This window comes from Clostridioides sp. ZZV15-6597, from assembly GCF_020657815.1.
Classification (GTDB): Bacteria; Bacillota; Clostridia; order Peptostreptococcales; family Peptostreptococcaceae; genus Clostridioides.
This window is the reverse complement of record NZ_JAGWCT010000009.1, coordinates 1-57,671: the sequence shown is the minus strand read 5'-3', so window position 1 is coordinate 57,671 and position 57,671 is coordinate 1. Positions and strand designations below refer to the sequence as shown.

Annotated in this window: 60 protein-coding genes (1 of these 60 running past the window's edge); 21 read left to right on the top strand and 39 right to left on the bottom strand. The window is 27.6% G+C overall.

From position 1 onward, the window contains the following. The 16 genes from eutA to KGF52_RS03785 form a co-directional block, all read right to left on the bottom strand. Positions 1-777: the 5' portion of an ethanolamine ammonia-lyase reactivating factor EutA gene (gene eutA, locus KGF52_RS03860; RefSeq protein WP_227839199.1), read on the bottom strand. 657 nt of this gene lie to the left of the window's left edge; 777 of the gene's 1,434 nt are visible here — the first part of the coding sequence; the start codon lies at positions 775-777; the stop codon falls past the left edge of the window. Positions 778-839: 62 nt separating this feature from the next. Beyond that, entirely contained in the window at positions 840-1,292 is a 453-nt protein-coding gene (locus tag KGF52_RS03855) for a EutP/PduV family microcompartment system protein (protein ID WP_227828730.1), read from the bottom strand. Between the two features lies 1 nt (position 1,293). Further along, entirely contained in the window at positions 1,294-1,644 is a 351-nt protein-coding gene (eutS, locus tag KGF52_RS03850) for an ethanolamine utilization microcompartment protein EutS (RefSeq protein ID WP_227828731.1), read from the bottom strand. Between the two features lie 27 nt (positions 1,645-1,671). Continuing rightward, positions 1,672-2,802: a 1-propanol dehydrogenase PduQ gene (locus KGF52_RS03845; RefSeq protein ID WP_227828732.1), complete on the bottom strand. Its 1,131-nt coding sequence runs from the start codon at positions 2,800-2,802 to the stop codon at positions 1,672-1,674. A 158-nt stretch (positions 2,803-2,960) separates the two neighbouring features. Continuing rightward, positions 2,961-3,920 (bottom strand): agmatinase, encoded by a 960-nt coding sequence (gene speB / locus KGF52_RS03840; protein ID WP_227839198.1) that lies wholly within the window; start codon positions 3,918-3,920, stop codon positions 2,961-2,963. 53 nt (positions 3,921-3,973) lie between these two features. Then, on the bottom strand, positions 3,974-5,182 hold the full coding sequence (locus KGF52_RS03835; RefSeq protein WP_227839197.1) for an ethanolamine utilization protein EutH: 1,209 nt from the start codon (positions 5,180-5,182) through the stop codon (positions 3,974-3,976). An 85-nt stretch (positions 5,183-5,267) separates the two neighbouring features. Beyond that, positions 5,268-6,275 (bottom strand): choline/ethanolamine kinase family protein, encoded by a 1,008-nt coding sequence (locus KGF52_RS03830; protein WP_227839196.1) that lies wholly within the window; start codon positions 6,273-6,275, stop codon positions 5,268-5,270. Between the two features lie 470 nt (positions 6,276-6,745). Further along, the gene (locus tag KGF52_RS03825) at positions 6,746-7,051 is read right to left on the bottom strand and encodes a hypothetical protein (RefSeq protein ID WP_227839195.1); all 306 of its coding nucleotides are present in this window, start codon (positions 7,049-7,051) and stop codon (positions 6,746-6,748) included. A 306-nt stretch (positions 7,052-7,357) separates the two neighbouring features. Further along, positions 7,358-7,927, bottom strand: a complete 570-nt coding sequence (locus KGF52_RS03820; protein ID WP_227839212.1) for a PD-(D/E)XK nuclease family transposase — start codon at positions 7,925-7,927, stop codon at positions 7,358-7,360. A gap of 179 nt (positions 7,928-8,106) precedes the next feature. Beyond that, positions 8,107-8,712, bottom strand: a complete 606-nt coding sequence (locus tag KGF52_RS03815) for a hypothetical protein (protein WP_227839194.1) — start codon at positions 8,710-8,712, stop codon at positions 8,107-8,109. A gap of 475 nt (positions 8,713-9,187) precedes the next feature. Further along, entirely contained in the window at positions 9,188-9,808 is a 621-nt protein-coding gene (locus tag KGF52_RS03810; protein ID WP_227839193.1) for a class I SAM-dependent methyltransferase, read from the bottom strand. Between the two features lie 573 nt (positions 9,809-10,381). Continuing rightward, positions 10,382-10,861 carry an XRE family transcriptional regulator gene (locus KGF52_RS03805; RefSeq protein WP_227839192.1) on the bottom strand — a complete coding sequence of 160 codons (480 nt, stop codon included), beginning with the start codon at positions 10,859-10,861 and terminating at the stop codon, positions 10,382-10,384. A 198-nt stretch (positions 10,862-11,059) separates the two neighbouring features. Further along, positions 11,060-11,164: a helix-turn-helix domain-containing protein gene (locus KGF52_RS03800; RefSeq protein WP_227839191.1), complete on the bottom strand. Its 105-nt coding sequence runs from the start codon at positions 11,162-11,164 to the stop codon at positions 11,060-11,062. 247 nt (positions 11,165-11,411) lie between these two features. Next, positions 11,412-11,867, bottom strand: a complete 456-nt coding sequence (locus KGF52_RS03795; protein ID WP_227839190.1) for a GNAT family N-acetyltransferase — start codon at positions 11,865-11,867, stop codon at positions 11,412-11,414. A 202-nt stretch (positions 11,868-12,069) separates the two neighbouring features. Further along, positions 12,070-12,960 (bottom strand): SPL family radical SAM protein, encoded by an 891-nt coding sequence (locus KGF52_RS03790; protein ID WP_227828743.1) that lies wholly within the window; start codon positions 12,958-12,960, stop codon positions 12,070-12,072. Between the two features lie 2 nt (positions 12,961-12,962). Next, positions 12,963-13,499 carry a PadR family transcriptional regulator gene (locus tag KGF52_RS03785; protein WP_227828744.1) on the bottom strand — a complete coding sequence of 179 codons (537 nt, stop codon included), beginning with the start codon at positions 13,497-13,499 and terminating at the stop codon, positions 12,963-12,965. A 124-nt stretch (positions 13,500-13,623) separates the two neighbouring features. Here KGF52_RS03785 and KGF52_RS03780 point away from each other — a divergent pair, with 124 nt between their 5' ends. Together KGF52_RS03780 and KGF52_RS03775 are read left to right on the top strand one after the other, a co-directional pair. Beyond that, complete coding sequence (locus tag KGF52_RS03780; protein ID WP_227839189.1) at positions 13,624-14,997, top strand: MATE family efflux transporter; 1,374 nt, start codon at positions 13,624-13,626, stop codon at positions 14,995-14,997. Positions 14,998-15,327: 330 nt separating this feature from the next. After that, positions 15,328-16,005 (top strand): Crp/Fnr family transcriptional regulator, encoded by a 678-nt coding sequence (locus KGF52_RS03775; RefSeq protein ID WP_227839188.1) that lies wholly within the window; start codon positions 15,328-15,330, stop codon positions 16,003-16,005. Between the two features lie 179 nt (positions 16,006-16,184). On the opposite strand, the gene KGF52_RS03770 is transcribed toward KGF52_RS03775, so the two are convergent. Beyond that, positions 16,185-16,364 (bottom strand): hypothetical protein, encoded by a 180-nt coding sequence (locus tag KGF52_RS03770; RefSeq protein WP_227839187.1) that lies wholly within the window; start codon positions 16,362-16,364, stop codon positions 16,185-16,187. 549 nt (positions 16,365-16,913) lie between these two features. On the opposite strand from KGF52_RS03770, the gene KGF52_RS03765 reads away from it, so the two are divergent. The 4 genes from KGF52_RS03765 to KGF52_RS03750 are packed head-to-tail and all read left to right on the top strand — an operon-like array spanning position 16,914 to position 21,232. Further along, the gene (locus KGF52_RS03765; protein WP_227839186.1) at positions 16,914-18,326 is read left to right on the top strand and encodes a DASS family sodium-coupled anion symporter; all 1,413 of its coding nucleotides are present in this window, start codon (positions 16,914-16,916) and stop codon (positions 18,324-18,326) included. A 36-nt stretch (positions 18,327-18,362) separates the two neighbouring features. After that, positions 18,363-19,502: an amidohydrolase family protein gene (locus KGF52_RS03760; RefSeq protein ID WP_227839185.1), complete on the top strand. Its 1,140-nt coding sequence runs from the start codon at positions 18,363-18,365 to the stop codon at positions 19,500-19,502. 14 nt (positions 19,503-19,516) lie between these two features. Continuing rightward, complete coding sequence (locus KGF52_RS03755) at positions 19,517-20,500, top strand: hydroxyacid dehydrogenase (protein ID WP_227839184.1); 984 nt, start codon at positions 19,517-19,519, stop codon at positions 20,498-20,500. A 33-nt stretch (positions 20,501-20,533) separates the two neighbouring features. Next, positions 20,534-21,232 carry an RraA family protein gene (locus tag KGF52_RS03750; protein ID WP_227839183.1) on the top strand — a complete coding sequence of 233 codons (699 nt, stop codon included), beginning with the start codon at positions 20,534-20,536 and terminating at the stop codon, positions 21,230-21,232. 270 nt (positions 21,233-21,502) lie between these two features. Here KGF52_RS03750 and KGF52_RS03745 read toward each other — a convergent pair whose 3' ends face one another. From KGF52_RS03745 to KGF52_RS03730, 4 genes are all read right to left on the bottom strand, one after another. After that, positions 21,503-23,392, bottom strand: coding sequence for a sigma 54-interacting transcriptional regulator (locus tag KGF52_RS03745; RefSeq protein ID WP_227839182.1), 1,890 nt, complete (start codon positions 23,390-23,392; stop codon positions 21,503-21,505). A 331-nt stretch (positions 23,393-23,723) separates the two neighbouring features. Further along, positions 23,724-24,638, bottom strand: coding sequence for a hypothetical protein (locus KGF52_RS03740; RefSeq protein ID WP_227839181.1), 915 nt, complete (start codon positions 24,636-24,638; stop codon positions 23,724-23,726). Further along, on the bottom strand, positions 24,625-25,380 hold the full coding sequence (locus KGF52_RS03735; RefSeq protein WP_227839180.1) for an ATP-binding cassette domain-containing protein: 756 nt from the start codon (positions 25,378-25,380) through the stop codon (positions 24,625-24,627). The genes KGF52_RS03740 and KGF52_RS03735 overlap by 14 nt, the downstream gene beginning before the upstream one ends. Next, the gene (locus KGF52_RS03730) at positions 25,380-26,072 is read right to left on the bottom strand and encodes a GTP-binding protein (protein ID WP_227828755.1); all 693 of its coding nucleotides are present in this window, start codon (positions 26,070-26,072) and stop codon (positions 25,380-25,382) included. Before KGF52_RS03730 ends, KGF52_RS03735 begins: the two co-directional genes overlap by 1 nt. Positions 26,073-26,262: 190 nt before the next feature. Between KGF52_RS03730 and KGF52_RS03725 the strand changes: the two genes are divergently transcribed. From KGF52_RS03725 to KGF52_RS03710, 4 genes are read left to right on the top strand one after another with little or no spacing between them, the layout of a single operon-like run. Further along, positions 26,263-26,913 (top strand): Crp/Fnr family transcriptional regulator, encoded by a 651-nt coding sequence (locus tag KGF52_RS03725; protein WP_227839179.1) that lies wholly within the window; start codon positions 26,263-26,265, stop codon positions 26,911-26,913. 56 nt (positions 26,914-26,969) lie between these two features. Then, entirely contained in the window at positions 26,970-27,974 is a 1,005-nt protein-coding gene (locus tag KGF52_RS03720) for an ABC transporter substrate-binding protein (RefSeq protein WP_227839178.1), read from the top strand. Further along, on the top strand, positions 27,943-28,710 hold the full coding sequence (locus KGF52_RS03715) for an ABC transporter permease (RefSeq protein ID WP_227828758.1): 768 nt from the start codon (positions 27,943-27,945) through the stop codon (positions 28,708-28,710). The genes KGF52_RS03720 and KGF52_RS03715 overlap by 32 nt, the downstream gene beginning before the upstream one ends. Beyond that, positions 28,711-29,307: an ATP-binding cassette domain-containing protein gene (locus KGF52_RS03710; protein WP_227839177.1), complete on the top strand. Its 597-nt coding sequence runs from the start codon at positions 28,711-28,713 to the stop codon at positions 29,305-29,307. A gap of 212 nt (positions 29,308-29,519) precedes the next feature. On the opposite strand, the gene KGF52_RS03705 is transcribed toward KGF52_RS03710, so the two are convergent. The 8 genes from KGF52_RS03705 to KGF52_RS03670 all read right to left on the bottom strand — a co-directional run bounded on the left by KGF52_RS03705 (position 29,520) and on the right by KGF52_RS03670 (position 36,301). After that, positions 29,520-29,669 (bottom strand): type I toxin-antitoxin system toxin, encoded by a 150-nt coding sequence (locus tag KGF52_RS03705; RefSeq protein ID WP_227433538.1) that lies wholly within the window; start codon positions 29,667-29,669, stop codon positions 29,520-29,522. A gap of 356 nt (positions 29,670-30,025) precedes the next feature. Continuing rightward, positions 30,026-30,607, bottom strand: a complete 582-nt coding sequence (locus KGF52_RS03700; RefSeq protein ID WP_227828760.1) for a 4Fe-4S binding protein — start codon at positions 30,605-30,607, stop codon at positions 30,026-30,028. After that, complete coding sequence (locus tag KGF52_RS03695) at positions 30,600-30,830, bottom strand: 4Fe-4S dicluster-binding protein (protein WP_227839176.1); 231 nt, start codon at positions 30,828-30,830, stop codon at positions 30,600-30,602. The genes KGF52_RS03700 and KGF52_RS03695 overlap by 8 nt, the downstream gene beginning before the upstream one ends. A 133-nt stretch (positions 30,831-30,963) precedes the next feature. After that, on the bottom strand, positions 30,964-31,239 hold the full coding sequence (locus tag KGF52_RS03690; protein WP_227839175.1) for a Mor transcription activator family protein: 276 nt from the start codon (positions 31,237-31,239) through the stop codon (positions 30,964-30,966). A 66-nt stretch (positions 31,240-31,305) separates the two neighbouring features. Beyond that, a complete protein-coding gene (locus KGF52_RS03685) occupies positions 31,306-32,607 on the bottom strand; it encodes a replicative DNA helicase (RefSeq protein WP_227828763.1) in 1,302 nt (433 codons plus the stop codon). 244 nt (positions 32,608-32,851) lie between these two features. Continuing rightward, entirely contained in the window at positions 32,852-34,267 is a 1,416-nt protein-coding gene (locus tag KGF52_RS03680; protein ID WP_227839174.1) for a conserved phage C-terminal domain-containing protein, read from the bottom strand. Positions 34,268-34,718: 451 nt separating this feature from the next. Continuing rightward, on the bottom strand, positions 34,719-34,976 hold the full coding sequence (locus KGF52_RS03675) for a Mor transcription activator family protein (RefSeq protein WP_227839173.1): 258 nt from the start codon (positions 34,974-34,976) through the stop codon (positions 34,719-34,721). Between the two features lie 554 nt (positions 34,977-35,530). Beyond that, complete coding sequence (locus tag KGF52_RS03670; RefSeq protein WP_227839172.1) at positions 35,531-36,301, bottom strand: nucleoside phosphorylase; 771 nt, start codon at positions 36,299-36,301, stop codon at positions 35,531-35,533. A 470-nt stretch (positions 36,302-36,771) separates the two neighbouring features. On the opposite strand from KGF52_RS03670, the gene KGF52_RS03665 reads away from it, so the two are divergent. The 6 genes from KGF52_RS03665 to KGF52_RS03640 all read left to right on the top strand — a co-directional run bounded on the left by KGF52_RS03665 (position 36,772) and on the right by KGF52_RS03640 (position 40,488). Continuing rightward, the gene (locus tag KGF52_RS03665) at positions 36,772-36,993 is read left to right on the top strand and encodes a DUF1659 domain-containing protein (protein ID WP_227828767.1); all 222 of its coding nucleotides are present in this window, start codon (positions 36,772-36,774) and stop codon (positions 36,991-36,993) included. Between the two features lie 179 nt (positions 36,994-37,172). Beyond that, on the top strand, positions 37,173-37,403 hold the full coding sequence (locus KGF52_RS03660) for a DUF2922 domain-containing protein (protein WP_227839171.1): 231 nt from the start codon (positions 37,173-37,175) through the stop codon (positions 37,401-37,403). Positions 37,404-37,414: 11 nt separating this feature from the next. After that, positions 37,415-37,564 carry a YvrJ family protein gene (locus KGF52_RS03655; RefSeq protein ID WP_227828769.1) on the top strand — a complete coding sequence of 50 codons (150 nt, stop codon included), beginning with the start codon at positions 37,415-37,417 and terminating at the stop codon, positions 37,562-37,564. Positions 37,565-37,820: 256 nt separating this feature from the next. Then, positions 37,821-38,258 carry a LytTR family DNA-binding domain-containing protein gene (locus tag KGF52_RS03650; protein WP_227828770.1) on the top strand — a complete coding sequence of 146 codons (438 nt, stop codon included), beginning with the start codon at positions 37,821-37,823 and terminating at the stop codon, positions 38,256-38,258. Positions 38,259-38,786: 528 nt separating this feature from the next. After that, entirely contained in the window at positions 38,787-39,566 is a 780-nt protein-coding gene (locus KGF52_RS03645) for a CPBP family intramembrane glutamic endopeptidase (protein WP_227839170.1), read from the top strand. A 94-nt stretch (positions 39,567-39,660) separates the two neighbouring features. Further along, on the top strand, positions 39,661-40,488 hold the full coding sequence (locus KGF52_RS03640; protein ID WP_227839169.1) for a MerR family transcriptional regulator: 828 nt from the start codon (positions 39,661-39,663) through the stop codon (positions 40,486-40,488). 486 nt (positions 40,489-40,974) lie between these two features. On the opposite strand, the gene KGF52_RS03635 is transcribed toward KGF52_RS03640, so the two are convergent. The 10 genes from KGF52_RS03635 to KGF52_RS03590 all read right to left on the bottom strand — a co-directional run bounded on the left by KGF52_RS03635 (position 40,975) and on the right by KGF52_RS03590 (position 53,529). Next, positions 40,975-42,717, bottom strand: coding sequence for an ABC transporter ATP-binding protein (locus KGF52_RS03635; protein WP_227839168.1), 1,743 nt, complete (start codon positions 42,715-42,717; stop codon positions 40,975-40,977). Further along, positions 42,704-43,375: an ABC transporter ATP-binding protein gene (locus KGF52_RS03630; RefSeq protein WP_227839167.1), complete on the bottom strand. Its 672-nt coding sequence runs from the start codon at positions 43,373-43,375 to the stop codon at positions 42,704-42,706. Before KGF52_RS03630 ends, KGF52_RS03635 begins: the two co-directional genes overlap by 14 nt. Positions 43,376-43,414: 39 nt before the next feature. After that, the gene (locus KGF52_RS03625; RefSeq protein WP_227839166.1) at positions 43,415-44,404 is read right to left on the bottom strand and encodes a S8 family serine peptidase; all 990 of its coding nucleotides are present in this window, start codon (positions 44,402-44,404) and stop codon (positions 43,415-43,417) included. A gap of 47 nt (positions 44,405-44,451) precedes the next feature. Continuing rightward, positions 44,452-45,696, bottom strand: coding sequence for a radical SAM/SPASM domain-containing protein (locus tag KGF52_RS03620; RefSeq protein WP_227839165.1), 1,245 nt, complete (start codon positions 45,694-45,696; stop codon positions 44,452-44,454). 38 nt (positions 45,697-45,734) lie between these two features. Next, positions 45,735-48,284, bottom strand: coding sequence for an ABC transporter permease (locus KGF52_RS03615; RefSeq protein WP_227839164.1), 2,550 nt, complete (start codon positions 48,282-48,284; stop codon positions 45,735-45,737). A gap of 204 nt (positions 48,285-48,488) precedes the next feature. Further along, positions 48,489-48,650, bottom strand: coding sequence for a hypothetical protein (locus KGF52_RS03610; RefSeq protein WP_227839163.1), 162 nt, complete (start codon positions 48,648-48,650; stop codon positions 48,489-48,491). Between the two features lie 55 nt (positions 48,651-48,705). After that, positions 48,706-49,722, bottom strand: a complete 1,017-nt coding sequence (locus KGF52_RS03605; protein WP_227839162.1) for a radical SAM/SPASM domain-containing protein — start codon at positions 49,720-49,722, stop codon at positions 48,706-48,708. After that, a complete protein-coding gene (locus tag KGF52_RS03600) occupies positions 49,719-51,017 on the bottom strand; it encodes a radical SAM/SPASM domain-containing protein (RefSeq protein WP_227839161.1) in 1,299 nt (432 codons plus the stop codon). Before KGF52_RS03600 ends, KGF52_RS03605 begins: the two co-directional genes overlap by 4 nt. 488 nt (positions 51,018-51,505) lie before the next feature. Further along, positions 51,506-52,825, bottom strand: a complete 1,320-nt coding sequence (locus KGF52_RS03595) for an ATP-binding protein (RefSeq protein ID WP_227839160.1) — start codon at positions 52,823-52,825, stop codon at positions 51,506-51,508. After that, entirely contained in the window at positions 52,819-53,529 is a 711-nt protein-coding gene (locus KGF52_RS03590; protein WP_227839159.1) for a LytR/AlgR family response regulator transcription factor, read from the bottom strand. The genes KGF52_RS03595 and KGF52_RS03590 overlap by 7 nt, the downstream gene beginning before the upstream one ends. Before the next feature lie 915 nt (positions 53,530-54,444). Here KGF52_RS03590 and KGF52_RS03585 point away from each other — a divergent pair. From KGF52_RS03585 to KGF52_RS03565, 5 genes are all read left to right on the top strand, one after another. Continuing rightward, positions 54,445-55,026 carry a TetR/AcrR family transcriptional regulator gene (locus tag KGF52_RS03585; protein ID WP_227839158.1) on the top strand — a complete coding sequence of 194 codons (582 nt, stop codon included), beginning with the start codon at positions 54,445-54,447 and terminating at the stop codon, positions 55,024-55,026. A 224-nt stretch (positions 55,027-55,250) separates the two neighbouring features. Continuing rightward, positions 55,251-55,427 carry a hypothetical protein gene (locus tag KGF52_RS03580; RefSeq protein ID WP_227828778.1) on the top strand — a complete coding sequence of 59 codons (177 nt, stop codon included), beginning with the start codon at positions 55,251-55,253 and terminating at the stop codon, positions 55,425-55,427. A 376-nt stretch (positions 55,428-55,803) separates the two neighbouring features. Further along, positions 55,804-56,556, top strand: a complete 753-nt coding sequence (locus KGF52_RS03575; protein WP_227839157.1) for an ABC transporter ATP-binding protein — start codon at positions 55,804-55,806, stop codon at positions 56,554-56,556. After that, on the top strand, positions 56,546-57,178 hold the full coding sequence (locus tag KGF52_RS03570; protein WP_227839156.1) for an FtsX-like permease family protein: 633 nt from the start codon (positions 56,546-56,548) through the stop codon (positions 57,176-57,178). Before KGF52_RS03575 ends, KGF52_RS03570 begins: the two co-directional genes overlap by 11 nt. Then, entirely contained in the window at positions 57,169-57,567 is a 399-nt protein-coding gene (locus tag KGF52_RS03565; RefSeq protein WP_227839155.1) for a hypothetical protein, read from the top strand. Before KGF52_RS03570 ends, KGF52_RS03565 begins: the two co-directional genes overlap by 10 nt. Positions 57,568-57,671: the final 104 nt, after the last annotated feature.

The window sequence follows — 57,671 nt, the reverse complement described above, 5'->3', positions numbered from 1 at the left end:
GTTCTCTATCTTTTCACTTAAATTTATAGATTTATTGGTTACTATAAACTCAAATAGACTTGTTTTCTTTTTTATTCCTATACTTTGTAGTATTAAATCAACCATTATATCTATTATTGGCTTTGTATTTTCTATAGTTGCTATAGTTCCTATTTGAAGTCCTAGATTATAATCTTTTATGATTTTTTCTATCTTAGGTGATATATAAGTTATTTTTTTGCTATGCTTGTCTATTTTTATAAGTCTCCCACCTATATCTAGACAACCAGTATCTAAGACTTCACCTCTTTTAAATAAAGCTAAATTACTAGTTCCGCCACCTATATCTAGATTTACAACACTAGTTGAATGATTTTTAGAATAAATATGAGCCCCTGCTCCTTTACCAGATATGATACTTTCTAAATCTGGTCCTGCTGTTGCCACCACAAAGTCTCCTGCAAATCCACTTAAATTATGAAGTACATAATTTGCATTTTCTTTTCTAGCTGTTTCACCAGTTATAATAACTGCACCTGTATGTATGTCTTCTTTAGATATATTTGCTTTTTTATATTCACTATCAACTATGTTTTTTATTTCATTTCCATTTATCTCATTGTTGGAGATAAGAGGTGTAAAGTATATTTCACTTTTATATACAATTTCTTTGTCTATTATACTTATCCTAGGTACTGAAAAACTAGATGCAGTGTTTTCAACTATCAATTTAGAAAATATTAGTTGAGTAGTACTTGTCCCAATATCTATCCCAACACTTAATAACTCTTCTCTCATTTTCTCACCTCATAATTTAAAAGCATTTCTTAAACAAAGAAGTTAGATTGTTCTATAGACTATCAATATTTTTCTTCCAATGACCTTATCTCATTTAAATATTCAAATAACTCATCTATACCTACATCATCTATTGTGTCTACTTTAAATATTTTATTGACTCCTGCTAAAGTTAATCTTTCTATTCCTAAATCTATTTGATTTTTATCTAATTTATTTATCTTAGTCATAATGCCTATAGTTTCTTTACAAAATATACTTGCAAAGCCTGGTGCCATATAATTTTCTTCTTGAGTTGCATCATAAACTATAGCCACTACTTTAGCATCTACAGCTGTAGTTATTAAAGCGTTATACAATGCTCTATTTTCCATATATTCACCTGGGGTATCTATTGCATTTTTATAAATTTCTATTGACTGTGTTTTCTTATATCGAATCTCTAGTTCATCTAGTTTTTGGCAAAGAGTAGTCTTTCCACTACTTGTTTTTCCCATAAAAATTATATTTTTCATTTTATGTCCTCGTTATCTTAGTTGATGAAAAATTCAACATCTCACCTAACACTTCTAATACTTCATTTAATGCAGATTCTACAGAACTTACATCTCCAGATATTACTAAAGACCCACTAAATCTATCTATAAATCCAAGCGATATATCTGATGATTTTGTTGCCACATCTGCTGCTATTATTGAAGCTTCACTCGGCGTTATTGTAAGAATACCGATTGCATCTTTTCTATCTAGTATTAATCCTAACTTTTTGTATATATCCTCATTTGGATTAGCTATTATATGAGCAAGTGTTACTTGCTTTCCTGGAACATATTCTTGTATAATTCTTTGTTTAGTTTCTTCGCTCAATTTTGCCCCCTAATTTTTATTACATTTTTACTTGATTTTATTTAGTATTTCTATTATGTCTTCTTCTATGGGAACTTTAGGATTTGCATTAGTGCATCCATCTTGAATAGCCAAAACTGCTATTTCACTCTGTAAATTACTTAATTCTTCCAAACTTACATTGCATTCTCTCAATTTAATTGGCATGTTTAATTCTTTTTGTAGCTTTTTTATTTCATTAACTAAACTCTTCACACCACTTCTTGTATTTGAAGTACTAAGACCTATTAACTTTGATATTTGTGCATATTTTTTTGCTGATAATGAGTAGTCTGTATTTGAATATCCTGTGATATTAGCATTGTATTCTATTACATGTGGCAATAATATTGCATTTGCTCTTCCATGTGGTATATGAAACTTTCCACCTAGAACATGTGCTATGGAGTGATTTATTCCTAATGATGCTTGATTAAATGCCATTCCAGCTAGACAAGATGCATTATGCATTTTTTCTCTAGCCTCTAAATCATTTCCATCCTTATATGCTTTCAATAAATATTCAAATACTAGTTTTATTGCCTTTTCAGCAAGTGCATCAGAAAAATCATTAGCATTTACTGATACATATGCTTCTAATGCATGTGTCAAAACATCCATTCCAGTATCTGCTGTTATAAAATCTGGTACTGTTTTAACCAACTCTGGGTCTAGTATCGCTATATCTGGAATTAATTCATCTGACACTAGAGGATACTTTGCACCTTTTTGCTTATCTGTTATTACAGAAAATGATGTTACTTCTGAGCCAGTTCCACTTGTTGTTGGTATAGCAATAAATTCGATTTCATTAGTTCTTAAAATTTGCTTTGAAAAGTCCTTTATAGCTTTAGCTGCATCTATTGCAGAACCTCCACCTAAAGCTATTACTGTATCTGGCTTTATATTTTTTAATACTTCGATGCCTTGTACTACTGTATCTATAGGTGGGTCTGGTACTATATCACTAAATACTTCATATGTACTGTGTTTTAAATTTACCAAGATTTTATCTATAGTTTTTGATTTAACCATAAAAGGGTCTGTTATAACCAATACTTTTTTACCTTTTATCTCTTGTAAGTATTCTAAAGAACCTACTCCAAATTTTACTTTGGTTTTTATTTCAAAATTATTCAATCTAATCTCCTCTTTTATAAAAACTTATTTAAAATTAAACAATTGTTAAGCAAAAGCCCCACAGAACAACCTATGGAGCTTTTATTAAGCTTTCAATATTTCGTTATGACATTATTTTAGTAAATATTGGATTTTAGTAAAGTCAAGAATCTTGTATATTAATACTTTATGTTATGCTTTTTCTTATAAGCTATATGAGATATAAATTCATACATTATACCCGCAGCTGTAAGTGAAGTAACATTTCCAGCATCATATTGTGGCGCAACTTCAACAAGGTCATAGCCTACTATATTTAAATCCTTTAATCCTCTTATTATTTCTAATGTTTGGGCAGATGAGAATCCACCTATAACAGGAGTTCCTGTCCCTGGTGCATATGCTGGGTCAACAAAATCTATATCAAATGTAAGGAATGCTTTTGAATCACCAACACGTTGTTTAACTCTTTCTATTATTTCTTCTGTAGTCATCTTATGACATTCAACAGCTTTTAAAACTTCATATCCTAAATCAGTTGAATGGTACTTATCTTCTTCACCATAATAACCTTCTCTTATTCCAACTTGAATTGATTTAGATGTATCAATAAGGTTTTCTTTAGCAGCATGGTAGAAAGGTGTTCCATGACTATAAGGCTTTCCAAAATATTCTGCTATTGTATCATAATGAGAGTCAAAGTGTATTAAAGCAACTGGTCCATGAACCTTATGACAAGCTCTTAATTCTGGTAATGTTACACTATGGTCTCCTCCCATAGCTATTGGAATTACACCATTTTCAAAGATAGGTAACATCCCCTCTGTAATTACATCAAATGTATCTTCTACATATCCTGGCACAGAGCCTAAATCACCATAGTCTACCCCAGAACAATAGTCAAATATACCAACATCAAGAACTGGATTATATGGTTTACAACCTAGAACTGACATTTCTCTTATTGATGATGGACCAAATCTAGCACCAACTCTAAATGTAGCACATGAATCAAATGGTATACCAAGAACAGCAAAATCTACATCGTCTGTTGTAACTACATTTTGTAATCTCATGAATGTTTTAATTCCTGCAAATCTAGGTGATTTTAAAGAATTTATTGTTTTATATTTAATCATAAATACTCTCCCCAATTTTTATTATTTTTTGTTAATTTTTTATCACATTTATTCTAAGCTTCAGATACACCATCTTCTTTTTCCATCTTAAGAACGTATGGAACTGCAATTAACTTTGCAAATATTATACCTATTATTCCACCTACGATTTGACCAACAAGTATTGCAATAACCAAGTTTGGTTGGAAATTGACATTGAAAGCTATAAAATCTCCTAAAGAATATCCTGCACAAACTAAAAACGACATAGATATTACTTTACTTGTCGGTTTCATATCTTTAACTAGTCCAAAAATTGCGATACCATTTGCCATACATGCAACTAATCCAGCACTACCTGCGCTATCTAGTCCAGCTATTGAACCAAGTTTTTCCAGTGGCTTTTTAAAATACTTACGTATAAGATAAACCATTGGAAATGCTCCACAAAGCATCATTGCAATACTCCCTAGAAGCTCAATAGACCTAAACATTTCTTTCTCATCTGCAAACATTGGGTCAAATCCCCAACTCCCAAATACTTTAGTGAAAATACCTGTATAGTGTTCAACAATAGATGATACTACGACTATTATTAATATGCTTGTAAGACCTTTTCCAAAATACATGAATCCTTTTATCATTCCATTAGGGAACAACTTTAACCCTAATGCAAGCAACACACACACCACAACAATAGGAATTAGATTTTGGAAAATCATTAGCATACTTAAATTTAATGTATAGTTAGAACTTCCTACTGTAGAAAGTGTCGTACGTATCGTAGGATTTGTAAGTAATGCAACCATATATGACGTGAATACTCCAAAAGGTACTGATAAAAATCCAGACATAGCTCCTAAAGCTAAGTACTTGTAATCTTTTTTATCTAAAATTGAAAGTCCTATTGGAATATTAAATGCCACTGTAGATGCACACATAAATCCAACCGCTAATACTATCACTAATATTTCACTCGTTTTCCCAATCTCTATAGCTAAAGCATATGAACCGCAATCTGGTGGCATAATCATAGCTGCTGCTACCACTGGGTCTGCGCCAAACATACTAAACAACTTTCCAAATATTTTCTCTACCCCGACTTTTAGATACGGAACAGATACCATAAGACCTACTATTGGTATAAACATCGTTGCCATAGTATGTAAGCCTTCATCAAAAGATTTAGCTAGCTCTGATTCTTCTTTGAAAATCTTTGCTAATCCTCCAGCTACACAACAAGCCATGATGATATACAGTACTGAGTCTCCTAATAATTCCATACAGTATACCCCCTATGTACTAAAAACATTAATCAGCTCTTTATTACTTAATTTTTATTATATTTCTTATGCTAATAAATACTTCTTATAGTGCCTCTACAGATTCTGTAAAGTTAGGGTCATTTATTATATCTAAGTAATGGTCAAAGTTTTCATCCTTCATAAATTCTATACAATCAGCTGCACGAGTTCTTCCATATTCCCAATAGAAGTCATGGTCTTTACCATATGTTATTTGAACTAATGACCATAAAGACCAATGTGCATTAACTAAAAACTTACTTGTAAGTAATCTTGCTCTTTGCTCTTCTGTTGGTTCTCCACCAAAGTATGTTCTTACATAAAGCTCTTCTTTATCTTTTGGAAGAGGATTTTCTACGCACACACATGCCATATCGTAAAATCTATCATTTGTTCCACCGTATTCCCAGTCTATTACACGCATAACTTTTCCATCATACATAAAGTTTTCTGCTAGTGTATCATTGTGACAAGGAACTAATTTTTGTGGGTTATTTTGATAAGCAATTTCTATTATATCTACTTTTTCTGTTATACTATCCCATCCATCATATCTCTTATCAAATCCATTTTCTTTAAGTATTTGTAAGTACTCTTTCATCTTAGCTATTGGATTAAATACACTTTTAAACTCCATTCCACTATCGTGGTATTTTCTCATAATTTCTGCTGATTTCATAACTACATCTGAATTATTTATAAAATCCTCTGCATGCATTGTATCTGATTTTATAAATTCACAAAGTTGTGAACCTGTTTTTGGGTCATAGTAATATATTTCTGGAGCTATTCCAAGACATGACATTAAAGAAGCATTGTGCTTTTCTGCTGGACGATTTATATATCCTGCTGTCCCTACTCCTGCCACACGCATTGCTATTTGAGTGCCATCTTCAATCTCAAGCTTAAAGTTTTTATTTGTAAGCCCGCCTGGCATTATTTCTATTTTGCTAAGTTCTTGGCTAAATGCTGTTTTTGTTAAATTAATTAACCTAAGGAAATCTTGAATTTCATACGGTTGTATTACCTCTCCAAATACTGACATATTTTCTCTTATACTTTCATTTTTCATAATAATTTCTCCTTTGTATGATTTGTTTTTGATTAAAACTTTTTCTATTAAAAACCATTTCCCTTTGATTAGAATTCTATATCTTTGTGCAACACAAAGGTCAACACTATTTTTGTTTAATTTTTTGTTATAATGAATTTTTTTATATATTCTTTGGGTTTTATCTCTATTTGTGCAAATAAAAAAGGGGTTATCTCAAAATAGATTTTGAAAGTTTTGTAAAAAATAATGATTTTGGAATTAGAATAGCAGAAGGTCTATGAGCATCTAAATAAATAAAGGAAAATTATGGAATTGAAAAAAACTTTACGATAGTTATTGGGAATCTATCGAAAAGTGCTTAATAGTGCCACATGACTAAAAAAAGAAACCACATTCTATTTTGTATAGAATATAGTTTCTTGAATTTTAAATAATTAAAAGCAATCTTTTATTTTTTGAATTTTCTAATTTTATAGTAGACAACTTTATTAATTAACTCTTAAATTTTTATCTTCTCTACAAAACTTTTTTCTTATTAAGAAATATGCAGAGATTACAACAAGTTCTATCGCTAAAAATATACCATAAGTAGCTATAGAATCTATACTGTCTATACCATTTCTAAAGAAAATTAATGCTACTCCTGCTGCTATAATTCCTATAGCATTTTTACCTATAGCATTCTGACCAAAACCATAAAAAGAAGGGAAATTTCCTTTTATCTCAATAACTGTCAAAATTAATCCAATTACTATAAATAATGCTCCTACAACTTCCATAATCATACTAGCCATTTTACACCCTCCTCATTAGAGAATTAACCACTACTATAAAAATATCTTGCTTTTATAGTTACATTATATATTCAATTGGGTGTTTTTGGAAGCATTATTAAAAAATAATTTTTCATTCTATTTAAATTTATTTTTCATATTAAAATCATCCCAATTTTTATATAAATATTAATCTAACCTGTATAGTTTTATATATTAGAAGGCTTGTAAATAAATTTATTTTATAAAAATCTATTCACAACCTCTTATATACATTTATATATTATCAAGAAAATAACAGCTAAATAACCAATATTTTTTTAATTATTAATTTTGATTATGAATTTCTTCAATCTCACTCTTGCTCAAATCAACTAGCTCATAAATTTCCTTTAGACTATGTCCTTTGTTTTTTAACTTTATGACAAAGTTACGGTTTATTTGTAAAGTTGTTTCATTTTTTCCTATTTCTTTACCTATTTCTATTCCTTTCTCTTCCCCTATTTCTATTCCCTCTCTTAAAACTTCTTCTCTAAAACTTCTACTTCTATCCATAATGTAAGCACCTCTTTTCAGATTTAATAAATATTCTTCATTACTACCTAATTCCTTTAACCTATCTAATGCCTTTTTAACAATAGTATCATTCTTAGCTATAACTCTGACATCCAAGTTAGAAGGATTATTGATAAGTTTTCCCCATAATATAACTCTATCTACTATGTTATCATGTCTATTAATCTTAGGAAGCTCTACAAAATACAGCACTGTTTTCTTTGAATAAATCTCTGGATGACCATCCATAGTTAATCTCATACAATTTACATAATCATCTATTTGCCTATATTTTACATGATTTAGTATATGTATTCCAATAAATTTTTTATATTTTTTCAGTTAACTGGCACAAATAAATTCTACTATACTTAACTTTTGTTTTAATGTTTTTTGATTACATATATTTTGTTAAGTACAGATTGAAATATTTATAATATTATGATAGACCCTAACAAACGATAGACCTTAATAAACATAAATAAATACTTAAAAAATATGTAAGACAAATACTATTGATATTATTCTTTATTATACAATGTACAACCCGTTTTCTTATTAAAAAGCTGAGCCCATTCTTCTGTACAGTAAAAAACAATACACTCGTGATAACCATCTCCCATGAAAAATAACTGTTTGATATTTTTTTCTTTTTCAAAAACTTCATTCATAAAATATAGCATTTTTTCATTAAACCAGTCATGATTAACTTCTACTTCACACATATACGGATTACCATTGTAGTAAAAACTTATTGTCTGCATGCCAGTTCCTTGATTGAAATCTACTTGGCTTGTATCTTCTACAATTTGTGTGATTTCAAATTCATTATTACTAATAGATAAAATTCCTTGCAGGAATATGGTATACATATCATGTCCTTCTACATCAAAACTGTATACTTGAGAAGATTTAGGTGTCCATATCCCAGTATTGTAATCATAAGAACCCCTGCCAAGAATGGTTAAAAGCATGGCTGTTTTATTCATTGAATCTAATACCTCTGATGGCATGATGTTCCAAGTATCTTCAAGATGTTTAATTGCTTCATCTGTAATGCCATGAATACCCAATTCTTTAAGAGTATTAGCTACTTCCTGAAAAGTCATTTGATTAGAATCTACCATAATATTTTCCTCCTTAGATAAGCTACTATTACCTTTTTAGTTATTATTTCAATCACTTAGCCAATAAAAAATATCGTCCATAACGTAATTATAACTTTATTTTCTATCAAATCTGATTGGTTTGCAAGCTAATAGTCTCAAATCAAATTGGACAAAACAACTTTGTTATTTCTTTGAAGCAGATTTTTAAACATCTGAATAAAGTCAAGAAAATACTATCTTCACAGTTTTCCCTGTAATAAAATCTAGTTTTGTATCTATATACGTCCCTTTATGAATGAATTTCATTCAATAGATAATTTAAAAAAATCCTTGAGATTTAAAGAAGTTTTGAGTTAAAAATTTACAACAGGATAGAGTATTATATGTAATATTTTTTATGTTTATATTTCGCTTTCTCTTTATGTTTTTAGTTTTATTTTTTTGCTTTGTATTTTTCTCTTTTTCTGCCTTTTTCTTTATTTTTATTTGTCTTTTATATTAGTTTATATTTTTTAGCAGTTACAATATATGAAGTATGATTCACTTTATTCCATGTAATATTTCTAAAATCTACAGCTATCAATTTACATATTTCTTTTTCTGAGTACATTTTTACATCTCCATCTTTGCTGTACTTTATGAAAACATTCATTATATGTCTAAATAAAAATGGTTGCCAACAGTCACAAATTATCAGGGTTCCTTTTGGCTTTAATACCCTACAAACCTCTGACAATACCTTATCGGGTTTAGGATAATGATGAAAAGAATCATTACAATATACAACATCAAAAAATTCATTTTCAAATGGCAAATACTCTGAATCTCCTAAAACTAAGGTAGCATTCTCTTTTAGTTTATTTTTTGCTATATCTAACATATTCTCAGAAATATCAATTCCATAAGCCTTTTTCCTACAATCTTCATTTAAAATAGCTTGTAATACTGCTCCTGTTCCACACCCTAAATCTAAAATAGTATCATATGAAATATCTGAAAGTGTTTTAAGTAAGACTGGATAAAGCTTTCTTGCATGTTGCCCCTTTATATCTTGGTCATAGGTATTAGCTTGATTATTAAAGGTTTTTCTTGATTTTTCTTTTACATCTGTCATATCTAGACTCCTCCTTTCTTATATTGTTCACAGTATATCATGGGTAGTTCTTTATGTCAATGAATGATATTCATTCACTTGCAATGTTAATATAACTATATTAAGTTATCTATAGTTATATTAACATTCATTTATACTATGCATACTATGATTAAGTTATATTATGTGTATTACGTTTAAGTTATACTGTACATACGATTCTTAAATTATATTATGCGTATTATGTTTAAGTTCCATTATGCATATTATTCCTAAGTTATATTATGTGTATTACAATTAATTTATACTATGCGTATTATTCTTAAATTATATTATGTGTATTACATTTAAGCTCTATTATTCATATTATTCTTAAGTTATACTATATATATTATATTTTTAGTCAATTTGACCTTTTAATATTTTTTCTTTCTCTCTTCTAACTTTTATAAAATAATCCTAAAATAAAGTATCATAATAATTACTCATATTTATCATACATTTTGCTGTTTTATCGCGACCTTTTATCCTGTCTCTGTAAATTTCACAATTAATATCTTGCCCTAACTAGCTCCTACCTTTAAAAATTTACTTTTAGAACCTATCAATTTTATTCTTTAATTTTCTCTTTACTTTAAAGATAAATCGGTCACAGTACTGTTCGTTTTTTACCAACAGCTCATATGCATCCATAATCCCAATAGATTGTACGAAACCAAAAATACCAACTGCCAATCCCAAAAATACAAGTGAATGATATTCTGTCCATTCAATGTACCCTCTAGCTGTTACCGCAATAATAAGAATACCAACTACAAACAAAAATGTACTTGGAATAGCAACTAACTTGTATTTTTTCTTGATTGAAATATATTCCTTTGATAATTCTTTCAAAAACTCATAATCAAATAACAATGGCTCTTTTCTCAAGATTTTATAATCTTCTTGTTCTGTAAACATCCCAAGTATAACAACACCAATACCTAAAACAACACACACTGCTATTCCTAAAATACGCCAACTTGTATGAGTTGGAAGCATTACATAAGGAATACCTGCTAATGCCCAAAACAAAAAACATAAACCCAAATATTTACATTCTCTTTTCTCATTGATAAGATAACCTCTTGCCACTTCCTTGCTTACATAATATCCCTTTTCATTTGTTCCTTTTATTGATTTCTCATCTTTTAATAAAAAATCAATTGATACTTCAAAGATATTAGATAGTAGTAAAAGTTTTTCTGTTTCAGGAAATCCTTGATTGTTTTCCTACTTACTAACCGCCTGTCTTGTTGTTCCGATTTGTTCTGCAATTGCTTCCTGTGATAGCCCTTTTTCTTTTCTCAACTTAAATAATTTTTCACCAAAATTCATATATTATTACCTCCTGTGATTTGATATCCAAATATTATCAAACTATTATGTTAAATTCTATATTTTAAGAAATGCACATTGTCAACTTCAAGTTGCACTCATGTAATTTGTTGCTAAAACATGATTTTATAATAATTTTTGCTTCTCTTTTTGTATTATAGCATCAATGGAAATCTAAATCCTTTCCTTTCTATTTTGGAAGTAATATTTATCAAAATATGATTTTATTAAGTGTACAAACATTTGATTAACAATAGGCTTTTGATTTATGTTCTAAATACAGCATATCCACACATTGAGATTCCCCTTCAAAAATTGGCTCTGGATAATTATCTATAAAAAAGTTTTTAACCTTATGTGAATAAACAAATCCAAATTTCTCATAAAACGGGATTCCACTTTCAGCTGTACCCACAATCATTGATGGATACTTTTCACTATAAACATCTAAAATATGATTTATCACCTTTGATGCGTAGCCCCTATTTTGAAAATGTTCATATGTAGCAATATTTTTTAATTCACATGTTTCTTTAGAAATTTCATTTACAACTGCTATACAAGTGAGTTCATCATTATCATACAAAGCATACATAGTGCCTTCATCAAGATACTTATCAATCATTACCTCATATGGGTCAGCCAACAACAAAAGGTCAATATGACCTTTTTTATTTTTATCTATAGTTTTTATTTCTATCATATATATCTCCTCTTTTCAGCATATATTTCTTTTATGTTTTTGATAAACATAACTAAATGATAATACAATTAGAACACTGAATGATTATTACTATCTAGTTTTACTATCTGGTTTTATTGTATTTAATCCTTTTTAGTTTTTAATACTAAATTGATAATAGAATACATTTTTAGAAGAATCAAGAGTAATTACAACTTATAGGTTAAAAAAACTTTAATTGTGTATATGTATCTGATTTCTTATAGGCTTCTATAATGTCTTTCATCTCTGTCAAAATACCATAACGACCACATTCTTTTTTTAGTACTTGTTCACATCTCTTTCCATTCAAGCTAGGACATACATAATTTAGTCCATATGTCTTTTGATACTGAAATACTAGTTTTTGCGATATATTCTTTAAATGCTTATAAAAAAACTCTCTTTGACCATTACGCATTGTCATTCCATACATACAATAGATAAACTTTGCATTAGCCTTATGTGCTTTTTCAACAATTGCTCTTATCTCATTCTCATTGTCAGTCAAAAATGGTATCAAAGGTGTCAATAATATCCCACAAAATATTCCAGCATCATTAAGCTGTTTTACTGCTTCAAATCGTTCAGAACTTAGACTCACATTAGGTTCTATTTTCTTTGCTAATTCGTCATTTGCAGTGGTTATAGTCACTTTGACAATGGCAGAATTATTTCTTGTTATTTCTTTCAAAATTAGTATATCTCTAACTACCAAACTACTTTTTGTATCAATAGATACTCCAAAATGATTTTCTGAAATTAAATTCAATGCTTGTTGAGTAATGCAAAGGTCTTTTTCAAAAGGATTGTATGTATCAGACATGGCTCCAATACCGACAACTCCTTTTTTTCGCTTTGAATGTAACTCCTTTTTTAGAGTTTCTATCACATTTTCCTTATATCTCACTTGGTCAAAATTTTCTATGTTGTATACTGTGCTACGACTGTCACAATAAATACAACCATGAGGACAACCACGGTAGAGATTCATATTATAATCAATCCCAAACCATCTTGAGTTGTCAAATTTAACTTTCTGTAAAATTTGTTTTGCTGGTATACTTTTAATCATTATTAACCTCTTTTACTATCAGCATCTATAATATTCTTTAAGGAATTCACCCATGTTTCTAACGTTTGAGTTAAGACCAATTGCTGGTCTAGAATAGCCTTCCCTGTTTCTGGTACATTCGATTTTGTATTTATATTTTCCTCAATATACGACTTTAATACTTGTATGTTTTCTTCAATACTACTCAAGCACAGTTTTTGCTTTTCTGGTGTAAGACTGTATAAATTTACTATTACAGCATTGAAATCCAGAAAAATATTTACTGGCTTTGAAGCTGTATCAAACATTAAATCTAAAAAATGCTTTTCACCTAATTCTGTTAAAGAGTAAATTGCCTTTTCTGGCATTCTCCCCTCTCTTACAACTGTACTTTGAATATAACCTTTTTCTTCTAACTGAATTACCTTCTTATAAATTGATGGTGTACTGATTTTAACCCAACGTGATATATTTCTATATTCCACCACTTTCTGTATATCATAAGCACTCTGAGGCTGTTGCTTTACTATCCCAAGTACAATTAAATCTATTGTTGCCATAAAAATTCTCCTCTCGTTTTCTCTCTATTGACAAATACTATAAATTATAGTAGCATTTTCTGTATTACTATAAATTATAGTATTATATTTTAGAGCTAATGTCAATAGAAAGGGAGTGTTTAGCATGAAAGAAAGCAACAAAAAAATTGAATTATTAGGGTCTGCCCCAATACCGAAAGCATTGTTATCTATGGGATTACCTACTATGATAGGTATGATGATAACTGCATTGTACAATTTAGTAGATGCATACTTTGTAGGTGGTCTTGGAACAAGTCAAATGGGTGCTATATCTGTTGCATTTCCACTAGGTCAAATTATTGTGGGATTAGGATTATTATTTGGAAATGGAGCAGCTTCCTACATTGCCAGACTCCTAGGTCATGGAGATAAGGAAAAAGCAGGCAAAGTTGCTAGTACAGCTATTTACAGTAGTATAATAGTCGGTATATTATTTATTATTGTCATTATGATTCTTCTCAATCCTGTTTTAAAATTATTAGGAGCTACAAAAAGTATTATGCCTTATGCAATGTCTTATGCTAGTATCTATGTCGTATCATCTATTTTTAATGTGTTTAATGTCACTATGACTAATATTGTCACAAGTGAAGGAGCTGCTAAAACAACTATGTGCGCTATGTTATTAGGTGCATTGCTTAATATGATTTTAGACCCAATATTCATTTATACTTTTGGAATGGGTGTAAAAGGTGCTTCAATTGCAACTGCTCTCTCTCAGATGGTTTCAACACTGGTTTATATAGGATACATTTTTAGCAAGAAAAGCATGTTTAGTTTTAGAATTAAAGAATGTTGTTTTTCAAATGAAATCATGTCAGAAATATTAAAGATTGGTGTACCTACCTTAATATTCCAGTTATTGACTAGTCTCGCTATTACATTAACTAATATGGAAGCTACAAAATATGGTGATTCTGTAATAGCTGGAATGGGTGCAGTAACAAGAATAATGTCTTTAGGTAGTCTTATCGTATTTGGGTTTATAAAAGGATTCCAACCAATTGCTGGTTATAATTTTGGTTCAAAGAACTATGATAGATTACACAAAGCAATAAAAACATCTATAGAATGGACTACTATATTTTGTGTAGTACTTGGTCTTGTAATGGTGTTTTTCCCAACAGCTATAATTTCACAATTTACAAGTGGTGACGTGTTATTGATTGAAAATGGTAGTAAGGCTCTTAGGGCAAATGGATTTTCATTTATGTTATTTGGTTTTTATACAGTGTATTCTACATTATTCCTTTCACTAGGAAAAGCAAAGGAAGGTGGATTTTTAGGCATGTGTAGACAAGGGATATGTTTTATTCCTATAATCTTGATTATTCCTATATTTTGGGGATTAAATGGTATTTTATATGCACAACCAATAGCTGATTTTATAGCTGCCATAGTTGCAGGTTTTATGGCGATAAAACTACATAAAGAGCTTCATATTTTAAAAATAAATTCCATTTCTTCTAAAGAATAAATCGAATTTAAAGTATGTGTCAGTTATATAAATCGACTATCAAAGAAGCTTCATGTATATTACTTATACAAATCGACTATCAGAAAAGATATAAAATTATTTCATGTATTTTGTAGGCTTAATTAACTCTATTAGCACTTATAAATTAATTTATCTATTTATATTGCTTAATCTACTTGCCAACAGGCAATAATATATATTAACATATATTTTTCACACAAATCATACTATTAATATGTGGTTAAATAATCCTTTTTCTCAAACTACTTGTTATTTTATCTATTCACTTGTATCATGGGATTATAATTATTTTAGGAAGGGAGACATTATATGCTTTCACAAAACGATATTGATATACTTACACAAGGTTTATCTTTTTGGGATAAACTCACTGACTCTCAAAAAAGCTTATTAATCTCTTCAGCCAATATATCCCACTTTGAAAAAGGAAACTCAATTCATAGTGGTGATAGTGATTGTGTTGGTGTTTTGATTATAAAGTCTGGAACAATACGCACATACATACTTTCAGATGAAGGGCGTGAGGTAACACTTTTCCGTCTTGATAGTGGTGATGTATGTATATTATCAGCATCATGTATTCTAAATACAATAACTTTTGATGTCTATGTAGATGCTGAGACAGATTGTGATATTATACAAATTAGTTCTTCTGTTTTCTCAAAATTATCTACAGAAAATATTCATGCAGAATTGTTCTCGTATAAACTAGCCACTGAACGTTTTTCTGATGTTATGTGGGCAATGCAACAAATCCTTTTTATGAGTTTTGATAAGCGTTTGGCATCTTTTTTAGTTGATGAAATAACTAAGCAAAGTAATACTACTGTAAATATGACTCATGAACAAATTGCTAAGTATATGGGAAGTGCGAGAGAAGTTGTGTCGAGAATGTTGAAATATTTTGCTAGTGAAGGTCTTGTATCTCTATCTCGTGGTGGTATAAAAGTGTTGGATAAAGATAGACTTCGTTCTTTAACATTATAAGGGGATGACTCAAAATAAAAATTTAAATCATCTCCCTTTTTATACAAAAATTGAATATCATACATTATAGCTTAATATTTTATTAGATTCATTTTTTTATTTAAATACATCTAATGTTCCTATTTAATATAATAAATAAAAAACATTGACTATTTATCTAACACTTTTTATTTATTATTCTAATAAACTTCTTTTATTTCATTCTCAGTTAATGTAGAATATTTAAATTTGGTTAATGTATCCTCTAATTTAAAACCATTCTTCTTTAGCATTATTATAAATCCAGAGTCTTTTCTTCTAGCTTCTTCCTTTTTAGCTCTTTCTTCAATTTCTTCTTTAAAATTTCTACTTTTATTCATAATGTAAGCACCTCTTTTTTATTATATCAATTCTTCATTAATTTAATTTTATTTTTCATATAATTACCTTCTGTTTTTATAAATACGGATAAATTTAGTTTGAATTTTTATTTGCTAATAAAATAGCTTAGTTTTACTTCTATTACTAATATGAAATAAATTTGAATTTTTTTGAAAAGCTTACTCTTATGATTAGTGTAACTTACCTGCGATTTTACCTGAAACTTTTTTATCTATTTCATCAAGAATATGAGAATATATATTTTTCATTGTTGCATTAACAATTCAAACACTACATTTCAATATAAAGCATTACATTTCAAATTGAAATCTTATATTTCTATTTGAAATGCAATATAAAGAAATATAATATTATTTTATTAAATTACAAAAAATATTTTCATAAAATTGTATTAAATCAATTTGATTAACAGTTAAATTACAATAAATCACATAAAAAAACAAATAAAATATTATTAATCTAAAAAGTTGGCATATTTTGTGCTTTTATAATTTAACATAAATCTAAAATTAAATAAGGAGAAGAAAATGAATAAAAAACAGTTGATGAAATTCTTACTTGTTGCAGCTATACCAATAATTGTATGGAGCTTACCTGCACCACAAGGATTAAAGAAAGAAACTTGGGATATTGTTGCTTTATATCTAGGTTTACTAGCAGGTCTTGTTATTAAACCATTTAAAGAGCCAATAATTACCTTAATCATTGTAGGTGTAGCCCTTATGTTTATGGATGAGTCAATACTACTTCATGGATATTCAGATAAAATGACTTGGTTTTTAGTTGTTGTAACTATTGTCTGTACAGCATTTGTAAAGACAGGACTAGGAAAACGTATGGCATACAACCTTTTACTAAGAGCAGGAGATTCTACTCTAGGACTTGGATACTTAATGATGATAAGTGATTTAATACTTAGTCCTGCTACAGGGTCAAATGCCTCTAGAACAACTATTATATATCCTATATTTAGAAATATCGCAGAAGGTGCAGGTTCTAAGCCTGATGATGAGCCTAAAAAATTGGGTGCATATTTAACAGTATTAACATATGTAGTCTCTCAAGGTACAGCAGCATTATTTTTGACAGGTATGGCAACTAATGCGATAACAGTTTCTTTGGCAGCAAGTATGTTAGGTGTTAACTTAACTTGGGGAACTTGGTTTATGGCATCAGTTGTACCAGCAGGTTTATTCTTACTAGTAGCACCACTTATAGTCTATAAAATATATAAGCCAGGTTTAACTCACTTAACAGATATTAAGCCACAGATAAGAAAAGATTTAGATTCATTAGGTGCTATTACAAAACATGAAAAGATACTAGTTGTATTCTTTATTCTTGCAATTCTTGGATGGATGTTTGGTGAAAAAATACCTTTTGTAAACTTAAATATGCAAGTAGTAGGATTTGTGTTCTTAGCACTAGTTCTTATAGCAGGTATTTTAGATTGGGACGATGTTATTGGAGCTAAAGGAGCATGGAATGTATTTATATGGTATGGTGCCTTTTATGGTATTGCTGGTTCGTTAGCTGATGCAGGTTTTTACAATTGGCTGGCTGATAAATTAGGTACAGTACTTAATCTATCAGATGTAAATGGATTATTAGTTACAATAGTACTATTGTTAGTGAGTTTGGCAGTTAGATACTTCTTTGTATCAAATAGTGCATTTGTAGCATCTTTTTATCCTGTACTATTTGCAATAGTTTTATCTACTAAAGCAAATCCGATGGTAGTTACATTATTACTAGCATTCTTTGCAAGTTATGGAGCTTTATTGACTCATTATGGAAATGGAGCTGGTCTTATAGCCTTTGCATCAGGATATGTATCTCAAAAAGATTTCTGGAAAGTAGGTACTATCATGGTAATGGTTGCATTAGCAATATTCTTAGTAATAGGCTTACCTTACTGGAAAATAATTGGATTATGGTAAGTACACATTAAATTTATATATTGGAGATGAATAATTATGCTAGATTTACTTATTGTAAATGGACATGTAGTAGACCCTAAAAATAATGTAAATGGGAATAAAACAATTGCTATATACAATGGAAAAATAACTGAATATAAACATGGCGATAATGCAAAACACACAATAGATGCAAGAGGTAAATTTGTTTTTCCAGGGTTGATTGATGCACATGCTCATATGTTTGCAGATGGAACTGAAATTGGTATATATCCAGATAGCACCTATCTTCCAACTGGTGTTACTAGTGCAATTGATTGTTCAGCAGGGGTAGCAAACTACCAACTCTTTAAGTCTTCAATTGTGGCTAGAAGTAAAGTAAATATAAAAAGTTTCTTGCAAGTTTGTTCAGCAGGATTAGTAACTACTAGCTATCATGAATGCATTGACCCAAGGTATTTTAATCATGAAAAAATAGAACGAATATACAATGAAAATAAAGACAATATATTAGGTCTAAAAATAAGATTAAGTGAAAATTTAGTAGAAGGTCTAGGAATAGAGCCATTAAAAGAAACTATTAAAATAGCTGAAAAAATAGGATGCCCTGTTGAGGTACATTGTACAAATTTACCAGTTCCTACAGAGGAAGTATTAAATATATTAAGACCAGGAGACATATTTGAACATGTATATCAAGGTGTTCAAAACACTATCCTCGACTCAAATGGCAATTTATATGAATGTGTAAAGAAAGCAAGAGAAAGAGGAATCATATTTGACACAGGAGAAGGTAGAAAACATGGTGATTTTGAAGTCATGCTAAAAGCAAAAGAACAAGGATTTATAGCTGATATTTGTAGTACAGATTTGGTGTTAGAAAGCATGTTTAGAAGACCTATATTCTCTCTACCAAATCTTATGTCTAGATACATGTGTATGGGAATAAGTCTATATGATGTTGTAAAAATGACAACACAAAATCCAGCTAAACTTATGAAAATGGAAAATCAAATAGGATGTTTATCAGAGGGTTCAAATGCAGATGTAGCAATATTTGACATTATGGATGTTAAACAAACTTATACAGATTGGAAAGGTAGTAAATTCGAGGCAGATAAATTATTAAAAACAGAAATGACAATTAAAAATGGATTTATAGTATATTGTGCCCCAGATTACATATATGAAAATTAATTAGGAGGAAAAAAATGGGTTGGAAAATATTATTACCACAAGAAATAATGCAAGAAGGAAGAGATTACTTAGAAAGTAGAGGACATGAACTAATAACTGGTTCAGGCATGGAGACTAAAGATATAATAAATGATATAAAAGGTATTGATGCAATTATAGTTAGGTTATCTAAAATAACGAGAGAGGTATTTGAAGCTGCTGATAACTTAAAAGTAATAGTACGTCATGGTGCAGGATTTGATACTGTAGATTTAGATGCAGCAAAAGAATTTGGTGTTCAAGTATTGTATTGTCCAGTAGCAAATAGTACTTCTGTTGCAGAGGTAACACTAATGTATATGTTATATTGCTCTAGAAATTATACAAGAGTAAGAAAAAGTTTTATAGATGACTATTATAAAGCTAAGCTAAGAACTCCTAAATGTGAGCTTGATGGAAAAACTGTAGGAATTATTGGATGTGGAAACATAGGTTCAAGAGTTGCTAAGATGTGTATGGATGGATTCAATATGAAAGTGGTTGCATATGACCCATATAAATCATCTAAAGACTTCCCACAAGGTGTAGAAGTAACTAGAGATATAAGCAAAATATATAAAGAAAGTGATTTTGTTTCTGTTCACTGTCCAACAACTTCTGTCACTAAACATTTTATAGGAAAAGAACAGTTTAGTATGATGAAGGAAACAGCATTTTTTATAAATGCAGCAAGAGGAAGTGTTGTAGATGAACAAGCTTTATATGAAGCATGTAGAGATAATATTATAGCAGGTGCTGGCTTGGATGTATTACAACAAGAACCAGTAGATTCTAAAAACCCTATATTATATTTAGATAATGTTGTGGTATCGCCTCATATAGGAGCAGCAACTAAAGAAGCTACTAATAGAGCCTCTTTACACTCTGCAATTGGAATTAATGAGGTATTTGAAGGTAAAAATCCTACTTGGCCAGTAAAATCAATAGATTGGGACAATGCAACTATATACAATGATTAGTAAACAACAAACACTTATTAGGAGGAACTTAAAATGACAATAGGAAATAGAGTATATTTAAAAAGAGATTTACCAGATAAAGAACTTGTAAAAAGATTTAGTGTATTACCAGCAGCTAATGTAGGAGACTGTATGTATAGGTCAAGTGCATTAAGTTCAGAAATAAAGTTAATGTCTTCACCAAAAAACAGAATGTGTGGAGTTGCATTAACAGTAAAATCAAGACCAGGAGATAATTTAATGCTTCATCAAGCTCTTAATATAGCTCAAGAAGGAGATATAATAATACTATCTAATAATGGAGATAGAACACAAGCTATCATGGGAGAAATCATGTACAAATATCTTGCAGATTTCAAAAAGGTAGCAGGAATTGTAATAGATGGTCCAATAAGAGATATTGATGTTATATCAAAGTCTAGTTGTCCAATATATGCTACAGGAACTACTCCAGGTGGTCCATATAAAGAAGGTCCTGGAGAAGTGAATGTACCTATATCTATAGGAGGAATTGCTGTTAATCCAGGAGATATAATATTAGGAGACCAAGATGGTGTAATCGTAATCCCTAAAAATGATGCAGCAGACCTTATTGATAAAGCAGAAGCAAATGCTCAACAAGACCATGCTAAAGTAGTAAAAGCTTCTGAAGGAACTGCAAATAGAGAATGGGTAAAAGAAACATTAGAAAAAAAAGGTGTACAAATTATAGATGATGTTTACAGAGTTTAGTAATAGATGACTTCTACTCTATGTCTATAAAATATTTATACATATAAATATTAAAATAAAAATGGATGTGTCTCAAAATGAACTTTTTAGTTCATGAGGCACTCTTTTTTGTATGAAATCAATTATATTTTCATCATTTCAACAATGAAAAAGAAGCTTATCTCTATTTTGAGACAGCCCCATTTTTTATTTTATTCAATGAACATTTTATTCAATGAACATTTTATTCAACAAACATTTTATTTAATAAATATTTTATTTATCATATATTTAATTTGAAAGTTGATACTTTTTAAGTTTACGCCAAAGAGTAGTAGTACTGATACCTAGCTGACTTGCAGTAACAGATTTTACTCCATTATTTTTCTCTAATGTTTCAAGAATTAATTTTTTTTCATAATCTACAATTTTATTATCTGCCAAAGTAGGAGAATAATCTATTGTGGATGTTGAATTTATATCCTTTCGAAAATGTGGCTCAGAAGTTAAAATTTCAGAAACTAAGTATTCATCTATAAAATTATCATCACACATAACTACTAGTCTTTCTACTATATTTTTTAATTGTCTTATATTACCAGGAAAGTCATATCTACTTAAAATTTTAAGTGCAGAATCAGATATTGACACTGGTTTGTTATAATGAGATATAATAGCATATGTCAGTTGTTCGATATCTTCTTTTCGCTCTCTAAGAGGAGGTAAATCTAGCTTCAACACACAAAGTCTGTAAAATAAATCTTCTCTAAAATTATTATTATCAATCTGCTCCACTAAGTTTTTATTGGTAGCTGTTATAACTCTTACATTAATAGGTACAACTTTAGTATCACCTATTCTAGTAACTTCCCTCTCCTGCAATACTCGAAGCAGTTTGACTTGGACATCTTTAGAAATTTCTCCAATTTCGTCTAAAAATATAGTCCCATTATGTGCCAATTCAAAGACACCTGCTTTTCCTTCATTTCTAGCACCTGTAAAAGCTCCCTTTACATATCCGAATAGTTCACTTTCAAGTATATTTTCAGGTATAGCTGCACAGTTTATAGCCACAAAAGGTCCATTAAATCTATTGCTATAATTATGTATACTTTGAGCAAATATTTCTTTTCCAGTGCCAGATTCGCCAGTTATTATTATTGTAGAATCAGATTTAGCAAATTTCTTAGCCATATTTACTGAGTGCATTAATGCATCACTTGAACCTAATATATCGTTAAAATTGCTTTTTGCACAATGAGATTTTGAAATTAAACTCTCTCTTATTTCTTTTTCTGTTGATTGAATATTTTCGATATCTTGTATGGTTGCAACACATCCAAAATGCAAACTATCAATTATAATTGGAAAACAATCAAATGTGAGAGAAGACCCTTTAAAATTAATTATATTGTTACATAGAGAATGCCCATTTTTCAGTGAATCCGAAATATCACCAGAAGTTAAATAATCTTTTATAAATTTATCAACTTGGTTAAATAGTAGCCTTTTTGCTTGATTATTTATAAAAAGTGGTGAGTGATTTTTATCAATTGCAATTATACCACTATGGGTACATTCTAGAATTTCTTCTGTAATAGAGTTATTTATTCTCTTTTCAATTCCTATGTTATATAGATGAATTGCTTCATTAATAGATGCATGAATAGAAGACTTTTCAACTTCAGTCTCTATACAGGGCTTATTGTATTTAGAGGTGATTTCTTTTGTTGTTTTTCCACCTATGAAAATTTCAGTGCCATTATCAATTAATTCTTTTATTGTATCTTCAAACTCATAAAGAGAATTTAACTTGGGTATTTCTAAGTCAAAATTGGAGATTTCTTTGAATCGCTTAGCCGTTTTATATGATAATTCTAAACCTATAAATCCTATTTTTGAGGAATATTTAAGTGCTTTTTTGTACGAATAAAATATGTCTTCATATTTATATCCAATATCTACTATAGGAATTGAAACATGCTTACGCAATAAATCAACATTTTGACCACGAGTAATTATTACTTTAGTGCCTAAGTTAATTAGGTTATCTGCTAGTTCTATAGTTTCTTTACCTGTAGCAATGTATGATGGAATTTTTATATGTAGTTCTTCAAGCACTTCATATACAGTATCTGAAAATAACTTAGAAGGAGCAATAACTACTATCTCGTTTTTCATATCATCAAATCTCCTTTTATTAATCTTAATCTATTTTTTATTTTATATATGTATTGTATTAATACCTTGTACTCTCATTTTACCATGATAAAAGGGGATGTCTCAAAATAAAAATTTGAATCATCTCCTTTTTTATACAAAAAACAGAAAAGGAGTTCCTAAGAACCCCTAATCTATATGATAATTGCTATGTAAAAAAACAAAAAACACATTATAATTATTTATAATCTTATTTGTCGTCTTACTTGTAATATTCAAATATCTATCCATAAACATAAAATAATATTATCCACAAACAATAATATACAAACAATAAATAAAAATAAATATATTATATATACATATTATAAACCTCAAAAAATTCTTCAGTCGTAACTGTACCTAACCATTCTTTAGAAGGATATAAAAACTTATACTGATTGTTTTTAATAAGACTATCATCCATAGTATCATAAATACAAGATAGCAATGATGCAGACTTCACAAATGAATTACAAAATTCCTTAGATACAAGAGATTCCAATACCTCCAGCATAGTTTTTTCATCTAATGATTTACTTGCAGCAATATAAGATGGTAATGCTATAGCTCCATCATCAGGGTATGACATAAATAAATCGTTATTATTAGCACGCTTTGCATATATACTAGGAGTTATTGCTAATCTATCCGAACCATTTTTTACATCATTAAATGATTGTATTGGCATATCTAATATAACTGAATTAGATAAAAATCTCTCCACGTACTCTTTTCCATATCTACTCCATATAGCTTTAACAACAGATTTCGCACCAGAGTTATTTATACCACCAATGACAGTTTTTGTATCAGCGTCAATTACGTTTTTTATAGAATCTGTTAAACCCTTGTAATTCTGATTATAAGAAAATACTAATGGTATAACCAAAAATGGAAGTAATCTTTCATCGAAATATATAGATGATGATTTAATCTCACTTTTAATATTGAAATAGCTCGATAACGAGTACAATTTACTTGAAAACTTTGAATAGATATTCTTGTCTTCATACACTTCTAAATCTGTAGAAACTATAATATCAGGAATTAAAGCATCTGGTTTTTTTAAATACTCATTGAGTTTGTAAGGATAACCTATACCAAAATAAGTTACCTCTAAATTAATATCCTTCTCTTTTAAAGACATAATTAAATTATCTAAATAGTTTTTCTCATATTTATGAAGTATACAAATATTGCTCCAATACAGCCTAACATTTTTCATAAAGAGTCTCTCCTTTTCTTAATTTATATTGACATTCTAATTGAAATTCATATATATCTTTAAGTTTCCCTAAGATTTCTTTTTCTTCTTTAGTCTTATTGATTACTTTGAAGATTGAACCATTTTTCATTATTATACGCTTCTCTGCTATAAGTGCTGTATGAGGGTCATGAGTAACTATAAAAATCAGCTTATCACTTTTCAATAAGATGTCTAATGCAACATTTTTATTTATTCCAGCATTCTCTATTTCATCTATCAAAACAATAGGATTATTTGAAATGAGAGCAACATCTGCAATCATCAAGGCACGTGTCTGTCCCCCACTCAATGATGTAAGGTCTTGAGATAGGGAAATAGGTTCTGCTGTTATGGAGTTTGCTACATCTAATACTTCTTTTATTGATACAGAAGTATTGTTTTTACATTCTTTATGTATAACTAAAAATTCCTCAACTGTAGAATCAAGAACAAACCTCATGTTTTGGCTAAGATGAGAAATTAGATTTGTAGCAAATTTATTTCTTTCCTCAATAGCAACTTCCATATTATCAATGACTACTTTTCGATTAGTCAAAGAATCTTTATTGACAAACTGCTCTATATCTTTGATTAACCTGCTTTTACCAGAGCCAGTATTACCTACAATAGAATAAATATGACCTCTATAAAAAGTTAGAGATTCAAAGTTCTCTGTATTCCCAAGTTTGTTTTTTCCAGGATATATGGTTATACTTTTCATTAAAATTCACCTCTAAAATTCATTTTAGAAACTATGCCTTGTTGGAATTCATCACCAATTCTACATTCCCCAATACAATAAGAACATACTCCACTTGGCATTGTATGTCTTAATAAATGTTCGTCATTGTTTGGAATATTAGTACTTTTTATATAGTTTGAAATTAGCTCTACACCAAAACCAACTAATCCATCTATAAAGAATATATTAGAATTAGGATTTATTTTTTTTATATTAAATGATATTATCTCTCTTTCTGCTTGCGATACCATGTCTATTTTACTTAGAACTATGGCATCACTTTCACTTAACATTGGACCTAGTTTTTGAGGGGTCTTAAAGCTAGATGTACAATCACATACACATATGTGGAGTGTTTTATTTGTTGCAGGTGAACACCTATTGCAAAGCCCAGCAGTTTCTATTAGTAAAATATCGCTACTTTTATTTTTAGCCCAAAGTATAAGTTCGTTTATGTTTGAGATAAGAAAATGGTCTGGACATATATCTTTACTAAGTCCAACAATATAAGGTATATTCAATTTTTTATATATTAAATCATCATCAGTAGCTAGACAATCTATCTTACATATTGAAGGGTTAAGCCCATTAGACTTCAGATAAGGAATTAAATGTTTTATTAAAGCAGTCTTCCCTACAGAAGATGAACCAGAAATTAATATAGTTTTCATGGATTATGTAAAATCTCCTTTCATATTTTGTTAAGAGATATGATAGCATTAAAAACTACTAAAAACTGTATCAAATGAGACAATTAATAAATAAACTTGATTGAAAATAATTATCAATATTATTGAATTTTGGTAAATACTATGATATTATTTCAATCAAAGTGAATATTTATCAGAAAAGGTGATGACTTTGAATGAGAAGGAAGTACTAATAAATAGTAAGTTATTTTCTGAAAGATACATTGTAGAAGATAAGATAAAAGCAAAGAGTTATAAAAAGGGTCAATTTATAAGCGATTTTTTTGATAAAGAATATTATGTAGGTGTAGTCAAAACAGGACAAGTATCCATCTATTGTATATCAAGTGATGGAACTGAAGTTAACATGTCTATTCTAAAGGAAGGAGATGTTTTTGGAATTTCTAATATATTTGATGAAGAATCCTTAGATACTGTACTAAAATGCAAAAGTGATGTTTACGTAGTTTTTTATCCCAAAAAATGCTTTATAGATATGATGAAGTTGGATATTGCTGTTGCTTTAGAGTATTCAAGATATTGTAATAGAAAAATACAATTTTTACTTAGAAAAGTAGAGTTTTTAAATATACAATCTAGTAAAAAGAAAGTTATTGAATACTTACTAGAAAAAGCTAGTAAAAATGACACTGTGCTATTAGAGTGTTCTAAGGAGGAGTTAAGTAAAAGAATTAGTGTAAGTCGATCATCTTTATATAGGGAATTGCAGTCATTACAAAATGAAAATTGTTTAGAACTTGGTAAAAAGTGTATAAAAATATTGAATAAAGAAAAGTTAACACAGATTCTATATGAAATATAAACTTAAATAACAGATTCTATATAAAATATAAAATTAAATACTAGGAGGAAGTTTTTATGAAAAAGAAATTATCAATATTATTACTAGCAGCATTAATAATAATTTCATTGGTAGGGTGTACATCAAACCCACCAGAAAAACAAACAAAAGAAGCTAAAGTAGTTGCAAAGGTGACAGCACTAAAGGGTCCTACAGGAATGGGAATGGTCAAAATGATTGGTGATGAAAACGATAAAAAAGAAAAGGATTATGAATTTTCAATAGCAAATTCTGTTGATGAAATTACACCCAAGCTTGTTAACAAAGAGCTAGATATTGCTGCTATTCCCGCAAATCTGTCATCTGTTTTATATAATAATAGCAATGGTGAAATAGAAACACTAGCCATTAATACTTTAGGAGTCTTATACATAATTGAGAATGGAAATTCTATAAACAGTGTCGATGATTTAAAAGGAAAAACGATTTATTCTAGTGGTAAAGGCTCTACTCCTGAATATGCTTTGAATTACATATTGAAAGAAAATGGAATTGACCCGACTGAAGATGTCAACATAGAGTACAAATCAGAACATACAGAATGTTTGGCGGCATTATTAAATGATAAAAATGGAATAGCACTACTTCCCCAACCATTTGTAACAACAGCATTGACTAAGAGTGACAACTTAAGAGTAGCTTTGGATTTGACAAAAGAATGGGATACTTTGAATAAAGATAAAAATACTGAAAGTGCTTTAGTAACAGGAGTTGTTGTTGCACGAAAAGAGTTTATTGATAAATATCCAGAAAAGGTTAAAAGTTTCTTAGAAGAATATAAGAAATCAGTTGATTTTACAAACAATAATATAGAAGAAGCTTCAAAACTTATTGAGGAAAATGAAATAGTACCATCTCAAATAGCAAAGCAAGCAATACCAAAATGTAATATAACATTTATAGAAGGTAATACAATGAAAGATAAATTAAGTGGATACTTACAAGTACTTTATGATGCTAATCCAAAGTCAATAGGAGGAAAGATGCCAGGTGAAGATTTCTACTACACTCAAGAAAATTAGTAAAGCTCATATACTAGCAATAATCTTTTGGCTTATAGTTTGGCAAATAAGTAGTATGATAATTGGTCAGGAGATACTTTTAGTATCTCCTTTTTCCTCTTTAAAAAGGTTATTCGAATTATCTATGAAGTTTGAGTTTTGGCAATCAATACTCTTTTCTTTTATGAAAATAACAACAGGATTTATATTAGCTTTTATCATTGGAATAATATCTGCCATAATAGCATCTAATAAAAAAAATTTTAGGATACTTATTGAACCCTTAATACTGACAATACAATCTATACCAGTAGCTTCTTTCATAATATTATCTTTAATATGGATATCTTCAAAGAACCTGTCTATTTTTATATCTTTCTTGATGGTATTGCCAGTGGTATATAGAAATATTCTAGATGGAATAAATAGTATATCTAGGGAGTTAAATGATATGGCAAAAGTATTTAAAGTCAGTAAGATAAAAAAAATAAGGTACATATATTTATCTGAGGTAGCACCATATCTAAGAGCAGCATGTAGTGTTTCTTTAGGGCTATGTTGGAAATCTGGAATAGCAGCAGAAATAATAGGAATGCCAGCTAATTCTATAGGAGAAAACTTATACAAAGCTAAAGTATACTTAAATACACCAGATTTATTTGCATGGACTATAGTTATTATTATAATAAGTATTTGCTTTCAAAAGGGCTTTTTATCATTGATAGACTATTTATTAAAAAGATTGGAGATAAACTAAATGGATATAGTAATTGAGAATCTAAATAAAAAATATAATGATAAGGTTGTTTTAGACAATTTTAATAATGTATTTAAAGATGATGCTATCTCATTTATAACAGGAACATCTGGTATTGGTAAAACAACTTTGATAAGAATATTAATGGGCTTGGAGAAAGCAGATAGTGGAAAAATTATAGGTATTAGTAATAAAAAGATTAGTGCAGTATTCCAAGATGATAGTTTGTGTGAAAATCTAAGTGTGTTATTGAATATAAAGTTGGTATGTGAAAGTCTGGGTAATTCAGAAATTGAAGATGCTTTAGAACTATTGGACTTAAAGGGTTGCATGAATAAAAGAGTAAGGGAATTAAGTGGTGGTATGAAAAGAAGGGTTGCAATATTAAGAGCTTTATTATATGATTTTGACTTGCTTATAATGGATGAGCCATTTAAGGGTCTTGATATTGAAACTAAGTATAAGGTTATGGATTTTGTAATAAGAAAGATGGAAAATAAGAGTGCTATAATAATTACTCATGATATGGATGATATAAAATACTTTAGAAATCATGAAAAATTAATAATTGACTTTAAAATGCCTTCGATATATTGATTTCATATTGGTTTTAAAATCAACTAAAGTTTTTATATGAATATTATTTCAAACTTACTAATTCTATATACCAAAAAGGCTGTAGGCAAATTTGTTTTTACATAAAAAAGTACCTGCGATTAAAACAAGTACTTTACATATTTTTTCTAATTTGTGATATAATAAAAGCAAGAAGAACTACAATCTATTTGCAGTAGAGTGGAGTTCGTAAATTAGTGTTTCTTTTTGAACTTAATCTTTAGTTCAAAACTAAAGTCACTCCTGCCAGAGTGGCTTTTTACTTTTTTAAACAATTTATCCGTTAAGTAAACTATTAAACTGGCAACTAAACTTGCTAGTACACCTTGTAAAAAATTATCCACACATACTCACCTCCCTTCTATACGTTGGGAGGATAACCTTTTGTATGAACTCCACTCTATAAATTGTAGATTACATCTTCTTGCTAAAACTATTATAACATATAATTCCTACATATTTTACCTATTCTATAGTTATTTTCCTATCTCCTTCGCCCTCTTTTTCTTTCTCTTTCAGCCTCTTTCATTGCTTTATATTCTATCTTATTATTTAATTATTATTGCTATCTAAATTTATCATATCTACTCTTTTTAATTTTTCTACTTAATTAAAACTCTTACACATAAAAAAGAAGCATAAACAAGTTTATTTTATACAAACTCTATCTATACTCCTCACAAATTCACATAAATTCTCTCTATACAGACTTGCTCTTCGCCTTACATATCATCTGAGTCATAGTACCCATAGGACAATAAACACACCATGAACGAGGCTTAAATAGTATCATCGTAATCAATCCAAGAACAGTTGACGTAAGCATAACACTATAAAAACCAAACGCAAACTGTACCACCCAAGGTGAAACTAAAGTCCCATGATATGCCCATTGCCATGGCATTTTTATAGTCCAAAGCAAAGTCACTACCTCTTTAAAATTTCTACTACCCTCAAACACTAGATAAGTTGAAAAAAGCATATTAGCAAACATCACCATAAAAAATGTCAAAAAACCATATCTAAACCACTTACTTCTAATAAATTTAGGAATATCTTTATTTCTTGACAACTTTAATTTATTTCCAAGCAAATTAAACAGCTGTCCTCTTCCACAATATTTATTGCAGTACGCTTTATTTCCTTTAATAATAGAAATAAGTAATGGGATAAAGAAACAAATTAACCCAATCCAAGCGAAAATAATATTTACAAATCCCAATATCAAATATATTGAAGAGAAAATCCATAAATAGTCATACCAATGTTTTTTATTATTCATGACACTTACCTTCTTCCTCTTTTAATATTGTTATAATCTCAATCACAGATGCTGGACATACCTTCTCACAAATACCACATCCAACACATAAGTCTCTATCAATCTTTGCACTAATACCATGTGGTACTGAGATAGCCCCTCTTGGGCAGACTTTTATACAGCTACCACAAGCTACACACTCGTTTTCTAAAATATTTGCATACTTCTTTTTTTTAGCAGACATAATAACCTCCCTATATTATTAATCTATAGGAATTATATCAATATATTTACTTTTTATCTGTGACTTAATCACATAAGATATCAAGATTAAAAATTCCACTCTAATAGTCACACTTACCTTATCCACAACATATCTATTTCCTTCTAACAATGTACCTGACATTAATAACACTCATGTCAAACATTCTCGCTAATTCCATATAATTTTTTCCATTAAATAATTTAATCATAAGCTCATTTCTAGCCTCTTTTAAAGCACCCTCCACTGTCTTAATATAAAAATATGTTCCCCCACTTTGTTGACACAATTTCAGATACTCCAATAAATTATACTTATGTAACTCCTTTGGAATACTCACTTCTATATTGTGTTCTTCAAGCAATTCTATAATTTTTTCCAATTCTAACATCTTTTCACCTCATATTTTATATTATTTTTAGACTTTCAATAAGCTTGTTATGGCTATCTTATTACTCTAATAATTTAGTTCTTGAAAATGTAACCTATCCCCATAGTAACAAAAATGCTTATGCCTAGTCTGTCCATCCCTACACTTCGCAACTATTAAATCAACAATCTTAATTCCCCTGTACTCTGATTCCCTAACTAATTCCTCACTTTCTCCTATATCTTTTACTGCTTCTTCATAATCACTCCCTTTTAATTGATGTATATAAACCACATTGTTGCTATCGTGGTAGATGGCTTTACTATCCCTCATAGGTCTATCTCCATAAGGTCTAAAATCTTTCATTTCATCATTTAATTGACTTAACTGAATTATTGGTATATCAAAATCCAGAGTCATACTTTTTAATTCTCTAGAAAAAGTGGCCACTTCTCTTTCTCTTTTTTCCATACTTTTTTGAGATGTAAGAAGTTGCACATAATCCACAATTAATAAGTCGGGCTTTATTTGCCTTATCCTCTTTCTAATTGCACTGATTGTGTCTATCTTGTCATTTATATAAATTAAGTTATTCTCGCGTAAATCTCCTATTGCATTTACAATTAGTTTCCAATCACTTTCATTTATCTCTTTAGATTTCATATTTCTTGTACTTACCCCTGTTATCTTGCATATATTTCTCATAAACACTTGCTCACTTGTCATTTCTCTACTTATAAATAGAGTCTTTTTCCCTTGCTTGGCCGAATTTAACATTATTTGAAGAGCTAAAGCAGTCTTTCCAACCCCTGATTTAGCTGCTATTGTTGTTAGCTCCCCTTTAAAAAGACCTCCTATAGTCGAATCAAGTAAACTTATCCCAAACTTAAATCCAACATCCTTTTTACTTTCTAAAAAATCAAGGACTTTTTCTGCTATGCTATGTACATCATCATTTTCATAAGTATCTTTGTCCAAGATTTTTCTTATATTATTTTCAAATTTATAGATGCAAGTATCGATATTTTCTCCAAAATTTATACCTTCCAATAGTCTTTGACAATTTTGATTTATGCTTCTTCTTGCTAAGTTTTCTTTTAAAATTTTTATATAACCATCAATACCAAAAGTTTGACCCCAAGTGATTACACTAGTTAAACTGCTCATTTTAATTGCTAAAGACTTCTCATCTATCTTTGATTTTACAGTTGCTACATCAATTATTATCTTTTCTTTTCTAAGTTCTTTCATGATTTTAAATATTTCAAGGCATGTAGAATTCATAAACATATTTTCATTTAAGTCATCTAATTTGTAGTTTAATTTATTGTCTAAAATAATTGTGCCTAAAATAGCCTGCTCTATTTCAACAGCTTTTGATTTAACCATATAAATTAATCTCACTTTCCTCTTAAGTTTTATATTTTAATATTATTAAGTCTTTTATTTTTATATTAAATTGCAATGATATTGTCAGTTAGAAATATACTTTTAATTGTAAAAGATATAAATATATTTCCAGTTAAAAATGCATTATCAGCTATAAAATATATAAATTCATGTTAGTTATAAACGCATTGTCAGCTATAAAATATATAAATTAATTCCACTTATAAATGCATTCTCCGACTAGTTAAAATTCACAGACTGGATTCCAATACCTTACATTTTCATGTTTTTTTCTTTCACGCTTGCTGTCATCATATGTGGTATAGTCAGAATATATACAATTATTATTGTTATGATTGTCGCTCTTTTTACACTGGTAAACATTACTTTGATTTTTTACAGATATGTTTTCATTAACATAGGATTCAAATTTATGGCTAAATAAGGTCTCTGGTCTTATATACATTTCCATTATGGTATCTTTCCACTTAGCTACTTTTACCTCAATAACTTTGTAGAAATCTTCTAAGACATAACCCTCCTTTAGTCTTTCATTGATAAGTTTGATGCTCGTTGGAGAATTGATTTTAAAGTTTTTTCCTGTTTTTTTATTTAGCATATTTATAATGCTTTGCTGTATATTTTTTTTATTAAATTTATTTAAAGATTCTTTTTTATTTGTTACAAACTTAGCTTCTTTTTGTGCATCATGAGTATTATCAAAATCACTCTTTTTACTATATCTACTCATGCTACTAAACACTTTGCTATTGCTTGATTTTATAACATTTTTACTTTGATTATCTTCTATGTCATTTTTAGTTATTTTATCTATGTCATTATATGTTTCATTAAATCTGACATTTGAAGACCTCGATTTTAAATTAGAGTTTTCTATTTTCAATTCTTCTCCAATAAATGGTTTGTTAGTATAATCTTTAATTTTATTAGTTACATTGATAAAATTAACAACAGATTTTTCAGAGTTGATATTTTCATTGTTGATATTTTCATTATTAGAACTAGTATTTTTACCATGATTTTTTATTCCACTATAATCTAAGTCATTGCTTTTTTTATTAGCAGAATTATTCTCACTACTTGAATTATTCTTACTACTTAATATACTACAGTCATCACAGTTACTACATTCTGTATTTTCTTCAATACTACTATCATATTTTGACATTCCACAACCATAAATACAATCTTTATCAATACAATCCTTATTTTCTATATTTCCATAAGCATACTCTAAATTATTGAACTCATAATTCTCTACACTGTCATAGTTAAAATCTATAATTTCATCACTATCAAATAAATTCTCACTAATACTATCAAATAAATCTTCACTAATTTCTGAACTAATATAACTATATATAGAATGCATCTTCCCCTTTGCTCCCTTAGATACAAGCCTTATTACTCCTAAATCTGAAAACTCTCTTACAAGCCTACTTATAGTAGAAATAGAAAGTTGTAAATCTGTAGCAGCTCTTCTTACTGTCATATAAAATTGACCTCTTGGTAAAGTACCTTGCAATCTCTGTATATTTTCTTTTCTCATTATATAATGATTAAATCTTATTTTATTAATATCACTTGTTATATCAAAGCCTAATACTACTGAATTCAATTTATAAAATCCATTATTCATCTCTACTAACCCCTTTTCTACTAATAAGTAATCGCTTCTCAATAATTATTACTTTATATAAGCAACATAAAGTTTAAATTTAAATATATATTTATTTTAATATATTTTAAATATACTTATTAATCCCTTAAAATCCCTATTTATATTCTTAAATATGCAAATGTATTATGTCATATTTATTTATATTTTTTTATTTATATAGCTTATTTATTGTTTTTTCCCCTTTATACAAGCAATTGTACCATTTTGTTTATTTTTTATCCAACAAATATTTTCGACTATTTTTTTGAATTCTCAATATATCTCCATTATTTAACAGAATATTTTATAGAATATACAGTCTATTTAAATTAATAGGCAATAAATTTAGTAAATTTGTCTAAAAAAAACTTTATAAAATGTCTTTTACCTACTCCATACTTAATCTTTACAAAATATTTTGTATAGCATTTTATATATTGTTTTCATTTATTATTCGCTTAATATTGCTCACACACATGTTGTGTTTAATAGCTAGTTCCCCATAATTAACTCCATTAAATTGTCTCACTATCTCCCTATTTCTTGCATATCTAAAAATCCCCTTACATGTAGGTATATAAGTGTTTGTACCTCCATACAATTTAGCAATCTCTATAAACTTATCAATTCCCACTATTTCCACCATTGCATGAAACTGAACTGGTATATCTTCTAATTTTACTTTCATAAACTACACTCTCCTTTAAAATATTTTTAATAGCTTTAATAGCTTTAATAGCTTTAATAGCTTTAATAGCTTTAATAGCTTTAATAGCTTTAATAGCTTTAATAGCTTTAATAAAGATTTTAATGGTTTAAGAGTAAAATGTTAATATTGGACTTTTAACTTTTTTATTTACAGATTAAATTTAATAATTTTTTTAACATAAACCTTAGACTAAAACGAACACTTCTAAAGAACTTTGACTATAATAATATTTTTCTATAAGTAACATAGAGCTATATATTCCATGTTATTTCTATATTCATATTTAAAAATATAATAACTTTGATAAAAGTACCTAATACTATCTCCCTATATTCAAAAACTGATTCTTATCATGTGAATTCATAATTGAAAATTTCATTCATTGTATTTAGTGAATGACTGACTGTCATTGCAAAACTTTATTAACAAATCATAATCCTTTCAAATCTAACAACAAAAAAAGCAGTAAACCTTAATCGATTTACTGCTTTGGTAATTTAAAATTAAAAAATACAAGTTAAATCACTTTAAATTTACAACTTAATAGCACACTCCATTGCAAGCTCAAAGGTATGTACTTTTTGTGAAATCGGACGTATAGTTAATCCTCGTTGTTCCCATACATCTGAGTTTAGATTATCACAAGCATAAACAAACTGTGAAAATATAACATTTCTAAATTGTGCTGCGGCAGCTACAGCAGCACATTCCATATCAACTGCAATACATCCCTGTTTCTTCCGTGTAAGCATTTTATTACGTGTTTCACGATATGGAGCATCAGTAGTCCATATTTTACCTTTTATGTATGATAATCCTTTACCTTTAAATACAGATTCAATCACTTTAACTCCATGTGGGTTAAGTATAATTTCATCAGAGGCTGGTTGATAATGATAACTTGTGCCCTCATCACGGATAGCTGATGTTGGAATGATTAAAAATGCATCATCAATAGAATGGTCTAACACACCACATTCTCCACAGATAAATATCTTCTTTGCTCCTAACGCGACTAATTCTTCAAAGTTGGTTACACATGCTGGTGCACCTACCATAACCTGACAAATCCCAATTCTTACATTCTTGAAAAACACTTCATAAATTGGTATATCTCCAGCAACACTAATTAAACGACCTATTTTTTTGCCATTATACTTTTCAACAATTGTTTGTATCATAGATTTTGAAAATTCACATACGATAGTTTCAGGAAAATGACAGTCAGGTTTTTCTATTACATAATCTGGCCTCAAAATCCCCCAAAAATCAGAGTCAAACTGTTCCAACAGAATTTCACTCATAATATAATCTCCTCTCAAAATTTAGTATAGCGTGTTCCTGTTAAATATATGGAGTATATTATATCACAATGAACTAGCTAAAACAATTAAAGATGTATATTTACAATCTAGCTACTGGACACAGATACTGGATACATCTAGATAGTTCATTCTAAAAGAACATATTGGATATTTTATCCCCCATATAAAATATTCTAAACAAAATCAATAAAAAACTATTGCACATATCACATATAACATATCACATATAACATATCACATATAACATATAACATATAACATATAACATATAAACATTAAATCATTCATTCAATCATTAAAACAATATATACTTATAAAGTTTTTTATAAAATTTTAACAAAAAATCTTAAGAAATTACTGTTTAACTCCGATATTATCTTATATGATACTATAGATTTAACAAAGAAAGTCGACAAATCTTTGAAATTAAATTTTTAGGAGGTAGTTTTATGGCAGTTGTTTCAACAAAAAATTTATCTAGTATAAAACTAAAATTGGATGCTGGTTTTGATGATAAGGGTAAGGCAGTTATTAAAAGTAAATCTTTCGCAAATGTAAAGGCAGAGGCATCAAACGATGATGTTTATGCTGTTGCAGAGGCAATCGCAAGTCTTCAAGAAAATCCTATTGTAGATATTTTAAAACTAGATAGCACATCACTATCTAAATAGTAACTTTCAAATATAGTCTACACTAAAGATTATAGTCTAAATTAAAATTTATCAACTATTTATATATCATCTTCAATATATAATACACTTGATATTATATAGATTTAACAAATTATACACTTAATATATTGATACTTTAAGCAATTAAAAAAATAAATTATTATCGTGGAGGTAACTGTATGGAGATTAAGAAAAAATTAGTCATGAGTTTCAAGAATATAAAGGATAAACAAGTTTCTTTTTCTATAGAAAATCCAAAGGAGGACTTAACTGAAGAAAATATAAAATCTGTTATGGATTTGATAGTATCTAAAAATGTTTTTTCAGTTGGAGGTTTTGACCTTGCTTCTGCTGTTGAAGCTAAAATTGTAGAAACTAATACTACTCCTTATGACTTAGTTATAATATAGGAGGTAATTTTATGGATGATAGTTTACAATTGTTAATAACTAATGTTGGTTTTCCTATAGCTCTATCCATGTATTTATTGGTTAGAATTGAAGGGAAATTGAACACACTATCCAACAGCATTGATGCACTATCTAAAAATATTTTGACATTTGAGAAGTAATTTGACAATATATGCAAGTCATAAGATAGGTCTATTTGTAAAATAATTAGAGATATTCTATGAAAAGTACTACGATATTTGGATAATATTCCCAAATGGTCGTAGTATTTTTTCGAATTTTACCACTTTAAATTTGAATTTCACTATTTTAAATTTGAATTTAACTGTACTTAATTTGAAATTTAGCACTCATCTAGTTGGACTCAATAAAATATAATGCTATTCTAATGACAGTAATAAAATGAGGTGATAATTAATGAAAATACATGTCGAACAATCCACTAATTTTGATGATATTGAAATAATTATAAAATGCTCTGCCATTGACAATAATATTGAAAAAATAATTTCATTACTAAATACACCATTACTAGATATAAATGGTAAAAAAGCAGGAGAAATTTATAAGCTTAATATTTGCGATGTTTTATACTTTGAGACGGTTGGCAATAAAACATTTGCTTACTATAAAGATGATGTATTTGAAATTGACCTAAAAATATATGAATTATCAAACCTACTACATAATACATCTTTTTTAAGAATATCTAAATCCATGATTTTAAATATGGATTACCTAGAAAGTATAAAAGTAATATCACACAATCGTATGCAGGCTACTTTATCAAATAATGAAAAAGTTATTATAAATCGCCGTTACATAAAAAATATTAGAGATAAGCTAAATATTTAATAAAAATTACAAAAATCAAAAATATTTTATTAATATCACTAATTATCTACTTATTAATTCACTTTATAGTCAAAATAAAATAATCTATCTGGTATTAAATCTAAACTAATTATACATAGTATAAATAGTTTAAAAATAATTAGTTAATACAAACGCTAATATAAGTACGCATCAACGAAAACTAGTAAACTATAATTACTAATAGACTATCGATAAACGCCAATAAACTATTAATAATTACTAACGGACTATCAATAAACACCAATAAACTATTAATAATTACTAACGGACTATTGATAAACACTAATAAGCTATCAACAATTACTAATACTAAATAATACTTTCAGCCCTAAAAAATAAATATAAATTAAACCACTATTAACAAAACGAAAGGATAGTGAACATAAGATGCAATTATATAACCCCCATTTTAATTCAGATAAAAATTTAATTTTTTTCTTTACAATCACGCTATTATGGACTTGGGTATTCAGCTTTACACCTGTATTACTAGGAGTTACAAATACCATGCTTGGAAAACTTCTTTTTTACTCTGCATATACAGCCCCTTCCATCATAGGGCTACTTTTTGTTTTCACAATATATCCAAATAGTGCAAGAAAAGATTTTCTTTACAGGAGCTTTAGCTTCAAAGAACTAGGAATAAAATGGCCATTACTAACAATACTCTTTTTTGCTTTAATTGTCATTTGTTCTTTACTAATAGGAAAGTATTTTCATCTAGAAATTAATGATGTAGATTGGATGCACATAGCTATTTATACACCTTATAAAATACCAATTATGCTATTTATAAGCTTTATACTAAGTGTACTTAGCCAAGAATTTGGATGGAGGGGGTATTCTCTTGATAAATTATTAGTCAGGTTTGGATTTACAGGTGCTTCAATTATTTTAGGAACTATTTGTGGAGTTTGGTATCTGGGATGGTATCTTACACCTGGTCAAATTCCATATAATCTATTGCAATATTCTTTATTTGATGCACTTTTATTTATACCATCTACTATACTTTTAAGCTTTGTTATTACATTTGTATATATTAATACACATAGAAGTATTTTAACAGGCGGATTTGTACATATGATGTGTAACTTCTTTACCATTCAACTATGTTCTTACTATCATATTGAAGTATATGTAATAACTCAATATGTAAAAATAATATTTTGCCTCATATTAATTATTTACATAATTTCTTCTACTAAATTTAAACAGAAAATCAACTCTGAAATTGAGCAGATAAAATCAGACGAATTTGAATTCGAGTTAGACTGGGGATTATAGATTAAACTGGTAATTAAATGCATTTTCCTAAACACTTGAAGTATACAAAAACAATATATATACTGATTATAAGTGAGAAGGAGGACATATTTTCATGTTTAAAATTGGAGAATTTTCAAAACTAACACAAGTCTCTATTCGAATGTTACGTTATTATGATGAACTTGGCATTCTAAAACCAGCAAAGATAGATAAATACACAGGTTATCGCCTATACTCTGCTGACCAAATTTCAACTTTACAAAGAATTATTTTACTAAGAGATTCAAAATTTACTGTTTCAGAGATATCAAATATTATTCATAACTGGAATGACGAACTTGTGATTAAAGAATTGAATCGAAAAAAAATTGAAATACAAGATGAAGTCAAAAAAGAGCAACAAAGAATAAATAATATTGATAAATTGATTGAGGCTATAGATGACAATAAAGATGAGATTCATTACAATGTTATCTTTAAGGAAATTCCCAGTTATAAGATTATCTCGCTTAGAGAAATAATTCCAGACTATCACTATGAAGGTATACTGTGGGAAAAATTATATGAATTTATTAAAGAAGAACATATAGAAATATCCCATCAAGCAAACAACAATATGGCACTTTATCATGATGAAGAACTTAAAGATTGTGGTGTAGATATAGAGGTTGGAATGGTTGTAAAAAAATTAAGCAAAAACAAATCTGGATTTATATATCGTGAGACAGAAGCAGTTGATATGATGGCATGTAGTATGGTATATGGTCCATATGAAAATATAGCTGGTGGGTATGAGTCATTTGCTTACTGGCTGGATACAAATAGTGATTATAAAATGTCTGGTATAAATAGGCAAATTGGTCATAAGGGAGTTCACAACGAGGAAAATCCTGAAAACTATCTTACAGAAATTCAGATACCAGTCATAAAAGTTAAATAGATTTGTAATAAAAAAACACAAATAAAAGTAGCTAACAGATTGATTCTGTTAGCTATTTTTATCTAACAATTATTATCTCTATCATATAAACTTCTTATCACTATCATGTTATTTAAGAAGGTCTCTCTAAGCTCACAAGCTACCTTCCCAAATGTAAAAAAGCTATACACATCCCAATACCGATTAGATGTATAGCTTCTTTGTTTTAATTACTTTGTTTTAATTACTTTGTTTTTGTTTATTTATAACAACTATTTATGTAACTTTCAGACATTTACTAAAATATATTAATTATTTGTTTACATTTATCTAAAATTAATATACAAACTCTTTTCTAGTTAAACCAGTTATATAATTTATATTTCATCAAATACTTTAGTAAGCATATATGTATACAAGATTATGTTTATCCTTAATATAACTTATTATGAACTTAGCTCTATAGATTAACTTTAATGTATGATTTTTCTCTGAATATCATTATATTTATGCGAAGTCTGCAGTTTCAACTAACCTATTATACAAACCATCTTCACTTAAAAGTTCCTTATCATTTCCAGATTCTATTACCTTGCCTTTATCTAATACATATATATTATCAGCACTCTTAATTGTTGAAAGTCTATGAGCTATTATAATAACTATCTTATCCTCTATATACTCTTTTAAGTTGTTCAATATCTCTTTTTGTGAAATATTATCTAGTGCTGAAGTTGCTTCATCCAAAATAAGTACCTTTTTATTACTTACTAATGCTCTAGCAATTGATATACGTTGTTTTTGCCCTCCTGATATTTTGACACCCTTTTCTCCTACTACTTCATCCAATCCCTTATCTAGATTCTCTATAAACTCATATAAACAAGTAACTTTTAGTATCTTATTTAATTCTTCATCTCTTATTTTATTATTTAGTACTATATTATTTTTTATTGTATCATCAAATATAAATTGATTTTGAGTTACTATATCAATATTATTTCTTAATGATTTTAAATTAATATCCTTTATATTAACATCATCTATTAATATATCACCTTCATTTATATCCCAAAGTCGATATATTAGATTTGTTATTGTTGATTTACCACATCCACTTCCACCAACAATTCCAGTTACTTCTCCTTTTTCAAACTCTAAATTTATATTATTTAAAACAGTATTTGAATCCTCATTGTATCTAAATGATACATTTTTAAAGTCTATCTTTTTAATTTCGATATTATCTATTTTATATCCATTATTATCGACTTTAATATCTATCTTTTCATCTATTACTGAAAATACTCTATCAATAGATACTTTTGATTGTGCTATTCTAGTATTCGCCCTTACAATAGCTATACATGGCCCAATTAACATTCCTGTATATTGTTGAAATGCTATTAATTCTCCCATTGTCATCTTATTATTTATTATTTTATATCCACCAAGTCCATATATTAATATTGTTATCAATCCTGTTAGTACTTGGGATATAGCTATATTACTACTAATAATCAAGTTTAAATTTAAATCTTTTTTTATTAAAGTTCTTTCTCTTTTTAAATATTTATTAAAGAAGTTCATCTTTGAATTTAATATCACAATATCCATAATGTTAGATACATACTCTTGAATCAAATTTGATAAACTTCCTGAATCACTCCTTATATCAGAAATTTTCTTAGATATAAGTTTTGTCATTTTATTTTGAGAAAATGTTAATATCAACTGTAAAAATAAAACTACTAAAAATAAATCAAACTGCAAATTAACCAAGAAAACTAATGATATTAAAGCTTTAAAGACATTGACTACAATATCAAATATAATTTCTGCTCCAAAGTTTTCTATCATAAATATATCACTTTCCATAATAGATAATATATTACCTGTTTTCTTACTTGAATAATATCTCCCAGAAAGTTTTGATATATGGTTGAGTAATTTTACTTTTAGATTTATAGTAACTTTATTTTTTATTGAAGTATATAAATATGATAGTATAACATCAAATGTAGCTGATAATATACTTATAAAAATATATATAAATACTAAATTTATAAGTAGCGAAATATTCTTATTTCCTATCCCATCATCTATTATGCATCTAGTTATTTGAGGTATTATAATATCCACACCCGCAATTATAAAAACCATTATAAATGATACTATTAGCTTAGTCTTATTTTTATGTATTATTATATTTAGTATTCTAAATAAATTGTTATTATTAGTTTTTTTCATCTATTTTACCATCTTTTATAGTTATAACTCTGTCAGCTGTCTTTGCAATATTATCATTATGAGTTATCATAACTAGTGTTTGTCTGTATTCTTTAACACACCATTCAAGCATATTCATAACTTCATTTGTTGTCTTACTATCTAAGTTACCAGTAGGTTCATCTGCAAATATAACTGATGGTCTATTGGATAAGGCTCTCGCTATTGCAACTCTTTGTTGTTGACCTCCTGATAGTTCATTAGGATATTTCTTTATTTGTTTTTCAATCCCTAATTTATTAATTAATCCCATAACATACTCTTTATCTTCTTTCTTACCATCAAGTGATACTGGAAGTACTATATTATCATATACATTTATAACTGGTATTAAATTGTAACTTTGAAATATGAAGCCGAATTCTTGTCTTCTTATTTCAGATAGTTTATTATCATTTAACATATATAAATCTACATCATCTAAGTACACATTGCCTAAAGTTGGCTTATCTAATCCTGCAACACAGTGAAGTAGTGTACTTTTACCAGAACCACTGGCTCCTACAATAGCTGTAAATTTATGAGGATCTATTTCTAAATCTATACCATCAAGAGCTCTAACTTCACTCTCATCTTTTCCATATATTTTTTTTAAATCTTTTACTCTAAGTATTTTCATAACATATCTCCATTCCTATATTCAAAAATCTATATTTTTTTAAATCAAATTTTCGTAAATAAGATCTACTGCCCTGTTTAAATCCTCTAATTGATATAAATATACTCCTCTATAGTCAATATCAATATTAAACTCTTTATTTAAAATAGTTAAAAAATCATATGCATTATAATTTCCAATACATGTAAAGTTATTAAATAAAGAATATTCATTTACAAAATCAAAATTTATCTTCGTTTTTGAGAAATCTCTATTTATCACATTCATTATTTGCTTTGCTATATCTAATCTTATCAAATTAGATTTATAACTTGGAATGTCCAAATTTTCTATTTTTAAATCCTCTTTATTTTGGCTTCTTTGAACAAGTGTTTCTTCTAATTCATTAAATTTAATATCAGGATTCTTTTTTAATATATTTGCAATAATACCAGTTGCCACTGCACAAGCTTTACTATTTTTACCAAAATGAGTTACTTTATCTTTAAATTTAATAAAGTTATCTTTTGAGTTTGCATACATCTGAATCTTATTTTTCTGTTTATATATGTACTGATTATTTTTATATATATTTTCATTACCTACTACACCAATAACACTTTCAAATATAGTAGGAATACTTTCTTTCTCTTCATATCTATTATGTTTTGAACAAATAATAAATCTACCTTGACTATTCAAAATATTACAAGTTTTTTCTAATTCTTTTTCATATCTACTATTAATAGATGCTGCTGAAATATTTATTATATGTATATCTGACATAGTCAACTTACTCAACGTATTAAGAAGATTTAAAGAGCTTGTTTTTCCAGAATCATTAAAGATATTAATAGGATAAATTTGGACATTCTTACTTATATTTAATATAGTTTTTGATACAAAAGTTCCATGCCCATTTATATCATTTATTTCCCTCCCCCCCAAATCTTCCAATTGAAAATTTGAATCATAGACATAATTTCCATTCATATCATCATCATTTATATCTAACCCTGTGTCTAAAACTGCTATTTTTACTTTATTCAATTAATAATCACCTCTAAAATAAGCTATTTTAAACATAAAACCAACATTTACCATATTATAGGTTCTAAAATATTTTTCATTTTTTTACAATTTGAATCAAACATTTTTTTGTCATCTTTCAAAGTGTATATTTTCGATGGACAAGTAGTACAAAATAAATTTACTTTACAATCTTTGCACTCTTCAATATTTACTGGTTTTAATTTATCAAATTTATTAAATATGTCCAATTCCCTATTAAGAATATTCTCTAATATACTTTCATTAAATTCCAATATATTGAACATCTTTAAATCCTTATATTCTAAGTTTGGACATGGGTATACATCCCCTTTGTAATCTATACTTATCTGATTAGCACCTGCTTTACACATATTTGAACGTAAACTATTTTTATCTACATAATCATCTTTACAAATATAGTCAATATCAAGCTTATCATTAAGATATCTACTATAGTTCTCATTTCCTCTACCAATGTTCATAAAGTTTCTTATTATAGATGTTGTACCCATATCTTCATTTAATTTATTGAATTTATCTATGTCTTTTTCATTATTCTTTCCTACAACCATAGATAAACCTATGTTCTCGAATCCTTTTGATTTTATAAGTTTAGTCACCTTTAATACTTTACTGAATACACCTTTACCCCTTACTTTACTACAACTTAATTCATCATAACCATCTAGACTAATTTCTATTGCATATAGACCATTAATTATGTAATCAATCTGTTTCTCTTCAATTAAAGTTCCATTTGTAGATAGAATTATCTTACCTTTAAATTTTTCTTTTATATAATCCAATACCTCTAAGAAATCATCTCTTATTAATGGTTCTCCTCCTGTAATTGTTAATATCCTTGGATTTAATCGAACTATATTATCTATTACTTTTTTTACTTGAGATGTCTCTAAATAATCATTATTGTCTATTTTAGAATCTACACAGCAATAATCACAACTTAGATTACATCTATTTGTTGGAGAAAATGAAATTTTATTTATTCTTTCTAGTCTAAATTCGTCTATAATAGAATCACCTATAAGCCCTATATATTCCAATTCATTTATAACTCGTTCATAATATTTTTTATCTTCGTTTTCTTGGAATACATCATATAAATTATCAAGTTGTAATTCATTATCTACTGAATACTTTAGAACTTCATAACATTCTATTGGAATTTTAATCCACCTTCCATTTACTTTATTACTAAGAATAACTTGATTACTATTTATTATTTTTTCACATATACAATTTAGGAAATATTTATTTGAGTTATTCATTTCTTCTATTCCTTTCCAATATATTTAAATTAGCAATTTTATTCATTTTCTTTTATACCACTTACTATACTAAGTTTATTTATCATTCTATTAGAAAAATAAACTGCAATAACACAAACGAAAACAGATATTAAGCCAAATATTAAAATTTCAAATATTGGAATTTCAAATTTAACAGAATTACTTATACCATATATCTGTTGATTAAGTTTATTAGTTTCAGAAACCATTTTATAATAATTGAAACTAGATATGATTCCAGCCACAAGCATACTTAATATTCCATATATGATGTTTTCTTTTATTAACATTCTTTTTACATTTTTCTTGGACATTCCTACTGCTCTGAATGTACATATCTCACTCAATCTTACAATTATATTTGACCTAACTATAAAAATAATATTTATAGATGATATTAACAAAACTCCAAATACACAAATCATTGCTAATTTATATGAAGAATCATTATAGTGATCACCAAAGTGATTACGTACATATCTTCCCTCTATATCTGAAAACCCATTTTTTTCTATTATATTATTTATTTCTTTTATTACTTTTTCATCTGTTCCTTTTTTTATCTTCACGAAAGCTTTATTATAATCATTTATCCCTGTTAGTTCTTTTAAATCCTTTTCATTAAATATCACTTGAATTCCACCAGATTGAGATTCTCCATCTTGCTCTGATATATAGCTATTTTTCATTATTCCAGCTATTCTTACCTTTGTATTTATATATTTATACTCTCCACCTTTATATACAGGAATTTTTATATCTATTAAATCTCCTACTTTAGGTGATTTTATAATTTGAGCGTTATTTGACATTTCAATTCTAGAATAAAAATTATTTACCAATAAAATATTTTTATAATCACTCTTTGTATAACTATACACATTTTCACCTTTATCTATATACTTATCTATATTATTTAACAACTCTTTATTGTAACCCCTAATTAAAGCTGTAGATTCATTTTTATTATTTGTTTCAGTTCTCTTTAATTCATCCAAATAACTTTTTTCTAAGTCAGCACTTTTTAGATATCCATCTAAATAAATATTAGGTTCAATATCCGTTACATCATCAATAGCTTTTATTTCATCTAATAAAGAGTTATCATACTTAGAAAATGTATAATTTGCATTTATTGGTGAATATCCCAGATAAATATCAAAATTACCATATGATTTACTTGTTATATTAGCTGAGTCTGACTCTTTTCCATATATGAATTTTGTAGAAGTTAAGCTCCCTATAAATAAAATTCCACATAGTGCTATCGTAATAATAATTATTATTGATGTAACCTTATTCCTAAATATATTTTTAAAAGCTATCTCATTTATAATTCCAACAACTTTTTTATTTGATTTTAACAACAAAAACTTAGGAATATAATTTAACTTATCTGTCTTTTTTATAGCATCAATTATAGATAAATTTCCAGCTTTATATATAGGTACTACAGAGGCTAATATAACTGCTATAATCGACATGATGATAGATTCAATTATAGAATTTGTATTTATAGTTAATTCTGCACTTTTATCATATACAATCATAAGACCTAAGTAAGAAAAAACTATACCTCCAAGTAAACCTATTACTATACCCACGGATAAAACTACAATACTCTGAATAAAAAATATACATCTAATATTTTTCTTGCTGGCTCCAACAGCTCTAAGTAAACCGATTTGCTTGGTCATATCTAATATTATTATGTTAAACATGTTGTATATTACTAATGTTGCACATAATAAAGGTAATAATCTTTGCTTTATTGAGTAAGTTGTTGTTTTTGAAATATTTTTCATAGACATAGCCATACTTACTTCTGTGTTTGGATAAAACTGATTATTTGTTAACTTATGTTTTACCCCTAGATTCACTACTTTCTGAGTGTCTAAATCTTTTGTATTAAGCTTTAATGTACCCATATGATTTATTAATTCAGATGGAACAATACCTTTACCATTGTTTGAATATGTAAAAGCTCTTACCTTATATTCATTTAAACTTTCATAGTATTCATCAGGCTTACTTAAAATACCAACTATTTTAAATTGCTTATCTTTACTGTAAATAGCATTTTCATTATTTTTATTTACATACTCATTAACAATCTGAAAATCAATAGTTTGATTTAATTTAACATCTAGTTCCATTTTATCTAAAACTTTTTGTTCTATTGCTAATTCATTAGAATTTCTAGGTTCTCTACCCCTAACTAACTTATATCTAGTAGAATCTAAAAAATTTTTATTATAAGAACACAAATTTATAGATGCCCCATTATCTTTACTTACAATTTCCCCAAATTTAAGTACATCATTGAATTCTTTTATATCTTCTTCACCATTAAGTTTTTTTACTATATCGCTATTTACATCTTCATAAAAAGCATGATAATCTCCTGAATTTTTGTATGCATGATTTATATCTGATTGCCCTTGAGACTCTTTAATAACACTTAATGAAAAAACTAGCATAACAGCAATCCCTATACTAAATATTAATGATAAAGTTTTTCCTTTTTGTCTTTTTAAATATGACACCGCAAGTTTAATATTGATCATAATTAGAATTCTCCTTATTCACATTTACAAGAAAAACTCTATAATCTAAAATAGTAGATTATAGAGTCCTATTCATTAAATACTAACTAACTCGTTGTGCTAGTTAAATTTAATTATTAAAAATACTAGATTCTAGAAAAGCATATTTCATTCATAAAAACTACATCTAGTACTTTCAACACTTAATAGATTGACTAATCTTTTTTAATATGCTACTGTTCCTTTTGGAGTTTTTCCTGCACAATCTTCCATACAGTCTATTTGCGAAATTATTCCATGCTTGTCATAATACCATTTACATGGATCTGCTTGCACCTCAACATCTTGAAGTTCTATTTTTTCTTCGATTTTTCTTATATGTATCATAATACATATCCCCCTTTACTTTTATATTATATTTATTATAACTAGTTAAACTAGGTTATAAACTACATAACTTTTTTGTTGTTTCCACATAAACTCTTTCTAATCCACAGTAAATTGGAACTGGAGTATAGAATTTACCTGTTACCTTTTTATTTATAAGTTTACATCTAGTTGACATACAATAATCAAATCTAGTACATCCATCACACTCTTCATTCTTAGATATATAAATTTTTATAAGGTTCTTAATTTTTTTATCATCCAATCCGTCATATATATTTCCTAGTAAAACATCATGTTCTCCCACACATACTGTACATGGATATACATCTCCTCTAACATCTATTGCATAACTATTTATACCTCCAAAACAGTCTCCTTTTTTCTTGTTTATAAATTGTTTATCTAAAACGGAGATATCTATATCCGGATAATTTTTTTTAATGTCTATAATTTTACTAATTTGTTCATTTAATATTTTAATATGAGAATCATCCCAATTTTTATCCATAAAATCTGAAATTGGAGCTATATTTTTAAATCCTTGTTTTGCTATATCATATACACTCTCATAAAGATATTTAACGGTATTCGAGTTATATGTCATTCTTGCTCTAACGTATATACCTTTCTCTATAAGTCTTTTTCCATTTTCTATTACTTTTTCATAAGTACCTACTCCATTAGCATATATTCTATTTGTATCATGTATATTCTTTGTTCCATCAATACTTATTGATATATTTTTTATATTCTTTGCTATAAACTCTATTACTTCATCATTTATAATAGTTCCATTTGTAGTTATATCAAATAATATTTCTTTGTCATTCAATCTATTTACTAACTCTCTATGTATATACTTAATCAAATCAAAATTTATAAATGGCTCTCCCCCATGTAAAACAATTGTTGTATAATCACTATCACTTTCTAATTCCTTGTTACAAATAAAATCTATTGTTTTATCAGCAGTTTCATAACTCATATTTTCTTTTTTTTTATCATTTCCTTCATAGCAATATGTACATCTCAAATTGCAGTCTTCAGTTACAAATATAGTAAATTTCAATTAACTTTTTCATCTCCCCATACAGCTGTATTTAAATTATGTTTCATCATCCTACACCATCTATCCAATTCTAGCTCATTATCCTTAACTGAATCTAATATCGCTGGGCAATGCCAACAAAAAATATTCACGTCACAATCTTTACATTTTTCAAAGTTATATGGATAAATACTTTCTAATTTAATCAAAGATTTTAAGCTCCTTGTTTTATTTCCTTTTATAACTTGTACAAATTCATTGTCAAATATATTTCCCATTTTATATTCATCCTTTATCAGTGAAGGACAAGGATATACATTTCCATCATAATTTATAAATATTTGGGAATTTCCTGCATTACATGCACAACATCCCATTTTTTTATTTTTTTTATCTTTAAATTTTTTTAATTCATTATCTAAAATATAGGGAATCGTAATTGGAAGAACTGTATCTTCAAACAGATAATTTTCTTTATTTTCTAAACCTCTTCCTGTTGGAATAAAACATCTTTCAACGAATTCTGTCCCAAGTTTTTTATTTAAATCTTTAAATTGTTGATTTAAGTGAGCATTTTTTTGACCAAATACCATAGATAACTTTATATTATTGAATCCATTCTCTTTTAATAGATTCACAGAGTTTATTACTTTATTAAATACACCTCTTCCTCGTGTTTCACTACAAGTATTTTCATCTACTCCATCAATACTAATATCTATTTTTTCAAAATTATCTATAATAAAATCAATGTTATGTTCATCTACTAAAGTTCCATTTGTAGATAATATTAATTTAGTATTAGGTAATCTTTGTCTTATATATTTAATTATTTCAAAAAAATCTTCTCTTACTAATGGCTCTCCACCAGTTACAACTATATGAGAAACATTTAAAATTGATATTATATCTATTATATTTTTTAAATCATATGTGCTAAGTAAATCTTTCTTATTAGAAGAAGATTCAACACAACAATGTTTGCAAAATAAATTACATCTATTTGTTAAACAAAAATAAATTGCTATTTCATTCCTTAATCCACCAGTATCTAAATTGTTACTTTTAAAAATTTTATTTTTATTCATAATATCTATAAGATTAATAATATATTTTCTATCACTTTCATCATCAAAACAATTTACAAAATCATAGGCATTCATTTTATTTTCTTGGCTTAAAAGAAAATACTTATATATTTCCTCAGATAGTCTAATATACTTTCTAAATTTTTTATTATAAATGATTACTCGTTGATTTTTTCTATAAATAATTAAATCTTCTATATTAAAACTCATTTCTTCAGAATCTATCATAATTAAGCCCTCCTTAAGCTAATAAAACGTTTTCTTTTAATATTTTTTAATAAATATTTATTGCCAATATCAATTACTACATTACTATTTTTATATTACTCAATATAAGCTTGACTAAGCTTATATTTTGAGATTTTTCATTTCTTACTCCCCCTTTCTTGCTTAATCATTTCAAGTATCAACATTGTAAAAAGACATATAATAACTAATCTTGCATATATTGAATATCTATATGTTACATTAAAATTAATTCCTAGTATTGAAGATAATAAGGTTATGCTTATCAGATACATATCAATTTTTCTATATTTTCGTCATATTGTTTTTGTTCTATGCTCTTATTTAGAATTAAAAAGGATGTTACCTTATTAGCGCAAGATTCGATTATTTTTACTGCCTCCAAATCTTCTATGCTTAAAAGATAACATCCTCTATATCATTGTTCAATACTATTTCTCCAACTAGGCATTTTAAAGCTCCAACTGGAATCACTTTCCAACTAATGGTATATAAATAGTAATTATAAACTTATTTTTCTCTGAATATATTTCTACATTTCCATTATACTTTTCTACCGAACTTTTTATACTGTTTATTCCTATTCCATGTAAAAATGAATCTTTTTTATCTGTAATAATTTTATTATTTTTTAATATAATCTCATTTATTTTTGTATTTTCACATTTAATTACAAATAATCTATTTACAATAGTTCCTCTTAATTTAATCTTTTTTTGTATATTTGTATCGTAAATCTTATTACAAGCTTCTATTGCATTATCTATCATATTTGAAAATATACTACAGACATCCGCCATTTCTATAAAATTGCATTCTAAAAAATTAATATCTACTAAAAAATCTATGTCATTCATATCACAAATAGATTTCTTCTCACTTAAAATAACATCTAGAATCATACTTTGTGTATTAAATATAGTATTACATTCCTTTATTTGTTTATTTATATCTTTAATATACTTATCTGCAAGCTCATTTTTACCATAAATATTCTGAATACAAATAATATGATTACTCATATCATGATATAATTTTCTTGTTTTCAACTGATATTCCTGTAAATTTAAATAGTATTTATATTGTATATTCATCTTTTCTTCTGTAATTTCATGCTCTATCCTTAAGTTATTGTCTTTTATTATTCTACCTATAATACTTACTAACGAAATATTTGAAAGTAAAAATACAATTGATATAACAAGTATTGTCAAACTTTCGGTAGGATTGATACTCTTATCTTTAAAAATAAATCCAAATACAACTATTATACTAATAATATTTGCTATTAGTGGAAAAAATAAATAGATACAATCCTTCTTATTTATTTTTATTTTTAATCTGATAGCTTTAAGTAATGGTATTAATCCTATTAGTAGTGATTTAGATATAATCATTAATTCTACTTTTAACAAATTATTATCTAATAAATCACTCATATCTTGTATAGAGTTAAGTGTGCCTACTATACTTAATCCAATGCTATCAAATCCGATTAATAACATCCAATATAATAAACTTATAAGCACACTTTTCCATTTGTCCACCACATAATTCCTTCTATACAATACATATGTAATAAATATACATATAAATAACTTAACCTTTATATCAAACTCAATTATAGTCAAAGTAGTAATTATTATAATTACAGTTAGTAGACTACTATTTAAAGCCAACTTGCTCTTTCTTAGCTCACTAAGTTCATCTAGTATAAATTTTAATACAATCCATTCTATCATTGTAGAAAATAAAGCTAGAATAATCCCCCATAAATCTATCCCTAACATAATACATCTCCCAATACATGTGTTAATTTTGTCTTTAAATCAGATATTCTATATTTACTGACTGGAATATCTTCATTATTAATAACTACAGTATTTTTACATATAAGTTGAATATATTCCATGTTGATTAAATAACTTTTATGACATCTAAAAAAATTATATTTTTCTAATTCTAACTCTATTTTATCCATACTATTATTAGTATTATAAATACCATCTGTAGTATGTATAGTCAAAACCTTTTTCCTGACCTCTATATACATAATACTATTAATTAAAATTTTGTTGATTATACCTTTATTTTCTATCAGCATAAAGTTTTCTCTTTTTTTAATAATATCTGATATGCAATTTAAAATATTTTCATTTAAATCCTCAAAATCTATAGGCTTTAATAAATATCTATAAGCCCTTACCTTATAACCTTCCTGTATATAATCGACTATTGAAGTTATAAATATTATTTCAGAAGTATCGTTTGTTTCTCTAATTATTTTAGCTACATCCATCCCTGTTAGTTGAAGCATTTGAATATCTAAAAAATATATATCAACTCCTTCTAAAGCTGACTCCAATAACTCTTCTCCTGAATTAAACTCTAATAGTTCAATTTGACTAGAAACTCCCTCTAAGGATTTTAATATACACTCTCTTAAAAAAACCATTTGTGTAATATCATCTTCACAAATAACTATTCTATACATAAGCACCTCCCCTGATCCTTTAGATAGAAAAAATAGCTAAGAGCACATATTTATAAATTACAGTATCTCTTTACTATTGCTATTTCTAAGCTTAATGAGTTGGCTATACTATTTTTGCTTAATTCTTATTCCTTTAACTTTTTATATTCTCTATCTCATTTTGTTGTTCTATTATCCTATTCATTAATCCATTTTCATTTTTTCTTTTCACTCTTCTCTTTTCATTACTTCTAGAATATTTTTAATCAGTATCTATGATAGTTTTCATACATTTTTATTCTTTTGATATTATGCTGAGTCTAACATCATATAAATGATAACAAAACTTTGTCATTTACAACAAAAAATTCCCCTCTATTTTTAGCATGTTGGCACTAAAGATAAGGAGTTCTTACAGATTTATTAATAACAATCAATACTTAATATAGTTTAAGCTTATTGCTTCATTAATAATTTTATATATTTTTTAAATATCGAAATTATTAATGTTTTATGATTGTTATGATAGCATTAAAAGATGATAACAATATAAAAAGTTCTCTAACTAGAGTACTCTCTTACCAAGAGTGACTGTATAAAAAGCTAGGAGTAAGTCGCCAAACTTAAGAACTCCTGGCTTCTTTCTTATTTATTTTTTTATTTCATTATAATATAAATTTTAACATAATTCTATTTGTTAGTATACAATCTTTAATAATTATATATATTAATACATAGTCGATAGAACACATCCTAAACTTAGTATCATATAACCTTATTTATCATGAATTTAACAAGACAATTATAAAAAAACTGCCACCTTCTAACCTACTTAAAAACTAACACTCCATTGACATATAAAAGCTTTCGTGATAGTATCTAAACGTGTATTAAACACGTTTAATTTTTTTATGAGGAATTCTTAAGGGGAAAAATATGAAAATAGATTCAAAAAAAGAGCAACTAATTAACACAACAGTCCAGCTATTAACTTCAAATAGAGATATTTCAAGTATCACAGCTAGAGAAATCATCGCTAAAGCAAATGTCAATTTGGCTATGATTAATTATTATTTTAAATCTAAAGAAGCACTAATTAACACTGCTATAAAAAGAATTTTAAAATGCCATATGGATGAATATAAAGCTACACATGATAAAAAAAATTTAGCACCTAGGCAAGAATTAAAAGAAATGTTAATGACATTTTGTGATGTTATAATTTTATATAGTCAATTTATAGAGATTTCTGTACCTTACATATTAGTGCAGGAAGACATTATTTATCCATTTGAAATATTGCCTTTGATTAGGGCTCATTATAAAAATCACGACAATAACAAAACTGAGGAAGATTACAAGGTTATTGCATATCAAATAACTTCATTTATACAGTTAGTTCTTCTTCGCTCTAACGCTTTTTTAAGGTATAGCGGTATTGATATTATGGATGCTGAGAAAAGAAGTGCTTTAATTGACTCTCAATTAGATTTATTTTTAGTAGACACTATAAAGTAGTACTATTTCAGTTTAGTATTATCTCTATTTAGTATTTATATGTGTTTAGTATTATGTCTGTTTGGTACTATTTCAGTTTAATTATATGTCTACTTAGTTATATGTATATTTAATTATATGTTTGTTTAACTATATGTCTATTTAGTTTTGATACATAACTCTGACATAACTTAAAGATATTCTCATAGACTCAAATACTTACATTAAATAAAGGGGGAATTTTAATGTTTTTTACATTTATAGGGATAATATCAGCAGTTTTATTAGTATGTACAATTATATGCGGACTCTGGATAAAACTTAATAATCGCAACAATGACTCAAATTCTCACTTTACTTTTTCAATACTTTCAATTGTATTTTCGTTATTGATTGTGGTAGCTTTTTTAGTAAAAAAATAGTGTTTTTATATCATAAGATAAAAACATATAATTATTTTATGTTGTCTTCAAGTTATCCTATAGAGGCTTTTTAGGCAACTAGTTTTTATCCTATCACAATAATACTCTTTTCTATTGATTAAAATAAGTGCAACTCTATTGATTAAAATAATTACAACCGCATTAACATAAATTTTATCTAAACAATTATAATAGTCTACCCTTTACATATCAGCATACCTTTTATCTAAATAATCGTAGCAATACCCTCTCAACAATTTTTCTAATTCAAACATTACAAAAAAACACCCAATTCTTACAACGAGACTTATATTCCCAGACCCCTTTCAAATGCTATCATTGACTTACAAGATAAACGAAAGCGAGGATGATATATATGCTTAAAGTAAACAATTTATGTAAATCATACAAGACAGGTAATAAAACGTACCCTGTATTAAAAAATATTTCTTTTGAAATCAATAAAGGTGAATTCGTTGCAATCATGGGTGCATCTGGAAGTGGAAAGACAACTCTCTTAAACTGCATTTCATGCTTTATACCAATTGATGAAGGTGAAATAACTCTTGGAAACAATAATATAAGAAACCTACAGGAAAAAGAACTTTCCGAAGTTAGAAATCAGCAGTTGGGATTTGTATTCCAAGATTTTATGCTGTTTGATGGTCTTAGTGTCTTTGAAAATATTTGTGTTCCACAAATTATCAAAGGTGGTCAAGTTATACAAATGGAAAACCGTGCTACTAGTCTATGCAAGTTATTTGGTATTGAACATATACTCAAAAAATACCCTGCCGAAATATCTGGTGGTGAAAAACAACGTACAGCAGTAGCAAGAGCTCTTATGAACAATCCAGATTTGATATTAGCAGATGAACCAACTGGTAATCTTGATAGCAAATCTTGTCGTACAGTAATTGACTCATTCCTAAAAGCCAAACAAGAACTAGATGCTACTATATTCATGGTTACACATGATAGCTTTGCTGCAAGTTTTTGTGACCGTGTTATTGTCCTTAAAGATGGAATGGTTTACAAAGAAGTTGTAAAATCAAATTCAAGACGTGAATTCCTAGACGAATTGTTGGAACTTTTAAAAGAAATGGGAGGCGGTCAAGATGACAATTAATAAATTATATGGAAAACTTCGAGCCTACAATTGGAAAAACTATACAACATTATTCTTTTGTATAATACTTTCTGTAGTCTTAGTAACTTCATATGCTTTAATTTATTTTAGCCCTACAGTACAAACAATCCTTCCAACTGGTGGAGATAGTAGAAAACAAGCCATAATGATATTTGCAGTTGCTATATTAGGATGTGCTGTTTTTATTACTTATGCCTCTTCCCTATTTTTAAAATTTAAAAGTAGAGAAATTGGTATTTTTATGGCTCTAGGAACAGATAAGAAAAAATTGAAAAAGATTCTATTTTCGGAAATACTACTTATTTCAATAGTCTGTTGTCTTTTAGGTCTTATATTAAGTATACCTGTATCTTTTGGTATATGGAAGATATTCCAATTAGTAATTATTGATACAAGAGAAATGGCGTACCAATTTGGAACTCAAGGATTTATATATGGTTTCATATTTTGTATATTTGTAACTCTATGTATTTTCTTACTTTCAGTAAAATTCATTAATCGTACAAATATAATTGATATACTAAATGACCAAAGAATCTCTGAACCAGTTCATGAAGTGAAAAGTTGGTATGGTATATTGGGAGCATTTTTATGGTATTAGGACTTCTTCTAGGTTATGTAGTACCTTCAATAGTCATAAATAAACTTAATTACAGGTTGCCATCTATATGGAGCATCACTTATATATTCTCTGCTGTTGGAATTTACATGATTATGACATATGTAGTGGTACATGCAAAAAGAGGAAAACACCCAGAAAAATACTATAAGAACATTATATCTACTAGTATGATGAGATTTATGGGCAAGCAAACAGTAAAAAATATGTGTGTTATTGCATTTTTAATTGAAGGAGCCTTATTTGCTGTATTCTATGTACCTAATATGGTTACAGGAATTAACGAAAATATTAAAAAGAATCCTATAGATTACACGTTCACTTATAATCAAAGTGTAAATCAAATATCAAAAAAAGAAATTGAACAGTAACAAATAGTTTATAAAACTTTATAAAAGAATTATAAAAATATAAACTATACTGCGTATGTAGAGAAATCTGCATAGGACACCACTTTAAAACCAGTAAATCCTAA

Coding starts and splice junctions, on each gene's coding strand:
- KGF52_RS03780 (WP_227839189.1), top strand. CDS start 13,624: ATGAAAGAAAGCAACAAAAAAATTGAATTATTAGGGTCTGCCCCAATA.
- KGF52_RS03740 (WP_227839181.1), bottom strand. CDS start 24,638: ATGAAAAATGTTAGGCTGTATTGGAGCAATATTTGTATACTTCATAAA.
- KGF52_RS03565 (WP_227839155.1), top strand. CDS start 57,169: ATGGTATTAGGACTTCTTCTAGGTTATGTAGTACCTTCAATAGTCATA.
- KGF52_RS03620 (WP_227839165.1), bottom strand. CDS start 45,696: ATGAATAACTCAAATAAATATTTCCTAAATTGTATATGTGAAAAAATA.
- speB (WP_227839198.1), bottom strand. CDS start 3,920: ATGATTAAATATAAAACAATAAATTCTTTAAAATCACCTAGATTTGCA.
- KGF52_RS03775 (WP_227839188.1), top strand. CDS start 15,328: ATGCTTTCACAAAACGATATTGATATACTTACACAAGGTTTATCTTTT.
- KGF52_RS03615 (WP_227839164.1), bottom strand. CDS start 48,284: ATGATCAATATTAAACTTGCGGTGTCATATTTAAAAAGACAAAAAGGA.
- KGF52_RS03735 (WP_227839180.1), bottom strand. CDS start 25,380: ATGAAAAGTATAACCATATATCCTGGAAAAAACAAACTTGGGAATACA.
- KGF52_RS03720 (WP_227839178.1), top strand. CDS start 26,970: ATGAAAAAGAAATTATCAATATTATTACTAGCAGCATTAATAATAATT.
- KGF52_RS03825 (WP_227839195.1), bottom strand. CDS start 7,051: ATGGCTAGTATGATTATGGAAGTTGTAGGAGCATTATTTATAGTAATT.
- KGF52_RS03750 (WP_227839183.1), top strand. CDS start 20,534: ATGACAATAGGAAATAGAGTATATTTAAAAAGAGATTTACCAGATAAA.
- KGF52_RS03730 (WP_227828755.1), bottom strand. CDS start 26,072: ATGAAAACTATATTAATTTCTGGTTCATCTTCTGTAGGGAAGACTGCT.
- KGF52_RS03675 (WP_227839173.1), bottom strand. CDS start 34,976: ATGAAAGTAAAATTAGAAGATATACCAGTTCAGTTTCATGCAATGGTG.
- KGF52_RS03795 (WP_227839190.1), bottom strand. CDS start 11,867: ATGATAGAAATAAAAACTATAGATAAAAATAAAAAAGGTCATATTGAC.
- KGF52_RS03810 (WP_227839193.1), bottom strand. CDS start 9,808: ATGACAGATGTAAAAGAAAAATCAAGAAAAACCTTTAATAATCAAGCT.
- KGF52_RS03590 (WP_227839159.1), bottom strand. CDS start 53,529: ATGTATAGAATAGTTATTTGTGAAGATGATATTACACAAATGGTTTTT.
- KGF52_RS03575 (WP_227839157.1), top strand. CDS start 55,804: ATGCTTAAAGTAAACAATTTATGTAAATCATACAAGACAGGTAATAAA.
- KGF52_RS03595 (WP_227839160.1), bottom strand. CDS start 52,825: ATGTTAGGGATAGATTTATGGGGGATTATTCTAGCTTTATTTTCTACA.
- KGF52_RS03760 (WP_227839185.1), top strand. CDS start 18,363: ATGCTAGATTTACTTATTGTAAATGGACATGTAGTAGACCCTAAAAAT.
- KGF52_RS03765 (WP_227839186.1), top strand. CDS start 16,914: ATGAATAAAAAACAGTTGATGAAATTCTTACTTGTTGCAGCTATACCA.
- KGF52_RS03635 (WP_227839168.1), bottom strand. CDS start 42,717: ATGAAAAAAACTAATAATAACAATTTATTTAGAATACTAAATATAATA.
- KGF52_RS03710 (WP_227839177.1), top strand. CDS start 28,711: ATGGATATAGTAATTGAGAATCTAAATAAAAAATATAATGATAAGGTT.
- KGF52_RS03855 (WP_227828730.1), bottom strand. CDS start 1,292: ATGAAAAATATAATTTTTATGGGAAAAACAAGTAGTGGAAAGACTACT.
- KGF52_RS03755 (WP_227839184.1), top strand. CDS start 19,517: ATGGGTTGGAAAATATTATTACCACAAGAAATAATGCAAGAAGGAAGA.
- KGF52_RS03685 (WP_227828763.1), bottom strand. CDS start 32,607: ATGGTTAAATCAAAAGCTGTTGAAATAGAGCAGGCTATTTTAGGCACA.
- KGF52_RS03640 (WP_227839169.1), top strand. CDS start 39,661: ATGTTTAAAATTGGAGAATTTTCAAAACTAACACAAGTCTCTATTCGA.
- KGF52_RS03785 (WP_227828744.1), bottom strand. CDS start 13,499: ATGGCAACAATAGATTTAATTGTACTTGGGATAGTAAAGCAACAGCCT.
- KGF52_RS03570 (WP_227839156.1), top strand. CDS start 56,546: ATGACAATTAATAAATTATATGGAAAACTTCGAGCCTACAATTGGAAA.
- KGF52_RS03745 (WP_227839182.1), bottom strand. CDS start 23,392: ATGAAAAACGAGATAGTAGTTATTGCTCCTTCTAAGTTATTTTCAGAT.
- KGF52_RS03800 (WP_227839191.1), bottom strand. CDS start 11,164: ATGAATTTTGGTGAAAAATTATTTAAGTTGAGAAAAGAAAAAGGGCTA.
- KGF52_RS03630 (WP_227839167.1), bottom strand. CDS start 43,375: ATGAAAATACTTAGAGTAAAAGATTTAAAAAAAATATATGGAAAAGAT.
- KGF52_RS03645 (WP_227839170.1), top strand. CDS start 38,787: ATGCTTGGAAAACTTCTTTTTTACTCTGCATATACAGCCCCTTCCATC.
- KGF52_RS03600 (WP_227839161.1), bottom strand. CDS start 51,017: ATGATAGATTCTGAAGAAATGAGTTTTAATATAGAAGATTTAATTATT.
- KGF52_RS03580 (WP_227828778.1), top strand. CDS start 55,251: ATGTTTTTTACATTTATAGGGATAATATCAGCAGTTTTATTAGTATGT.
- KGF52_RS03610 (WP_227839163.1), bottom strand. CDS start 48,650: ATGATACATATAAGAAAAATCGAAGAAAAAATAGAACTTCAAGATGTT.
- KGF52_RS03815 (WP_227839194.1), bottom strand. CDS start 8,712: ATGGTAGATTCTAATCAAATGACTTTTCAGGAAGTAGCTAATACTCTT.
- KGF52_RS03655 (WP_227828769.1), top strand. CDS start 37,415: ATGGATGATAGTTTACAATTGTTAATAACTAATGTTGGTTTTCCTATA.
- KGF52_RS03665 (WP_227828767.1), top strand. CDS start 36,772: ATGGCAGTTGTTTCAACAAAAAATTTATCTAGTATAAAACTAAAATTG.
- KGF52_RS03660 (WP_227839171.1), top strand. CDS start 37,173: ATGGAGATTAAGAAAAAATTAGTCATGAGTTTCAAGAATATAAAGGAT.
- KGF52_RS03790 (WP_227828743.1), bottom strand. CDS start 12,960: ATGATTAAAAGTATACCAGCAAAACAAATTTTACAGAAAGTTAAATTT.
- KGF52_RS03690 (WP_227839175.1), bottom strand. CDS start 31,239: ATGTTAGAATTGGAAAAAATTATAGAATTGCTTGAAGAACACAATATA.
- KGF52_RS03585 (WP_227839158.1), top strand. CDS start 54,445: ATGAAAATAGATTCAAAAAAAGAGCAACTAATTAACACAACAGTCCAG.
- KGF52_RS03670 (WP_227839172.1), bottom strand. CDS start 36,301: ATGAGTGAAATTCTGTTGGAACAGTTTGACTCTGATTTTTGGGGGATT.
- KGF52_RS03700 (WP_227828760.1), bottom strand. CDS start 30,607: ATGAATAATAAAAAACATTGGTATGACTATTTATGGATTTTCTCTTCA.
- KGF52_RS03830 (WP_227839196.1), bottom strand. CDS start 6,275: ATGAAAAATGAAAGTATAAGAGAAAATATGTCAGTATTTGGAGAGGTA.
- KGF52_RS03695 (WP_227839176.1), bottom strand. CDS start 30,830: ATGTCTGCTAAAAAAAAGAAGTATGCAAATATTTTAGAAAACGAGTGT.
- KGF52_RS03835 (WP_227839197.1), bottom strand. CDS start 5,182: ATGGAATTATTAGGAGACTCAGTACTGTATATCATCATGGCTTGTTGT.
- KGF52_RS03770 (WP_227839187.1), bottom strand. CDS start 16,364: ATGAATAAAAGTAGAAATTTTAAAGAAGAAATTGAAGAAAGAGCTAAA.
- KGF52_RS03650 (WP_227828770.1), top strand. CDS start 37,821: ATGAAAATACATGTCGAACAATCCACTAATTTTGATGATATTGAAATA.
- KGF52_RS03680 (WP_227839174.1), bottom strand. CDS start 34,267: ATGAATAATGGATTTTATAAATTGAATTCAGTAGTATTAGGCTTTGAT.